The 56,888-nt window shown below is 71.7% G+C and carries 50 protein-coding genes and 2 pseudogenes (2 of these 52 cut by a window edge); 35 read left to right on the plus strand and 17 right to left on the minus strand.

Features of this window, described 5'->3' with window-relative positions; translation table 11 throughout:
* From AB0K35_RS25000 to AB0K35_RS25010, 3 genes are all read right to left on the minus strand, one after another.
* Positions 1-315 carry the 5' portion of a CrcB family protein gene (locus AB0K35_RS25000; protein ID WP_238670677.1) on the minus strand. The gene continues 159 nt to the left of window position 1, outside the view, so only the first 315 of its 474 coding nucleotides appear in the window; its start codon is at positions 313-315; its stop codon lies off the left edge, out of view.
* A 32-nt stretch (positions 316-347) separates the two neighbouring features.
* Complete coding sequence (locus AB0K35_RS25005; RefSeq protein WP_363888010.1) at positions 348-1,106, minus strand: class I SAM-dependent methyltransferase; 759 nt, start codon at positions 1,104-1,106, stop codon at positions 348-350.
* Positions 1,107-1,248: 142 nt separating this feature from the next.
* Positions 1,249-2,469, minus strand: a complete 1,221-nt coding sequence (locus tag AB0K35_RS25010) for an MFS transporter (RefSeq protein WP_238670679.1) — start codon at positions 2,467-2,469, stop codon at positions 1,249-1,251.
* Between the two features lie 135 nt (positions 2,470-2,604).
* Between AB0K35_RS25010 and AB0K35_RS25015 the strand changes: the two genes are divergently transcribed.
* From AB0K35_RS25015 to AB0K35_RS25055, 9 genes and pseudogenes are all read left to right on the plus strand, one after another.
* Entirely contained in the window at positions 2,605-3,054 is a 450-nt protein-coding gene (locus tag AB0K35_RS25015) for a MarR family transcriptional regulator (RefSeq protein WP_238670680.1), read from the plus strand.
* A 78-nt stretch (positions 3,055-3,132) separates the two neighbouring features.
* Positions 3,133-4,455 (plus strand): phenylacetate--CoA ligase PaaK, encoded by a 1,323-nt coding sequence (gene paaK / locus AB0K35_RS25020; RefSeq protein WP_238670681.1) that lies wholly within the window; start codon positions 3,133-3,135, stop codon positions 4,453-4,455.
* A gap of 10 nt (positions 4,456-4,465) precedes the next feature.
* A complete protein-coding gene (locus AB0K35_RS25025) occupies positions 4,466-5,572 on the plus strand; it encodes a nucleotide disphospho-sugar-binding domain-containing protein (protein ID WP_238670682.1) in 1,107 nt (368 codons plus the stop codon).
* Positions 5,573-6,820: 1,248 nt separating this feature from the next.
* Positions 6,821-7,483 (plus strand): pentapeptide repeat-containing protein, encoded by a 663-nt coding sequence (locus AB0K35_RS25030; protein WP_363888014.1) that lies wholly within the window; start codon positions 6,821-6,823, stop codon positions 7,481-7,483.
* Between the two features lie 15 nt (positions 7,484-7,498).
* Positions 7,499-7,720, plus strand: a pseudogene (locus tag AB0K35_RS25035) (kinase); the annotation flags it as partial.
* A 76-nt stretch (positions 7,721-7,796) separates the two neighbouring features.
* Entirely contained in the window at positions 7,797-9,062 is a 1,266-nt protein-coding gene (locus AB0K35_RS25040) for a site-specific integrase (protein WP_363888016.1), read from the plus strand.
* Positions 9,059-11,635 carry a site-specific integrase gene (locus AB0K35_RS25045; RefSeq protein WP_363888019.1) on the plus strand — a complete coding sequence of 859 codons (2,577 nt, stop codon included), beginning with the start codon at positions 9,059-9,061 and terminating at the stop codon, positions 11,633-11,635. The genes AB0K35_RS25040 and AB0K35_RS25045 overlap by 4 nt, the downstream gene beginning before the upstream one ends.
* Positions 11,636-11,673: 38 nt before the next feature.
* Positions 11,674-12,024 (plus strand): annotated as a pseudogene (locus tag AB0K35_RS25050) (kinase); the annotation flags it as partial.
* Positions 12,025-12,190: 166 nt separating this feature from the next.
* Positions 12,191-12,757, plus strand: coding sequence for a dienelactone hydrolase family protein (locus AB0K35_RS25055; protein ID WP_363888022.1), 567 nt, complete (start codon positions 12,191-12,193; stop codon positions 12,755-12,757).
* Between the two features lie 206 nt (positions 12,758-12,963).
* Here the strand turns inward: AB0K35_RS25055 and AB0K35_RS25060 are convergent, their stop codons facing one another.
* The 3 genes from AB0K35_RS25060 to AB0K35_RS25070 form a co-directional block, all read right to left on the minus strand.
* Positions 12,964-13,632, minus strand: a complete 669-nt coding sequence (locus AB0K35_RS25060) for a hemerythrin domain-containing protein (protein ID WP_363888024.1) — start codon at positions 13,630-13,632, stop codon at positions 12,964-12,966.
* A 114-nt stretch (positions 13,633-13,746) separates the two neighbouring features.
* Complete coding sequence (locus AB0K35_RS25065) at positions 13,747-15,822, minus strand: hypothetical protein (RefSeq protein ID WP_363888026.1); 2,076 nt, start codon at positions 15,820-15,822, stop codon at positions 13,747-13,749.
* A 136-nt stretch (positions 15,823-15,958) separates the two neighbouring features.
* Entirely contained in the window at positions 15,959-16,669 is a 711-nt protein-coding gene (locus AB0K35_RS25070; RefSeq protein ID WP_363888028.1) for a BTAD domain-containing putative transcriptional regulator, read from the minus strand.
* A 114-nt stretch (positions 16,670-16,783) separates the two neighbouring features.
* Here AB0K35_RS25070 and AB0K35_RS25075 point away from each other — a divergent pair, with 114 nt between their 5' ends.
* Positions 16,784-17,659: a methyltransferase domain-containing protein gene (locus AB0K35_RS25075; RefSeq protein WP_363888030.1), complete on the plus strand. Its 876-nt coding sequence runs from the start codon at positions 16,784-16,786 to the stop codon at positions 17,657-17,659.
* 56 nt (positions 17,660-17,715) lie between these two features.
* Positions 17,716-18,261, plus strand: a complete 546-nt coding sequence (locus AB0K35_RS25080) for a YciI family protein (protein WP_238670689.1) — start codon at positions 17,716-17,718, stop codon at positions 18,259-18,261.
* 29 nt (positions 18,262-18,290) lie between these two features.
* On the opposite strand, the gene AB0K35_RS25085 is transcribed toward AB0K35_RS25080, so the two are convergent.
* Positions 18,291-20,525, minus strand: coding sequence for an adenylate/guanylate cyclase domain-containing protein (locus AB0K35_RS25085; RefSeq protein WP_363888032.1), 2,235 nt, complete (start codon positions 20,523-20,525; stop codon positions 18,291-18,293).
* A 194-nt stretch (positions 20,526-20,719) separates the two neighbouring features.
* Between AB0K35_RS25085 and AB0K35_RS25090 the strand changes: the two genes are divergently transcribed.
* The 5 genes from AB0K35_RS25090 to AB0K35_RS25110 all read left to right on the plus strand — a co-directional run bounded on the left by AB0K35_RS25090 (position 20,720) and on the right by AB0K35_RS25110 (position 29,170).
* The gene (locus AB0K35_RS25090; protein WP_238670691.1) at positions 20,720-23,617 is read left to right on the plus strand and encodes a LuxR family transcriptional regulator; all 2,898 of its coding nucleotides are present in this window, start codon (positions 20,720-20,722) and stop codon (positions 23,615-23,617) included.
* 145 nt (positions 23,618-23,762) lie between these two features.
* Positions 23,763-24,533 carry a DUF5995 family protein gene (locus AB0K35_RS25095; protein ID WP_238670692.1) on the plus strand — a complete coding sequence of 257 codons (771 nt, stop codon included), beginning with the start codon at positions 23,763-23,765 and terminating at the stop codon, positions 24,531-24,533.
* A gap of 386 nt (positions 24,534-24,919) precedes the next feature.
* Positions 24,920-25,309 (plus strand): hypothetical protein, encoded by a 390-nt coding sequence (locus AB0K35_RS25100; RefSeq protein WP_363888035.1) that lies wholly within the window; start codon positions 24,920-24,922, stop codon positions 25,307-25,309.
* 87 nt (positions 25,310-25,396) lie between these two features.
* The gene (locus tag AB0K35_RS25105; protein WP_238670694.1) at positions 25,397-27,493 is read left to right on the plus strand and encodes an amino acid transporter; all 2,097 of its coding nucleotides are present in this window, start codon (positions 25,397-25,399) and stop codon (positions 27,491-27,493) included.
* Between the two features lie 174 nt (positions 27,494-27,667).
* Positions 27,668-29,170: a hypothetical protein gene (locus AB0K35_RS25110; RefSeq protein ID WP_363888038.1), complete on the plus strand. Its 1,503-nt coding sequence runs from the start codon at positions 27,668-27,670 to the stop codon at positions 29,168-29,170.
* A 177-nt stretch (positions 29,171-29,347) separates the two neighbouring features.
* Here the strand turns inward: AB0K35_RS25110 and AB0K35_RS25115 are convergent, their stop codons facing one another.
* Both AB0K35_RS25115 and AB0K35_RS25120 read right to left on the minus strand, forming a co-directional pair.
* Entirely contained in the window at positions 29,348-30,307 is a 960-nt protein-coding gene (locus AB0K35_RS25115) for a TIGR03557 family F420-dependent LLM class oxidoreductase (protein WP_363888040.1), read from the minus strand.
* A gap of 161 nt (positions 30,308-30,468) precedes the next feature.
* Positions 30,469-31,350 carry an NAD(P)-binding domain-containing protein gene (locus AB0K35_RS25120; protein WP_238670697.1) on the minus strand — a complete coding sequence of 294 codons (882 nt, stop codon included), beginning with the start codon at positions 31,348-31,350 and terminating at the stop codon, positions 30,469-30,471.
* A 95-nt stretch (positions 31,351-31,445) separates the two neighbouring features.
* On the opposite strand from AB0K35_RS25120, the gene AB0K35_RS25125 reads away from it, so the two are divergent.
* Positions 31,446-31,808: a helix-turn-helix domain-containing protein gene (locus AB0K35_RS25125; RefSeq protein WP_363888042.1), complete on the plus strand. Its 363-nt coding sequence runs from the start codon at positions 31,446-31,448 to the stop codon at positions 31,806-31,808.
* Positions 31,809-31,886: 78 nt separating this feature from the next.
* On the opposite strand, the gene AB0K35_RS25130 is transcribed toward AB0K35_RS25125, so the two are convergent.
* Positions 31,887-32,093, minus strand: a complete 207-nt coding sequence (locus AB0K35_RS25130; RefSeq protein WP_030327576.1) for a hypothetical protein — start codon at positions 32,091-32,093, stop codon at positions 31,887-31,889.
* 252 nt (positions 32,094-32,345) lie between these two features.
* Between AB0K35_RS25130 and AB0K35_RS25135 the strand changes: the two genes are divergently transcribed.
* Both AB0K35_RS25135 and AB0K35_RS25140 read left to right on the plus strand, forming a co-directional pair.
* Complete coding sequence (locus AB0K35_RS25135) at positions 32,346-33,173, plus strand: hypothetical protein (protein WP_238670699.1); 828 nt, start codon at positions 32,346-32,348, stop codon at positions 33,171-33,173.
* Between the two features lie 44 nt (positions 33,174-33,217).
* Positions 33,218-33,928, plus strand: a complete 711-nt coding sequence (locus AB0K35_RS25140; RefSeq protein ID WP_363888044.1) for an Asp/Glu racemase — start codon at positions 33,218-33,220, stop codon at positions 33,926-33,928.
* 13 nt (positions 33,929-33,941) lie between these two features.
* Here the strand turns inward: AB0K35_RS25140 and AB0K35_RS25145 are convergent, their stop codons facing one another.
* The 3 genes from AB0K35_RS25145 to AB0K35_RS25155 all read right to left on the minus strand — a co-directional run bounded on the left by AB0K35_RS25145 (position 33,942) and on the right by AB0K35_RS25155 (position 36,521).
* A complete protein-coding gene (locus tag AB0K35_RS25145; RefSeq protein ID WP_238670701.1) occupies positions 33,942-35,099 on the minus strand; it encodes a low temperature requirement protein A in 1,158 nt (385 codons plus the stop codon).
* A 177-nt stretch (positions 35,100-35,276) separates the two neighbouring features.
* The gene (locus tag AB0K35_RS25150; protein ID WP_238670702.1) at positions 35,277-36,233 is read right to left on the minus strand and encodes a 5'-3' exonuclease; all 957 of its coding nucleotides are present in this window, start codon (positions 36,231-36,233) and stop codon (positions 35,277-35,279) included.
* A gap of 60 nt (positions 36,234-36,293) precedes the next feature.
* Positions 36,294-36,521, minus strand: a complete 228-nt coding sequence (locus tag AB0K35_RS25155; protein ID WP_238670703.1) for a hypothetical protein — start codon at positions 36,519-36,521, stop codon at positions 36,294-36,296.
* Between the two features lie 302 nt (positions 36,522-36,823).
* Between AB0K35_RS25155 and AB0K35_RS25160 the strand changes: the two genes are divergently transcribed.
* A complete protein-coding gene (locus AB0K35_RS25160; protein WP_363888047.1) occupies positions 36,824-37,711 on the plus strand; it encodes a winged helix-turn-helix transcriptional regulator in 888 nt (295 codons plus the stop codon).
* Between the two features lie 50 nt (positions 37,712-37,761).
* On the opposite strand, the gene AB0K35_RS25165 is transcribed toward AB0K35_RS25160, so the two are convergent.
* Positions 37,762-39,129 (minus strand): glycosyl hydrolase family 18 protein, encoded by a 1,368-nt coding sequence (locus tag AB0K35_RS25165; protein ID WP_357363524.1) that lies wholly within the window; start codon positions 39,127-39,129, stop codon positions 37,762-37,764.
* 202 nt (positions 39,130-39,331) lie between these two features.
* Here AB0K35_RS25165 and AB0K35_RS25170 point away from each other — a divergent pair, with 202 nt between their 5' ends.
* The 3 genes from AB0K35_RS25170 to AB0K35_RS25180 all read left to right on the plus strand — a co-directional run bounded on the left by AB0K35_RS25170 (position 39,332) and on the right by AB0K35_RS25180 (position 42,200).
* Positions 39,332-40,447, plus strand: coding sequence for a Xaa-Pro peptidase family protein (locus tag AB0K35_RS25170; RefSeq protein ID WP_238670706.1), 1,116 nt, complete (start codon positions 39,332-39,334; stop codon positions 40,445-40,447).
* Entirely contained in the window at positions 40,444-41,586 is a 1,143-nt protein-coding gene (locus tag AB0K35_RS25175) for an acyl-CoA dehydrogenase family protein (RefSeq protein WP_363888049.1), read from the plus strand. The genes AB0K35_RS25170 and AB0K35_RS25175 overlap by 4 nt, the downstream gene beginning before the upstream one ends.
* Before the next feature lie 107 nt (positions 41,587-41,693).
* On the plus strand, positions 41,694-42,200 hold the full coding sequence (locus AB0K35_RS25180; protein ID WP_238670707.1) for an Lrp/AsnC family transcriptional regulator: 507 nt from the start codon (positions 41,694-41,696) through the stop codon (positions 42,198-42,200).
* Here AB0K35_RS25180 and AB0K35_RS25185 read toward each other — a convergent pair.
* A complete protein-coding gene (locus AB0K35_RS25185; protein ID WP_238670708.1) occupies positions 42,130-42,741 on the minus strand; it encodes a histidine phosphatase family protein in 612 nt (203 codons plus the stop codon). The genes AB0K35_RS25180 and AB0K35_RS25185 overlap by 71 nt on opposite strands.
* Positions 42,742-42,898: 157 nt before the next feature.
* On the opposite strand from AB0K35_RS25185, the gene AB0K35_RS25190 reads away from it, so the two are divergent.
* Positions 42,899-43,093 (plus strand): CsbD family protein, encoded by a 195-nt coding sequence (locus AB0K35_RS25190; RefSeq protein WP_238670709.1) that lies wholly within the window; start codon positions 42,899-42,901, stop codon positions 43,091-43,093.
* Positions 43,094-43,362: 269 nt separating this feature from the next.
* Positions 43,363-44,217, plus strand: a complete 855-nt coding sequence (locus AB0K35_RS25195) for a polysaccharide deacetylase family protein (protein ID WP_238670710.1) — start codon at positions 43,363-43,365, stop codon at positions 44,215-44,217.
* Between the two features lie 3 nt (positions 44,218-44,220).
* Here AB0K35_RS25195 and AB0K35_RS25200 read toward each other — a convergent pair whose 3' ends face one another.
* Positions 44,221-45,165, minus strand: a complete 945-nt coding sequence (locus AB0K35_RS25200; protein WP_363888051.1) for an NADP-dependent oxidoreductase — start codon at positions 45,163-45,165, stop codon at positions 44,221-44,223.
* A 113-nt stretch (positions 45,166-45,278) separates the two neighbouring features.
* On the opposite strand from AB0K35_RS25200, the gene AB0K35_RS25205 reads away from it, so the two are divergent.
* Genes AB0K35_RS25205 through AB0K35_RS25215 form a run of 3 tightly spaced genes read left to right on the plus strand, consistent with a single transcriptional unit; the run spans position 45,279 to position 47,496 of the window.
* Positions 45,279-45,827 (plus strand): TetR/AcrR family transcriptional regulator, encoded by a 549-nt coding sequence (locus tag AB0K35_RS25205; RefSeq protein ID WP_238670712.1) that lies wholly within the window; start codon positions 45,279-45,281, stop codon positions 45,825-45,827.
* Positions 45,828-45,874: 47 nt separating this feature from the next.
* The gene (locus AB0K35_RS25210) at positions 45,875-46,438 is read left to right on the plus strand and encodes an RNA polymerase sigma factor (RefSeq protein WP_238670713.1); all 564 of its coding nucleotides are present in this window, start codon (positions 45,875-45,877) and stop codon (positions 46,436-46,438) included.
* Positions 46,438-47,496: a hypothetical protein gene (locus AB0K35_RS25215; RefSeq protein ID WP_363888055.1), complete on the plus strand. Its 1,059-nt coding sequence runs from the start codon at positions 46,438-46,440 to the stop codon at positions 47,494-47,496. Before AB0K35_RS25210 ends, AB0K35_RS25215 begins: the two co-directional genes overlap by 1 nt.
* 58 nt (positions 47,497-47,554) lie before the next feature.
* On the opposite strand, the gene AB0K35_RS25220 is transcribed toward AB0K35_RS25215, so the two are convergent.
* A complete protein-coding gene (locus tag AB0K35_RS25220) occupies positions 47,555-48,961 on the minus strand; it encodes a lysine 2,3-aminomutase (RefSeq protein WP_363888057.1) in 1,407 nt (468 codons plus the stop codon).
* A 153-nt stretch (positions 48,962-49,114) separates the two neighbouring features.
* Between AB0K35_RS25220 and AB0K35_RS25225 the strand changes: the two genes are divergently transcribed.
* The 7 genes from AB0K35_RS25225 to lnt form a co-directional block, all read left to right on the plus strand.
* Complete coding sequence (locus AB0K35_RS25225; protein ID WP_363888310.1) at positions 49,115-50,164, plus strand: zinc-binding alcohol dehydrogenase; 1,050 nt, start codon at positions 49,115-49,117, stop codon at positions 50,162-50,164.
* 4 nt (positions 50,165-50,168) lie between these two features.
* Positions 50,169-51,734 (plus strand): amidohydrolase, encoded by a 1,566-nt coding sequence (locus AB0K35_RS25230; protein ID WP_363888059.1) that lies wholly within the window; start codon positions 50,169-50,171, stop codon positions 51,732-51,734.
* On the plus strand, positions 51,731-53,290 hold the full coding sequence (locus tag AB0K35_RS25235) for a lysine 5,6-aminomutase subunit alpha (protein WP_363888061.1): 1,560 nt from the start codon (positions 51,731-51,733) through the stop codon (positions 53,288-53,290). The genes AB0K35_RS25230 and AB0K35_RS25235 overlap by 4 nt, the downstream gene beginning before the upstream one ends.
* Complete coding sequence (locus AB0K35_RS25240; RefSeq protein ID WP_308193543.1) at positions 53,287-54,042, plus strand: OAM dimerization domain-containing protein; 756 nt, start codon at positions 53,287-53,289, stop codon at positions 54,040-54,042. Before AB0K35_RS25235 ends, AB0K35_RS25240 begins: the two co-directional genes overlap by 4 nt.
* On the plus strand, positions 54,039-54,446 hold the full coding sequence (locus tag AB0K35_RS25245) for a hotdog domain-containing protein (RefSeq protein ID WP_357363504.1): 408 nt from the start codon (positions 54,039-54,041) through the stop codon (positions 54,444-54,446). The genes AB0K35_RS25240 and AB0K35_RS25245 overlap by 4 nt, the downstream gene beginning before the upstream one ends.
* A gap of 40 nt (positions 54,447-54,486) precedes the next feature.
* On the plus strand, positions 54,487-55,824 hold the full coding sequence (locus AB0K35_RS25250) for a glutamate mutase L (protein ID WP_363888064.1): 1,338 nt from the start codon (positions 54,487-54,489) through the stop codon (positions 55,822-55,824).
* Positions 55,825-56,345: 521 nt separating this feature from the next.
* On the plus strand, positions 56,346-56,888 hold the start of the coding sequence (lnt, locus tag AB0K35_RS25255; protein ID WP_363888313.1) for an apolipoprotein N-acyltransferase. Its footprint extends 1,119 nt past the window's final position; only the first 543 of its 1,662 coding nucleotides appear in the window; the start codon lies at positions 56,346-56,348; the stop codon falls past the right edge of the window.

Consider the following 56,888-nt stretch of genomic DNA (forward strand, 5'->3'; position numbering starts at 1 on the left):
GGTGAACCCGCCGAGCACCCCGACCCCGAGGAACGGGCGGGCCAGCGGGTGCCCGCCGCCGAGGTGCCCGAGGACCGCCATCAGCGCGCCGATCAGCAGGCAGCCGGACGTGTTGACGATGAAGGTGGCCCAACCGAAGCCGCTCGGTGGGTGCGGAACGGCGTGTTGCAGGCCGGCCCGGGCCAGCGCGCCGAGCACCCCGCCGGCCGCGATCGCGGCGAGGATCGTCGCGGGACGCGCGGTCAGCTCGCGGCGGTCGGCGGGGACGCGCAGGTCGACGTCGGGGTCGGTACGCGGCTCGAACGGCTCTGGCACGGCTCCTCAGCGTAGTGCCGGCGACGGCGGCGTCAGCGCACAGCCGCGACGGCGGCGTCCGGGCCGCCTCGCCAGACCGTGCCGACTTCGCTGAAGCCCGCCGCGGTGAGCGCGGCCAGGTGCCAGGAGACCGGCGGGGTCCAATCGGGGCTGTGTCCGGTCGGGTAGATGGCGTGTCGCTGGGCGACCAGCGGGGCGAGCGCCGGGTCGGCGCCGGCCCGCTCCCACCAGTCCGACCAGGACAGCATCGAGCCGGCGGCGTACCGGGCGTTGCGCCGGTCCCGTGCCCGGTCCATCAGCCGCTTGGTCAGCTCCGGCACTGTGTCGTCGGGCATGTGATCGGCGTTGACGAAGACCCCGCCCGGTCGCAGCACGTCACGCAGCTCGGCGTAGAGCTGCCCGAGCCGGTCGGCCGGCAGCCAGTGCAGGGCGGTGGCGGTGAGCACGGCGTCGTACTCCTGGTGGGGGAGCGTGGAGCGCCACTCGGGGGTGCCGAGGTCGGCCGTGATGATGGTGGCCCGGTCGGCCAGCGAGGCGGCGGCGATGGCGAGCAGCGCCGGGTCGAGGTCGACCAGTGTCGTCTCGGCGGCGGGGAAGCGAGCGAGGGTCCGCAGCGAGATGGTGCCGGTGCCGCCGGCCAGGTCGAGCACGCGCGGCGGCCGGCCGTCGAGGACAGCGTCGACGGTGTCGAGCATGGCGGTGAACCGGTGTTCCCGGTCCGGGAGGTAGGCCTCCTGTTGACGGTCCCAGCTCTCCTGCCAGGCCCAAGGATCCACAACGTAAGGACTCATAGAGGTCAGGCTAGTTACGGCACGACAAGGTTGTCCAGACCTTGTTGCACATCTTTTGCAATTGCGAGATGATGGCAGAGCGATGATCAGGGCGACGCCGGGTCGGGCACCCGCCCGGCCCGGCGTCCTCCTTTCGACGACGTCAGACCGGGGCGTCCACAAGGCGCGCGTCGGCCCGGGCCGGCTCGTCGCGGCGGGCCAGCCGCAGCGCGCCGAGGAGCACGCCCAGGCCGATGAGGGTGAGTGCGGCCCCGGCCCAGATCGGCGAGGTGTAGCCGAGTCCGGCGGCGATGGTCACCCCGCCGATCCACGCGCCCAACGCGTTGCCGAGGTTGAACGCGGCGATGTTCGCCCCGGACGCCAGGGTCGGCGCCTGGTGGGCGTACCGCATGATCCGCATTTGCAGCGGCGGCACCGTGGCGAAGCCGAACCCACCCATCAGCACCAGCGCGACGATGGTCAGCACCGGATTCGTGGCGGTCAGCGCGAAGCCGACGAGCACCACGGTGAGCACCGCCAGGACGGTGACCAGCGTGCGCGACAGTGACCTGTCCGCCGCCCGGCCGCCGAGCAGGTTGCCCGCGAAGAGGCCCACGCCGAAGAGGACGAGCAGCCACGGCACGGTGCTGGTGGCGAAGCCGCTGACCTCGGTCAGCGTGTAGGCGATGTAGGTGAATGCGCCGAACATCCCACCGAAGCCCAGGACGGTGATCACCAGGGACAGCCAGACCTGCGGGTGGGTGAAGGCGCGCAACTCGCCGCGCAGCCCGCCGGCCGGGCGGTCGGCGGTGGCGGTGGTGCCCGCCGGGATCAGCAGGGCCAGCCCGATCAGGGCGACCACCCCGATGGCGGTGATCGCCCAGAACGTCGACCGCCAGCCGAAGTGCTGCCCGAGGAAGGTGCCGAACGGCACGCCGAGCACGTTGGCGATGGTCAGGCCGGCGAACATCATGGCGATGGCGCCCGCCCGTCGGGCCGGTGCGACCAGGCCGGCGGCGACCACGGCGCCGATGCCGAAGAACGCGCCGTGGCAGAGCGCGGCGACGATCCGACCGGCCATCATCACTGCGTAGTCGCCGGCGACGGCGGAGAGCAGGTTGCCGATGATGAAGAGCACCATCAGGCCGAGCAGCACCGGTTTGCGCCGCAGGCGGGTGACGGCCGCGGTGAGGGCGACCCCGCCGACCGCCACGCTGAGGGCGTAGCCGGAGATCAACCAGCCGGCCACCGGCTCGGTGACCGCGAAGTCGGCCGCCACCTCGGGCAGCAGCCCCATGATCACGAACTCGGTGAGCCCGATGCCGAAGGCGCCGATGGCCAGCGCGATCAGGCCGGGCGGCAGGGACTTGGGGCGTACGGACATGGTCTTCCCATCGGGAGAGGGTATTTGTGCGGCGCTTGCAACTACACGCGCCCGCAACGAAATACTTGCACGCGCTTTATATCGGCGCAAGCGTGGTAGCCTGGGGTCCGTTCAGATCACACCGAGGAGGCCGCCATGGGCATCGCCGACGACGCGGTCGAGATCCGCGCCCAGGGTTGGCGCACCCTCGCCGCCCTGCACGGGCTGATCGAGACGTCCCTGGAGCGGGCCCTGCAGGCCGGCCACGGCCTCTCCGTCGTGGAATACACGGTGCTCGACGCGCTGTCCCGCCAGGACGGCTGGCACATGCGGATGAGCCAGCTCGCCCGCGCCGCCGCGCTCTCCGGCAGCGCCACCACCCGGCTGGTCACCCGCCTGGAGCAGCGAGGGCTGCTCACCCGCATCCTCTGCGCCGACGACCGGCGCGGCATCTACACCGAGCTGACCCCGGCCGGCTCCGAGCTGCTCGCCCAGACCCGACCGACCCACGACCGGGTGCTCACCGACGCGCTCGCCCAGGCGGAGGCCACCCCCGAGCTGGCCCCGCTCGTCGACGCCCTGCACCGGCTGCCGGTCACCGGCTGACCGCCCCACCGGCCCCGGCGACAGCGGGCGTACGGTACCCGCAGCCCCACCGGGACCGCCGCGCCAAGGAGGCAGCCGATGCAGGACCGCACCCCTCGTCCCGAGGAGCTGGAGCCGATCGAGCGCGCCGGCATCGACGAGCTGCGCGCCCTGCAACGCGACCGACTGCGCTGGTCGTTGCGGCACGCGTACGACAACGTGCCGCACTACCGGCGGGCGTTCAAGGCCGCCGGCGTGCACCCGGACGACTGCCGGGATCTCGACGACCTGGCGCGCTTCCCGTTCACCGGCAAGGCGGAGCTGCGGGAGAACTACCCGTTCGGCATGTTCGCCGTACCCCGGGAGCGGGTCGCCCGCCTGCACGCCTCCTCCGGCACCACCGGCCGGCCGACAGTGGTCGGCTACACCCGCGACGACCTGCGCACCTGGGCGCGGCTGATGGCCCGCTCGATCCGCGCCTCCGGCGGCCGCCCCGGCGACCGGGTGCACGTCGCGTACGGCTACGGGCTCTTCACCGGCGGCCTGGGCGCGCACTACGGTGCCGAGGAGCTGGGCTGCACTGTCATCCCGGTCTCCGGGGGCATGACCGAACGTCAGGTCATGCTGATCCGCGACTTCGAGCCCGAGGTCATCATGGTCACGCCCAGCTACCTGCTGGCCATCGTCGACGAGATGCGCCGCCAGGGCATCGACCCGCGTGCCACCTCACTGCGGGTGGGCATCTTCGGCGCCGAGCCGTGGACCGAGGACATGCGCCGCGAGATCGAGCAGCAGCTGGACATCCACGCCGTCGACATCTACGGGCTCTCCGAGGTGATGGGCCCCGGCGTGGCGACCGAGTGCGTCGAGACCAAGGACGGCCTGCACCTCTGGGAGGACCACTTCTACCCGGAGATCATCGACCCGGTCACCGGGGCGGTGCTGCCCGACGGCGAGCGGGGTGAGCTGGTGTTGACCTCCCTGACCAAGGAGGCGATGCCGGTCGTGCGCTACCGCACCCGCGACCTGACCCGTCTGCTGCCCGGCACCGCCCGACCGATGCGCCGGATCGAAAAGATCACCGGCCGCACCGACGACATGATGATCCTGCGTGGGGTGAACATCTTCCCCACCCAGATCGAGGAGTTGATCCTGCGCACCCCGCAGCTCTCGCCGCACTTCCAGTGCGTCCTCGATCGACACGGCCGGCTGGACACCCTCACGGTGCGGGTGGAACGGCGAGCCGACGTCGACGTGGACGCCGCCGAGCGGGCCGGCGATGCGCTGGTTCAGCTGGTGAAGAACACCATCGGCGTGAGCGTGGCGGTCGACGTCCTCGCCCCCGACGCCGTGGAACGGTCGATGGGCAAAATGCGCCGCATCGTCGACCAGCGGCCTGCCTCGCTGTCGCCGTCGACATAGGATCCAACCCATGCGCGTGCTGGTGGTCTCCGCCCCGCTCGTCGGGCACGTCTTCCCGCTGGTGCCGCTGGCGGTCGCCCTCCGCGACGCCGGCCACGACGTGCTGGTGGCCACCGGCGGCGGAGCTCTGGCCGCCGCCGAGGCGGGCCTGCCGGTGCACGACATCGCGCCGGGCTTCGACTTCCGCCGGATCGCGCTGCGGATCCTTCCCCGTCACCCGCTGATCGCGCGGGCGGAGATGGCCGGCACCGCCGGCACCCGGGGCGCCGGCCTGCTGTTCGGCGCGCTCAACGACCAGCTCGTCGACCCGGTGGTCGCGCTGGCCACCCGGTGGCGGCCGGATCTGGTGCTGCACGAGCCGTTCGCGGTCGCCGGTGCGGTGGCCGCCGCGCGGCTCGACGTGCCGGCCGTACGCCAGGAGAACGCCCTCTTCGACGGCCGGGACCTGGTCCGGGCCACCGTCGCCCGACTCGGCGCGGCGCTGCGCCGGCACGGCCTCACCGAGCTGCCCGCGCCGGCCGCCGCCCTCGCCGTTGCCCCACCCAGCGTTGCCACGCAGGGCGGCTGGCCGATGCGCTACACGTCCTACGTCGGCGGCGGGGAACTGCCGGCCTGGTTGCGCGAGCCGGGTGAGCGCCAGCGGATCCTGGTCACCCGCAGCACCCTCACCGGCCCCGGCGATCGGGGGCCGATGCCCGCCGTGGTGGCCGCCGCAGCCGAGGTGGACGCCGAGATCGTGCTGGTCCGCCCCGACGAGCGCTCGGCCCGCTCGTTGCCCGGCAACGTGCGGGTGGTCGGCTGGATTCCGCTCGACGAGGCGTTACCGGCGAGCGCGGCGCTGGTGCACCACGGTGGCGCGGGCAGCGCCCTCGGCGCTCTCGCCGCGGGCCGGCCCCAGCTGGCCACCACGGGTCCCGGGGACCGGCGGCACAACGCCGAGCTGGTGGCCCGTCGGGGCGCCGGCCTGGCGCTGCGTCCCCGGGACATCACCGCGCGGGCACTGACCCAGTTGCTCACCGACGAGCGCCTGCGGACCGCTGCCGCGCAAGTCAGCCGCGAGATCGCCGAGATGCCGCCACCGACCGACCTCGTCGTGCGGCTGGCGGCACTGGTCTGACTCTGAGGCCCGCCGTACGATTTACGTGCGATTAGGGGCGGCCATCAGTACTTTCCCCGATAGTCCACAGTTGGAGTACTAGGAACTCGGCGTGTCAGTCCCGTTGCATGGGACACCGATACCCAGCTGCACTTGTGCCGTCTGCCCCCGCGACCGGATTGTCAGCGGTAGGCAGGTTGCCCGCGCAACCCACGTGCCGCCGACAAAGGCCAGCCACTGAGGTTGGTCATCGACAGGTGCGCAGGCACGCACATGGGCGCTCACGGCTGGCACCACTGAAGAGCCCCATCCGAGACGTGCCCTGTCCTCCCAGCCAGGTGCCACCCGAAGATCAACCACTGCGCCGCCGCGTACGACCAACCCCCATTTGGCGAACAGCCGGGCTGCCGGATCCGCTTCCCCCGATTCCTCTGCTTGAAGCACCGTCCGGTCAGGTACCGCGACGTCCTCTCCCACGAGCCGATAATCTGTCGGCGGTTCCTGTAGCGGAAAGCCCGATACAGTGCATGACTCCTGCCTAGCGCTCCCGTCGGTTGACGGGGATGCGCTGGGGTCAGCCCTCAGAGATGCAGTTGGTGCCGGTGATCGGGCCTCACCCTGGCTGGACCCTTTTGGGGACGTACAGGCAGCCGGCGTCACCATCAGGCAGATGCTGAGCGGCCACCACACCATGCGGCTAGTCCTTCGCATGCGCGTTACCCCCTGAACGGCGAGGCCTACGACGGTAAGGGCGCGACGTGAAGCGTCACCGTACCGGAAGGCGGGATTCATCCGATGCGCCGTGCCATCAACGTGCCAGTAGCCGGTACCCCCGCCCGTCACCAGGGGGCACGAACGGTCAAGCACTTCGCGCATTGATCTGGCCCACCAGGTCCTTGTCGGCATGATCTTCGTCCTTCCAAACTGGCGCTCCGGGCCGCCTGACCCGGGCAGTCCCCACCTAGTCCGCAAGAGGCCGACCGACAGCGGGGGAGTGATGTGAGATGTCGAGAGGCGTTTCCGCTGCTAGCGACCCATGCGCCCAGGTCGGCGGAGCGAGCATTTTGATCTCCCACTCCGTGGGTTCGGGGTTCGAGTCCCCGGCGGCGCACCAACGATCAAGGCCCTGGCGGGTGGTCGCTCGGAGCGGTCGGTAGCGTCGATCGACGCGGCGACGTTCGACAACCACCCCAGCTGGGATAACAAGGGTACGGTCGACAGTCGACCCGGGGTGCGTGCCCACCTCGCGCTCGCACAGGTTGAGGACACATGCGCACCACCACGATCGGCGACGTGAAGGTCCTGCTGCCGGACCTCGAACCGGACGACCTCGACACCACGACGGACCTGGCCGGCGGCCTCACCGAGGCCCTCGTCGAGGGCGCCGGCTGGCTCGGTGCCCACCTTGAGGACGCCCGCATCCGCAGCAGTCTGATCACCGGTGTGGACCTGAGCGAGAGCACCTGGGAGGCCGGCAGCCTCGACGGCTGCGAGATCACCCGCACCGACTTCTCCGGCGCGACCCTGACCGGCATCACCATCGAACGCTGCGCCATCACCGGCTCCCGGTTCACCGGCGCCAGACTCACCGACGTACGCCTCAAGGACGTCCTGTTCGACGGCTGCCGCTTCGACTACGCCACCTTCCACCGCGTCACCGCCGCCGGCTCGGTCGCCTTCACCGACTGCACTCTCACCAACGGCGCGTGGTCCTCCTGCCGACTACCGCGCATCGCGCTGCGGTCATGTGACCTCGCCGGACTGGAACTGGACTCCTGCCACCTCGACGGCACCGACCTCCGGGGCAGCCGGCTCCAGGGCCTCAAGACGCCGCTGGACAACTTGCGCGGCGTCACCCTCGGCGAGGGCCAACTTCCTGACCTCACCCAGCTGATCGTCGCCGCCCTCAACCTCACCGTGCGAAACGACTGAAGCCGAGGAGGCATCGTGCTCGCTGAACCCACTGGCAGCCCGGACACGATCCTCGTCTGCATCCGGGGCAACTCCGGCTCCGGCAAGAGCAGCATCGCCCGCGAGCTACGACGCCGGCACGGCCGGGGCTGCGCCCTGGTCGAGCAGGACTACCTGCGCCGCATCCTGCTGCGCGAACGGGACAAGCCCGGCGGTGCGGCACCCGCGTTGATCGGGCAGACCGTTCGGTTCGCCCTTCCTGTTAACTGAACTAACGAGAATGTTCTTGCAGGCCGAGGGGCATGCCCTTGTTTGCTGGCTAGGGTGCTCGACCATGATCGATGAGAGTGGAGCTCGGGATCTCGCGTCGCTTGTCGTGGCTCGGATCGGGCGGCTGGCGGAGTCCGGCGATCCGTGGGAGCCGTATCGTCTTCTGGATCACGCGGGTCGGCCTGTCGCGCCGGCCGCTGCATTCCTTGGGGAGTTGCAGGCGGCGGGTCGCACGGCGGCGACCCAGCGGTCGTACGGGATGGATCTGTTGCGGTGGTTCCGTTTCGTGTGGGCGGTCGACGTGCCGTGGGACGAGGCGACTCGCGTAGAGGCTCGGGACTATTGCCGGTGGGTTCAGGTTGGCCGGAAGCCGGCGACGACTCATTGGAGGCGCTCGGCAGCGCCGGGGTCCCCGGTGTCGGTGTCAGCCGTGTCGAGGGGTGCGCCGAATCGCGTTACGGGCCGGTCGGCGCCGGGGCCGACCTACGCGCCGGCGACCGCCGCGCATGGCGAGAGTGTGCTGCGTGGGTTCTACGACTTTCATGCGGAGGCGGGCAGCGGGCCGATGGTCAACCCGTTCCCGTTGGCGAGGCGGCGTCAGCACGGCAGGGTCGACGCGCACCACAACCCGATGGAGCCGCATCGGCGGGAGCGGGTGGGCAGGTATCGACCCAAGCTGCCGCGACGGTTGCCGCGCCGTATCCCGGATGGGGTGTTCAATGAGCTCTTCGCCGGCCTCGGTTCGCACCGTGATCGGGCACTTGTGGCGTTCTGGGTGTCGACCGGGGCTCGAGCCTCGGAGTTGCTCGGTGCGCGGATCGGTGACCTCGACGCGGGACAGCAGCTGGTCACGGTGATCCGCAAGGGCAGCCAGGCGATGCAGCAGATTCCTGCCTCGCCTGACGCGTTCGTCTGGCATCGCCTCTATCAGGCCGAGGTGCACGGCAAGGTGCCCGCCGGCTTCGATGATCCGCTGTGGTGGACCTTACGCAGCCCGTTTCGCCCGTTGACCTATCACGCCGCCTACCGCATGTTCGTTCGGGCCAATCAGGCGCTGGGCATGAACTGGACGCTGCACGACCTTCGTCACACCGCCGCGTATCGAATGGCACGAGACCCCGAACTGCCGCTGACTGACGTGCAGTGGATCCTGGGCCATGCGCACCTGACGACCACGCAGATCTATATATCGGCCCCGGCGGACGAGGCGATCGCGAGCGTCCTGGCTCACCACGTCCGCCGTTCCCAGCAGCCGGCCATGCCGCCCCTGCAGGCACCCGGCTACCGGAGCGAGTCGTTGAATGTGTTGTTCGGTGAGGACGGCTGGTGATCGGCGCCAAGGTGGAGCAGACGCCCGGCGAGGCTGTTGGTGCTCGCGGGAAACGGGCGATGCCGGGCCCTGCGGACCTGTCACCGCTGCTGCAGCAGTTCCCGCCGCGGCCGGTGGCGCCCTCGTGGCCGGCCACGCAGGAGTCCCGGGGTCAGGTGCTGGCTCGCGTTCTGGCACCGCCGTTTACGTTCGGCAACGCCCAGTACCAAGACAGCGCCCGACGTGGGCTGACCAGCGTGCTGACCTGGTTGGCTGCCACTTCGGGCGACACCTGGCAGCAACGGTGGCTGGCCAGCGGCGCCGAACAGGCCGCCGACTGGCGGACGCTGCCCGCGGAGCACACCGGATGGGTCGCCGGGCGGCGCAAGCCCTACACCCGCGACAAGACCGATGAGTGCACCACCGGGCTGATGCTGCTGATCTGCGCGGACGTGATCCGGCCGAGCACACGCTGGCTGCTGGTGACCAAGACACCCAAGAACCTGGCCGCGTCATTGGCTCGCACCCGCGACCCGCTGGCGTTCGCCGCGCTGATCGAGCAGTGCGGTCCGCTGCGCACCGCGGCGACCACCCGCAACCTCGCGTTGGCCCGCATCGCGACGATCATGGCCGCCAAGGGCGGGCTGGTCAGGGATATCACCGTCGGCGACTGCATCGAGATGCACCGCATCGCGTCGATGACGACGGTGGGTCGGCCGTTCTTCTACCAACTACTGCGCTCCCTGGGCGGTTTCCCGCCTGACGCTCCGATGACCGTCCGAATGTTCGGCGGCGCCGCAGGGCAGATGACGGTCGAGCAGATGATCGACCGGTACGGCATCGAGTGCAGGCCCGTGCGGAATCTTCTGGTCGACTACCTGCGCGAGTTCCTCGTCGCCAGCGACTACAGCACCGTGCTCACCCTGTCCTACGTGCTGGGCAAGATGTTCTGGCGGGACCTGGAACTCCATCACCCGGGAATCGACTCGCTGCATCTGGCACCCGAGGTCGCCGCCGCCTGGAAGCAGCGGCTGCGCACCAAGATCACCCGCACGAGGACCGCCGACGGTGGTGTCGTCGAAACCCAAAGCCAGCGCATCAGCGCGACGGACAACCTCGGCACCGTGCGTGCCTTCTACCGCGACCTCGCCGAGTGGGCACACGAGGACCCCGCCCGCTGGGCCCCCTGGGTGACGGTCTGCCCGGTGCGTGACATCGATCTGAACTTCAAAAAGATCAACACCCGACGCAAATCACGGATGGATCAACGCACCCGAGAACGACTGCCCATGCTGCCCGCTCTCGTCGCCGCTGCCGAAGCCGGTCGCACAGCGTCCTATGAACGCCTGCACACGGCCACCGAGGTCCGCCCCGGGGAGCTGTTCACCGCAGGCGGACAGACGCTGCTGCGGCCGATCCTGCCAACGGGCGCTGGCGGCAGAATCTGGGGCCAGGACCCAGACACCGGCAAACGCCGCGACCTCGAAGCCGAGGAACGCCGAGCGTTCTGGGCCTGGGCCGCGGTGGAGGTGCTACGGCTGACCGGCATCCGCATCGAGGAACTCACCGAGTTGTCACACCACAGCCTGATCCACTACCGGCTGCCCACCACCCGCGAACTCGTCCCGCTGCTGCAAATCGCACCGTCAAAGACCGATACCGAACGCCTACTGGTGATCTCCCCCGAACTCGCCGACGTGCTCAGCACGATCATCACGCGGATCCGCAACCCAGACGGCAGCGTCCCTCTGGTGGCCGCCTACGACTACGGCGAGCGGACCTGGAACCCACCCATGCCGCTGCTGTTCCAACGGCGCGTCGGCCTGGAGAACCGGTCGGTCGGCAAGGCCTCGGTCGCCCGGTGCCTCGATCAGGCCCTCGCCGACACCGGCCTCACCGATGCCAGTGGCGCACCACTGCGATTCACCCCGCACGACTTCAGGCGGGTCTTCATCACCGACGCGATCATGCACGGCATGCCCCCGCACATCGCACAGCTCGTCGCCGGGCACCGCGACATCAACACCACTATGGGTTACAAAGCCGTCTATCCCGAAGAGGTCATCAACGGCCACCGGGCCTTCATCACCCGCCGCCGCAACCTGCGACCGAGCGAGGAATACCGCACCCCCACCGACTCAGAATGGCAGGAGTTCCTCGGGCACTTCGAGCGGCGCAGGGTCGCCCTCGGCGACTGCGGCCGCTCCTACGCCACCCCCTGCATCCACGAGCACAGCTGCCTGCGCTGCCCCCTGCTGCGCCCGTCATCCCAACAGCGCAACCGGATCGAGGCGATCCGCGACAACCTCAACGACCGCATCACCGAAGCCGTCCGCGAAGGCTGGACAGGCGAGGTCGACGGACTCAAGGTCAGCCTCGCCGGCGCGAAGCAGAAACTCGACCAACTCGACCAAATGGCACGCCGAAACCACACCGTCGGACTGGGCCTCCCCGCGTTCCGAGACGTCGCCGGCCGCACCAGCAGCCCCACCACCCCACGACACCCAACGCGGAAAACAGCATCCGATACCCCACCGGCCGCAGACAACCGCTCCGGCGGACCCTGCACATCAACGGAGCAATCACGATCATGATCGGACTCGCCCTTGCATCCCCTGACCGAGTTCAGAGAATCGACCACGGCTACCACGTCGTGCTGGAGGGCATCATGCACAGCAGCCGCTACCGCAGCATGCTGATCTCCCTGCGGGACGACCACCGCGGCCGGTCGCTGTTCTGCTATCTCGACGTGTCCCTGGCCGAGACCCTGCGTCGGCACCTCACTCGACCGCAGGTCAGTGAGTTCACCGCCGAGCACATGAGCGGCTGGTACGCCGCCCATGACGTCCTGGACTGGCCCGACGAACTCGTCCTACCCGAGACCACCGGACTGAACGAGGCCGTCAAGACCATCGCCGCCGTCGCTGGGCTACCCCAGACCGGACGCGATGACGACCTGCTTCCGAGCGTTGCGTCCCCGTAGAGCAGCTCAGCCGCCTACTGACTGGGACGCTGACTCGACTGAATCGGCCATAGCCGCGGACAGACGGACTCACGCAACCCGGTTAGACCCGATGACTCGACCATGATCATGCTCCCGCTCCGCGTGGCCACACCGGACGGCCGGTCGGCTGCGGCAGGATGACCGGATGCGACACGTCGTGCTGTTCCACTCCGTGTACGGGCTGCGGCCCGCCGTGCGCGCCGCCGCCGACCGGTTGCGCGCCGCCGGGCACCAGGTCAGCACCCCCGACCTGTACGGCGTCCCGGCCACCGACACCGTCGAGGACGGCTTCGCGCTGCTCGACAAGATCGGCCACGAGGTGGTGCTGGACCGGGCCCGGGCCGCGCTGCGTGACCTACCACCGGAGACGGTCCTCGCCGGGTTCTCGATGGGCGCCGGTGTGGCCGGGGCGCTGCTGGCCGAACGCCCCGATGCCGCCGGTCTGCTCCTGCTGCACGGCACCGGCGGAGCCCCGGACGCGGTCCGACCCGGGTTGCCGGTGCAGCTGCACCTCGCCGACCCCGATCCGTACGACGCCCCGGACGAGGTCGACGAGTGGCAGCAGGCCATGACCGATGCCGCCGCCGACCTGACAGTCTTCCGCTATCCCGGCGTGGGGCACCTGTTCACCGACCCGGACGTGGCCGAGTACTCCCCGGACGCCACCGCGGCGGCCTGGCCGCGCGTGCTGGCCTTCCTGGCCGCCCGCTGAGCGCCCGGCCAGCGGCGGACAGTTACCTGGTGGCCTCCACCGTGCGCTCGGCTGGTCCGCCATGTCGATCTGCCGAGGAGCGGTATACCTCAGAGGTATAAGCATGCCTCTGAGGTATACCGCTTGATGCGACATCCGCCCCGACGAAGGTGACCGACGATGATCGTCCTGGCGTCGTAACGGGTCGGGGGACTCGCGGACCTTGCTCAGCGGGCGCTGGCGCCGATGCGCGGGGGCGTGGCGGTGCCGTGCACCCGCTTGGCGTGGCTGGCGAACAGCCGGGGTGCGATGATCGGCATGAGCAGCCGGGCCGGCAGCGGAGCGTGCGCCAGCACCGCCTTGACCACCTCCGGGTCGCCCTCGTACATGGCCAGGCCGAAGGCCAGCGGGAGCTGCTTCTTCGGGGACTTGCTCATGCCGTGCTCGCCGAGTTGCATCCACTCCCGGGCGGTGACGTGCCGTTGCGCCAGCGGCAGGATCTCGCTCTCCTCCAGGGCCATGTGCTCGATCAGCGCGGCGCGTAGCTGCTCCAGGGCGTCCGCGAGCTGCTCACCGCCGCGCGCGGTGCGGCGCCACTGGGGGAGGAGGGCGACCACCGCCGCGTGGGCGTCCTCGATGGCGTGGTGCTGCGCCTCCATGGTGGGCACGATCGCCGCGGCCGCCGCGCCGCCGCGCTCCAGCAGCCGGGGCCAGGGCAACAGGTCCTCGCCCTCGTGGTGCAGGTGCAGGATGTGGCAGAGCATGTCGGCGTGGGCGCCGACGACCTCCGCGCGCGTGGCGTCGCCCGGGTTGACGTCGCGGACGAGCTGCGGCAGCAGGCTGAATTCGCGACGGAGCGCCGAGTGCGCCATGTACATGTCGCGTACGTCGGCCATGGCTTCGCGGTGGTTCTGGTTCACGGTGACCTTTCCGAGGGATCAACTGGCACAGATGTGTTGATCATGCTCGGTGCCACTTGGAACCGGCTTGGAATCCGCCAACAGTGACGGTCAGCGGACCATCGCCGCGGTCGCCTCGGCCAGCCAGTGCGGCGACTCCCACCGGCGGGCGACCCGAGCGGCGAGGGTGAAGTGCCGGGTCGCCTCCTCGGTGCGGCCCACCAGCCGGAACAGCTCCCCGAGCGTCAGCGCGACCGGCCGCACCACTGCCGCGGTGGTGGAGAAACCGGCCAGTTGGTCGCGTACCGGGAGCAGCGCGTCGATCACGGGTGGGGCCAGGTCCCGTCGACCCAGCGCCACGACGACCATTCCGCGTACGCTGAGCAGCGCCGATTCGAAGTAGTCCGGGCGGTAGGTGTGCCGTCCGATCGGCATGGCCCGCGCCTCGTCCAGGCGTCCGCTGCCGATCAGGGCCAGCGCCAGCAGGTCGTCAACGATCGGGCCCAACGACCCCCGTATCCGCCGGGTCGCCTCCAGGTGCTCACCGAACCGTCCCTGGCTGATCAGCAGCGTGCCGGTGGAGAAGTAGTGGAAGGCAGCGGCGTGCAGCGAACCCTGCCGCCGCATCTGCACGGCGACCTGGTCGTAGTGCCGCCGCGCGGCGGCGAAGTCGCCGGCGATGTGCGCGAGGGCGCCCAGCGAGCACAGGTTGATCGTCTGCGCCTCGTTCAGCTGGTACGTCTCGGCCAGCCACCCCTGCCGGGCGACGCTGAGGCGCAGTTCGTCCGGCTCGTTCAGCGCGGCGGCGCAGTGGCCCAGCGCCTGCTCGGCGACCGAACGATAGGTCACCAGCCCGTGCGCGTCGGCGAGGTCACGCAGCTCCAGGGCGAAGGTCCGACGCTCCGGCGCCTCCCGCTCGTAGCTCATGGTGCGCAGCCGCGCGGCAAGCCCCAGGGCGCGCAGCTCGGGGTCGCCCAACCGCTGCGAGAGGGCCAGCGCCTCCCGTCCGGCCGCCACGCCGCGCGGATCGGACTCGCCGTCCAACTCCGTGGCCAGCGCCTCCAGCAGCCGGCACCGGGCGACCGGGTCCAGGTCGTCGACGCGCAGCAGCCTGGTGACCAGCTCGACGACCCGGTGGTCCACCACGCCGTACTCGTGGGTCAACCACGGGGTGGGGACGGTCCACGCGGTGAACGCCGCTACCAGCAGGTCGTCGCGGCCGGACGCCGCGGCGACGTCGATCGCCCGAGCCCGGGTCTGCCGGGCGGCCGCCACAGCGCCGGCCCGCGCCTGGGCGCGCAGCAGCCGCCCGAGCAGGTCGACCCGGAGCGCGTCGCGGTCCCCGGCGACAGTGGCGGCTGCCTCGACAGCATTGCCGAGCAGCTCGATCGCGGCGTCGTACGCGTACCGCCGCTCGGCCAGTTCGGCGGCCCGGACCGCGTAGTCGACGGCGAGCGGCGCGGTGTCGGCCGACGCGGCGCGGGCGTACTGGTGGGCCAGGGCGGGGTAGTCGTCGGGTCGCAGCCGGCGGGTGGCGGCGGCGATCCGCGCGTGCAGGCGGGTGCGGCGCAGCTGCGGCAGGTCGGTGTAGATGGTGTCGCAGACCAGGCCGTGTACGAACCGCACCCGCCCGGGCGCCGGTTCGGTGAGCAGCCCGGCGGCCAACCCGGCTTCCAGTGCCCGCAGGACGGTGCCCTCGTCGGTGCCGGCGGCGTCGACGAGTGTCGACACCTCGGCCTCCCGCCCCACGGCCGAGGCGAGACGCAGCACCGAGACGACAGTCGACGGGAGGCGGGAGAGTCGTCGGCGCAGCACGTCGCGTACGCCCCCGGGCACGTCGGAGGTGGCCACGAGCGTGCCCTCGGCGGCGAGCAGCCGCGCCGACTCCCGGACGTAGAACGGGTTGCCGCCGGTGCGCTCGGCCAACGCGCTGACCGTGTCCGGGTCGACGGTGCTCCGGGCCAGCGCGCGGAGCAGCCGTTCGACCTCTGACGTGCTCAGACCGCTCAGCGGGACCCGGTGGGGTGACCGGCGCGCCAGGACGGCCATCGTGTCGGCGAGCCGCTCGGTGTTGTCGGCGGGCCGCAGCGCCGCGACGAACAGGACGCTGCCGGTGGTCATCTCGGTGACGCTCTGCAACAGCAGCAACGTCTCGGCGTCGGCGGCGTGCAGGTCGTCGAGGATCACCGTGACCGGTCTGCGGGCCGCGGCGGCGTCCAACCAGGCGCCGACGGCGCGGTGCAGCCGGAACCGGCCGGCGGTGACGTCGCCGCCGGACTCGCCGTCGCCCCCACCGAGCAGCGGGGCGAGCGCCGGTGCGAGGTCACCCGGGGATGTCTGCTCGGCGAGTTGCCGCAGTGCCTCGACCCAGGCCCAGGCCGGCCAGCGCGTCGCCCTGCCGACCGGTACGCCACAACGCCAGCGCCAGCAGCCGCCAGCTCTCCTCCCGCAGCGGCGCCTGCCGGGTCAACAGCTCCGCCTCCGGCACCGCCTCGGCCGCGTCGCCGCAGCGCACCGTCACGTCGAGCAGCAGCTCCCGGGCGCCGAGCCGCAGCTCCTCCAACCGCAGCACCTCCGGCTGCGCCCACGGCTCACCGGCGAACTCGGCGTACGCCCGACCGCGCCACAGCTCGAGCCCGCCGCTGAGCAACCGACGTGCCCGGCCCGGGTCGGCGGGGCCTGCCGCACGCGCCTCGGCGAGCAGCGTCTCGAACCGACCGGCGTCGACGGCGTCGGCGGGCAGCCGCAGCGCGTAGCCAGGTGGCGCGGTGACCAGGACCCGGGCCGGCGCCCGGCGCTCGCGGGTCGGCTCCAACAGGCGGCGCAGGTGCGAGACGTACGCCTGCAGCGAGGCGATCGCCCGGGGCGGCGGGTCACCCCGCCACAGATCCTCGATCATCTGCCCGACGGAGACGACCTCGCCGCGGGCCGCGAGCAGGAGCGCGAGCACGGCGCGTTGACGGGGGCCGCCGAGGTCGACCGGCCCGCCTGTGTCGACCTCAACCTCAAGCGACCCGAGCACCCGTAGCAGCATGACGAACCAATCCTAGTCGCGCTCGCGAGCGGCCCATCGGCTCCCGCTGGACACCGGGCAGCCAGCTCACGGCGGGCGCGGGCGGGGGGCCACCACCGCGCGGGGCACCGCAGGATGCGCCTTGTTCGATATCGTGGCGCCACCATCAAGATCCTCGACGGGGGCCTGACGATGACCACGACGGCCTTCGACGAATACGAACGGTCGCGCTGGGCCGGGCGCGCGGGGGCGTACGACAGCAGTCTCGCCGCGCTCTGCGCGTACCCCGCGCCAGCGTTGTTGGACGCCGCCAACGTCGGGGCGGGCACGCGGGTGCTCGACGCGGGCACCGGCTCCGGCACGGTGGCGAGGCTGGCGTGCGCTCGCCATGCCACAGTCGTCGCCGTCGACGCCGAGCCCAGCATGGTCGAGTTGGCGCGCGACCGCGTTCCGTCAGCCGACGAGGTCCGCGTCGCGGCTCTGCCCCACCTTCCGTTCGCCTCCCGGTCGTTCGACGCGGCCGTGGCGAACTTCGTGATCAACCACGTGGGCGATCCGCCGGCCGCGATCACCGAGCTGCGACGGGTCCTCCGGTCGGCGGGTCGGGTCGCTGTCACCGTGTGGCCGCACCCCCCGCCCGAGGCGCAGAGCCTCTGGGCTGAGGTCTTCGACGCCGCCGGGGTCGAACGGCGCGCCGCCGCCCCGACGGTGGACGCCGACCAGGACTTCCCCCGTACCCCCGACGGGGTGGCCGGCCTGCTCGACGGGGCCGGCCTCGTCGACGTGCGCTGCGAGACGCTCACCTGGGCGCACCGCACCGACCCGGAGGCCTGGTGGCGTGGCCCCGCCAACGGCATCAGCAAGCCAGGTCTGGTGCTGGAGACCCAGCCGGCGGCCATGATCAGCCGCATTCGTGCCGCGTTCGACGAGGTGACCGCCCGCTACCGTGGCCCCGACGGCCTGCTCGCGCTGCCGACCGCGGCACTGCTGGCCTCGGCGTCCGTACCGTAGCGGCCAGCGCGGCACCCGGCCCGCCTGCGACGAGGGGCACCCGGCGAGAATGCGGCGTGGAGTTTCTCTGTTACCACAGTGACCGGCCCGGCTCGGCGGCGTTGCGCGACGAACTGCTGGAGGAGCACTGGTCTTACATGGACCGCTACGCGGCGGAGATGATCGCCCGTGGCCCGACCTTCGTCGGCGACACGCCCACCGGCAGCGTGCACATCGTCGACGTGCCCGACCCGGCCGCCGCGCGGGCATTCGCGTTCGAGGAACCGAACTACCAGGCCGGCGTGTACCGGGACGTGCTGCTGCGCCGGTGGCACAACACGCTGGGCCGCACCATGTGGGACTTCCCCGGCGGCCGGACCGGCGGCAACCGGTACCTGGTGCTCGGCCTCGGCGCCGGGCAGGCCACCGACCTGGCCGTACCGCCTGACCCGGACGAGCTGATCGCCTACGGACCCCTGCTGGCCGACGACGGCGTCACCTGGCTCGGCACCGCCGCGCTGCTCCGGGCGTCGAATCCGGACGCGGCGCGCGCCATCCTGACCGTGGACCGGTACGCCGACATCGAGGTGCACAACTGGCAGTTCGGCGGGCGACCGTCCTGACCTGCCCTGAACCGCCCCGATACCCACTGTCAGGCGGAGGCGGGCAGGCCGTCCAGTGGGCGGATCAACGGCGGGCGGGGTAGTGCCCGCACCACGCCCGGCGGAGTGCCGGCGTCGGCGAGTGTCAGGTGCCCAGCCGAACTCGCCGGCGTCGGGCGGACCGGCGCGGCGGGCCGTCCGACGTCCCGGGACGAGCTACCGCCCGGAGTGACGGACACCGCTGGAGCCGGCGTCGGCGGTACGTCACCAGCCGAGGCGACGGCTCGGAGCCGGCGGGGGCCCGCCGTGCGGTCGGCACCGGGACCCGGCGCGGCGGGACGGGTGGCCATCGTCGGGGTGGGGTTGGCTCGCCCCAGCGCAGTCGGGCCGGTGACACCGCCCGGCCCTGCCGAGGCCAGCGCCGCGAAGACCGCGTCGAGGCGGCCGGTCCGAGCGCCGACGGTGTCGAGGCGCACGATCTCCGCGCTCCTCGCCGCCGAGCCGTTGACCGCACCACCGCGTGGGTTGTCGTTGCGTCGCACGCTGTCGAGGTGCGACACGCCGGCAGCCCGGCGTTGGAAGACAGCCCGCAGGGCGCGGGGCAACCGCTCGGCGGCGACCTGGCGCAGCGCGGGAGCGGCGAACGCGTACCCGTCGACGTGGTGGGGGAGCAGCAGCCCTGCGGCGACCAGACCGCGGAGCGCGGGTGCGGACCGGCCGGGCGTCCAGCCGAGTGCCCGGTCCACGGCCGCCCCGGAGATCAGACCACCGAGGGTGCCGGCGGCCATCAGCACCGCCCGCCGCTCACCGTCGAGGTGGTCCAGCTCCGCGCCGACGGCCCGGCGTACCGCCTCGGGCAGCGGGAGCGCCCCAGGATCGGCACCGTCCACCAGCGACGTGACGTACGCCGCCGCGTGCCCGGGACGGCCTCCCACCAGCGGCAGCAGCCGGTCGACCAGGGCCACCGGCTGCCCGGCCCGGGTGAGCAGGTGGCGCAGCAGCCGTCCGGACTGCACTGTGGCCAGCGGTCCGATCGTCAGCTGGCGGGCCGGACCGGGCCGGCTGTCGGCCCACTGCGGCTGGTGCACGGTGAGCAGGGCCAGCGGCAGCCCGCGCTCCGTCGCCGCGCCGAACAGCGTGTGCAGGAAGCGGCTCACCACGGGCGCGGCCCGGTCCAGGTCGTCGACGGCCACGATCAGCGGCCGGTGGGCGGCCAGCCGCAGCAGGACCTCGCGGCAGATCGCCGCGCCGGCGAGGGCGGCGGCCGAACCGTCCGGGGTGGTCAGCATCCGCTCGAGCGCCGGGACGGCGGCGGCCACCCGGGTCGGCGGGAACAGCGGCGTCAGGGCGGCGACGAGGCGGTCGTGGGCCGCCGCCGGGCCGTCGCTGTGCCGGATCCCGGCGAGGCTGCGGAGCAGGTGCGCGACCGGCGCCAACACCTGATCGGGGTACGGCTGACAGGTCGCCACGCACCAGCGGACCGGCAACCCATCCACAGTGGTCAGCCCACGGGTCAGCTCGTGCAGCAGTCGGCTGCGGCCACTGCCGGTGGGGCCGACCAGTGAGATCCAGCGGGGCGTCCGGTTTCGGATGGCCGCGCCCAACTGGTCGCGGATGGTGGCCAGTTCGCGGCGCCGACCGATCAACGGGCCGTCGTGCCGGTCAGCGCCGGGGCGTACCGGCCCGACGGCGTGCCAGACCGGCACCGGCGGCACCCGGCCGTCGACCGGCACCGGCGTCAGCTGACGTTGGGTGATCAGGCCGGCGGTGGCGCGGGCGGTGGCCGCGCAGAGCGCGACGGCACCGGGCGCGGCGTACTCCTGCAGGCGGGCTGCGGAGGTGATCACCGCGCCGCTGGCCACGCCGTGCCCGCCGGTGACGACATCGCCCAGGTCGACCACTACCTCGCCGGTGGCGACACCAACCCGGACGCGCAGCCTGATGCCGTCGACCATGGGCCGTCGGTCCAGCGCGGCCTGGATCTCGAGCCCGGCGCGCACCGCCCGGTACGCGTCGAAGCCGTCGGAGTGCCGAGCGCCGAAGAGCGCCATCACGGCGTCGCCGATGTACTTCTCCACCACCCCGTGCCAGCGGTGCAGCACACCGGCGACGGTGTCGAAGTAGGCCCGCTGCAACGCTCGGACGTCCTCGGGGTCGAGCCGGTCCACCAGGGCCGTCGAGCCGACGATGTCCGCGAAGAGGACGGTGACGACGCGCCTCTCCTGGGGTACCGGCCAGAGCGGGGTGACGGTCCGTTGCGTGTCGACGTTGATGCTGGTGGTCATGGGTGTCGCACCGGCCTTTCTCCCCGCGGTTGCCTGATCACCTCCGGAGATTGGCACTAGTGGGCCGACGGGGGATCTGCCGAACGACGTATGTCGGCCACCTGCAACCTTTAGTCGCAAAGTCGACGCGAGGAGTACCACAAGCGGTGGGCGGCCGTAGAACGGTGTGGGGCCCTGTGATTAGGCTGCGTGGCATGGCCAGCGATGTGGACACCGCACCGCTCGTGGGCCGGGCCGAGCTGGTGCAGACGGTTCGGTCCGCGTTGCTCGGTGACGCCGCGCACGGGCAGACCGCGGCGGTCTTCCTGACCGGCGAGAGCGGTGTGGGAAAGACCCGGCTGTTGGGCGAGATCGGCGAGCGCCTACGGGATCGGGGCGCCGTGGTGCTCACCGGCAGCTGCCTGGACATCGGCGACGCCTCCCCACTGCATCCGCTGTTGCAGGCGCTGCGCCGGTTCGACAGCGAGGTGTCCACCTCGCCCGCCCGCACCTCCTCGGCGGTGCGAGGGCTGTTGCAGATGTTCGCCGACGAGACCGCCGGCCCGGACGGCGCCGGCGCGTTGCTGGAGCGGGTCTCCCGTGGTCTGCATCTGATCGCCGAGGGTCGCCCGCTGGTGCTGATCCTCGATGACCTCCAGTGGGTCGACCGCAGCACCCGGCAGCTCCTGCTCTACCTGCTCGCCGGCCTGGGTGATCTTCAGTTGTCGGTGCTGGCGGCGGTGCGCGCCGAGTCGTTGCAGGGCGCGCACCCACTGCGCCGGGTGCTCACCGAGCTGCGGCGGCTCCGCACGGTGCGGGTGCTCGACCTGGCGCCGCTGGGCCGGGCCGACACCGAGACGCTCGCCGCCGCGGTGGTCGGCCGGACGTTGACCGCCGACGCGGCCGAGCAGGTGTGGCAGCGCAGCGGTGGCAACCCGTTCGTCATCGAGGAGCTGGCCCGGGATCTGCGCGACGGCCGCGACGGCCTGTCCGAGACGCTGCGGGAGATCTTCCTCGACCGGGTCGACGCGCTGCCCCAGCACGCGCACGCCGTGGTGCACGCGGTGGCCGCCGGGGTCGAGCCGGTGCAGCACTGGCTGCTGGCCGAGGTGCTGCGGATGCCGGAGGACGAGCTGATCGCCGCGGCCCGGGCCGCTGTGGCGCACCGGCTGCTGGTCGGCGCCGACGAGGGCTACCGGCTGCGGCACCGCCTCGTGGCCGAGGTGCTGGCGCACGAGCTGCTGCCGGCCGAGCGCTCCGGGCTGCACCGGCGCTACGCCGAGGCGCTGACCACCGCGCCGGGTGAGCTGCACCAGGCCCGGCTGGCGCACCACTGGCGGCTGGCCGGCGAGCCGGCGCGGGCCCTGCCGGCGGCGGTGGCCGCCGCCCAGGAGGCCGAGCGGCTGCACGGTTACGCCGAGGCGCACCGGCACTGGTCGGCGGCGTTGCAGTTGGCCGCCGAGCCGGGCCCGCTGACTGTGGACCGGGTCGAGCTGCTGGAGAACGCCGCCGAGGCGGCCCACCACTGTGGGGAGCACGCCCGGGCGTTGGCCCTGCTGGAGGAGCTGGCCACGCTGCGGGGAGGCGAGCCCAGCTGTGCGCTGCACATCCGCCGGGCCCGTTACCTCGCCGCCGCCGGTCGCTCCGCGCTCGCCGAGGAGGAGTACCAGCGGGCGCTGAAGGCGGAGGACTGCTCCCCTCGGGACCGGGCCAGCGCCGCCGCCCGCCTGGCCGAGCTGCTGCTGCACCTGGGTCGCTACGCCGACGCCGGTGAGCGGGCCCGCGAGGCGTTGGCGTTGGCCGAGAACGTGGCCGGCTCGGCCACCGAGGTGGTGCTGGCCAGTTCGGCGTTGGGTTTCAGCGACGCCTGTCTGGAAGACCCGGACGCTGGTCTGGCGGTCATGCGCGACGCCCTCGACACCGCGGAGCGTGCCGGTCAGCCCGAGGACGTGGCCTGCGCGTACCTGCACCTGGCGGAGCTGCTGACCGGGCCGCTGAACGTCCTCGAAGAGGGCGTGGTGGTGGCCCGACGGGGTGCCGAACGGGTGGCCGAGCTGGGGCTTGGTCGCACCTGGGGCACCCGGCTGCTGGCCATCGCCATCAACGGGCTGTTCCGGGTGGGCCAGTGGGCCGAGGCGGAGAAGGTGGTGGCCGCCGCCCTGCGGCACCGACCGTCCGGTGCGGACGCCGTGGAGCTGCTGTTGGCCCGGTGCCGGCTGTCGGTGGGCTACGGCGACATCGAGGCCGCCGGTCGGGACCTCGACGCGGTGGCCACCCTGCTCGCCGGCGGCGGGGCGCGACACGTCATTCCGCTGCTCACCCTGCGCTCCGGGCTGGCCATGTGGGAGGGCCGGCACGACGTGGCACGGCAGGCGGTGCAGCGCGGCCTCACCGAGAGCCGTTCCGACGACGTCATGATCCTCTCGGCGCTGGTCTGGCACGGCCTGCGCGCCGAGGCCGAGGCGCACGCCAGCCGCACTGTGGAGGTGGACCCGACGGCGGTGCGCCGGCTGCGGGACGTGGCCGAGCGGGTGGCCCGCAAGAGCGCCGGTGCCGCCCGGCCGGTGCGCTCGGTGGTGGAGGGCTTCCTGGCGCTGTGCGCCGCCGAGGTGAGCCGCCTCGACGGCAGCGATCCGGAGCTGTGGGCCGCGTCGGCGGCCGAATGGGATCGACGCAATCACCCCTATCCGGCGGCCTACTCGCGGCTGCGGCAGGCCGAGGCGCTGCTGGCTCGGCGCAGCCGGGTGGCCACCGCCGGCAAGCTCCTGCGGGAGGCGTACCGGGTGGCGCAGGGGTTGGGCGCGGTGCCGTTGACCTCGGAGATCCGCGAGCTGGCCGGGCGGGCCCGGGTGTCGCTGGACGAGCGCGACAGCACCACCGGTGCACGCAGCGTTCCGGTCGAGGCATCCGACGACGAGTTGGCGGCGCTCACCGCCCGGGAGCGGGAAGTGCTCGCCCTGGTCGCCGAGGGGTTGACCAACAGGGAGATCGGGCAGCGGCTGTTCATCAGCGAGCGGACCATCGGGGTGCACGTGTCGCACATCTTCGACAAGCTCCAGGTTCGTACCCGTGTGCAGGCCAGCGCGATCCAGTTGCGCAACCAACGGGGCTGACCGACCCGACCACTGACGTACGTATCCCGGCGCGTGTGCGCGCCGGGATACGTCGTTTTACTGATCCGGTGGCCCGGTGTCGGCTGAGAGGCTGGGCCGCGTCGACGACGGCACGGGGGATGCCGCCGACCACAATGGAGGAGAAATGATCGAACCGGTCTGGGGGCCCGTGCACCGGGACATCGTCGACCTGCTCGCCGATCATCCCGCGGACGTGCCGGCCGTGGTCGATCATCTGACCAAGCTCCAGGACATGCTGGTCCGGCTGCCACCGTTGGAAGCCAGTTGCCCGCTCGCTGACTTCAACAAGCTCTACCTGACCATCACCAGCAGTGTGCTGGACGGGCTGTACGACGACCGCTTCATCGACCCGGCCTTCCTCTCCCGGCTCGACGTCGAGTTCGCCGCCCGGTACTTCGACGCGATGCGGCTGTGGACCGACTCCAGCCCCGGCACCCCGAAGGCGTGGTCCTGCCTCTTCGAGCGGATGCGGGGGCCGGATGCCCGCCCGCTGCCGTCGGCGGCGGCCGGGGTGAACGCGCACATCAACTTCGACCTGCCGTTCGCCCTGGTGACCACGTTCGATCACCTGGAGTCGGAGCCGGTCGACGGCAGCGACCAGCACCACGACTACCTCGAGATCAACAACATCTTCGCGGACAAGATCCCCGGGCTGCGCCGGGGCTACCTGGAGCGGTGGCAGCTGCTCATCGACATGCTCAATGGCGACATCGACGACTGGTACCAGGGGGAACTGGTCGAGTACACCCGCGATGTCGCCTGGCGTAACGCGCAGAAGATCTGGCGGTGCCGGCACGATCCGGACGCCCGCGAGTGTGAGCGCACGCGGTTGGACGACAACGCCGCGGCGCTCGGCCGGTTGCTGCTCTCGCCCCTCGGGGCGTTCCTGCAGTAGCCGGGACGGGGGGCCCCCGCGCTCCGCCCCGTGGGGGGCGGCGGAGCGCGGGGGCGCGTCCCACCAGTTCCACCCCGTGTGGCCGCCCGAGGCCGGGTCGGTCACGCAGGGGACAGCCGGTCGGCCCCGGGGGGTGTCGACCGTCTGCCACCGTCGGCCGGCCCGGGGGGTGCCGGCCGGCGGTGGGGGAGCGCCGAACGAGGTCACGTCGACGGCGTGCGGATCCGGGGGTGTCGGCGGGCTCGGATCGGGTACGCCCGCGCCATGACCGTCCTGGCCCGGCGTCGGCCCGCCGCCCGCCCCCGGCCCGCGCGGCCCGGCCCCCTGCGGCCGGGCGGCCCGGTGTCGCGACCCACCGCTCGGCCCGGCGCCCGATGACCGGCGTCGTGGCCCGATTTCCGTTCCGCTTCGATCCGGTGTTCCGTCCGGTACTGGCGCTGCTCGGGGTCCGCCCGGCGACGGCCTGGGTCGCCGTGACCGAACGGGACCTGATGATCCGGTACGGGCCGTGGCGGCTGCGGACCGACCGGGACAACGTCACCGCCGTCGAGTTGAGCGGGCCGTACCGCTGGTGGCGGGCAATCGGCCCGCACCTGTCGCTGGCCGACGGCGGTGCGACCTTCGGCAGCAGCACTGCCGGCGGGATCTGCCTGCGCTTCGGCGTACCGGTGCCGGCGCTGCTGCCCGGAGGGCGGCCCCGGCACCCGGCGGCCACCGTGACGGTCGCCGACCCACCCGCGCTGGCCCGTCTGCTCGCCGTCGCGGACCTGTCCTGAGCAGGCCGAACAGGTGCCCGGTTCCGCAGACCGGGCGTCGGCGCACCGCCTACCGTCAGATCAGGACCTGTGAGGGTGGGACTGGCGATGGCTGACGAGCACCCGGCGAAACCACGGCGCTGGAGCGGGCGCCGCCACGCACCGAGCGGCCCGGACCCGGCGCTGCGGGCGGCCCGTGATCCGGCCCGCCCGCACCGGGGCGGCCGGCAGGGCGTCGTGGTGCCCGAACGCGTGCCCACGCCGACCCGCTCGGGGCCGCCGGCCAGCCCGCTGCGCCGCTGGCTCTTTCAGCACCAGGTGCAGCCGCCCGGCCCGGAGGCGACCGAGGGACAGAACCGTCGGCACGCCTGGTGGCAGGTGATGTGCCTGACCGGCGTGGACTACTTCTCCACGCTGTCGTACCTGCCGGGCATCGCGGCGGTGGCGGCCGGGGCGCTCTCCCCGCTGGCGACCCTGTTGATCGTCGTGCTCACCCTGTTCGGCATGCTGCCGATGTACCGGCGGGTGGCCCACGAGAGCCCGCACGGTCAGGGTTCGGTGGCGATGTTGGAGCGGTTGCTGCCGTTCTGGCGGGGCAAGATCTTCGTCCTCGTGCTGCTCGGCTTCGTGGCCACCTCCTGGATCATCACGATCACCCTCTCCTCGGCCGACGCCACAGTGCACCTGCTGGAGAACCCGTACCTGCCGGACGTCCTGCACGGGTCCCTGGTACCCGTCGTGGTGACTGTGGTGCTGCTGCTCATCCTCGGCGGGGTGTTCCTGCTCGGGTTCCGCGAGGCGGTGGTGGTGGCCATCCCGCTGGTAGCGGTCTTCCTGGTGCTCAACGCGGTGATCGTCGTGGTCGCGGTGGCCCGGATCGTCGGGGACCCGGGCATCGTTTCGAACTGGACGGCCGCGGTGACCTCGACCGGTGGCGGACCGGGCCACGTGCTGCTCACCGCCGTGTTGGCGTTCCCGCTGCTGGTGCTGGGGTTGTCCGGTTTCGAGACCGGGGTCAGCATGATGCCCCTGGTGGCGGCCGACGGCCCGGACAAGCAGGCCCGGCTCGCCGCCCGGATCCGCAACACACGTCGGCTGCTCACCACCGCCGCGTTGATCATGTCGGTGTACCTGATCTCGACGACCTTCGTGACCACGGCGCTCATTCCGGCGGAGGAGTTCCGGCCGGGTGGCGGCGCGAACGGGCGGGCGCTGGCGTTCCTGGCGCACACCTACCTGGGGGAGGTGTTCGGCAGCGTCTACGACGTGAGCAGCGTGCTCATCCTCTGGTTCGCCGGCGCCTCGGCGATGGCCGGGTTGATCAACATCGTGCCGCGCTACCTGCCGTCGTACGGCATGGCGCCGGAGTGGGCGCGGGCGGTGCGCCCGGTGGTGATCGTCTACACCGTCGTCAGCGTCGCCATCACGATCGCCTTCCGCGCCGACGTCAACGCCCAGGCCGGGGCGTACGCCACCGGGATCCTGGCCATGATGGTCTCCGGGGCGGTGGCGGTGACGATCTCCGCGGCCCGTCATCACCGGCGCGGCTCCGCGATCGGCTTCACGGTGCTGACCCTGGTGCTGCTGTACGCGCTGCTGGAGAACGTCATCGAACAGCCGGACGGCATCACGATCTCCGCGCTGTTCATCCTCGGCATCATCGTGGTCTCGTTGGTCTCCCGGGTCACCCGGACCACCGAGCTGCGCGCCGAGCGGATCGAGTTCGACGAGGCGGCCCGTCGGTTCATCACCGAGTCGCTGGCGCACGACGGGCAGCTGCACCTGATCGCGAACAAGCGGCAGAAGGGGTCGGTGAAGGAGTACACGATCAAGGAGCGGGCGCAGCGCGGGATGAATCCGGTGCCCGGGGCCGCGGACGTGCTGTTCCTGGAGATCGACGTGGTCGATCCGTCGGAGTTCAGTCAGGTGCTGCGCGTGCACGGGATCGAGGTGGGCGGCTTCCGGGTGCTGCGGGCCAACAGCCCGGCCGCGCCGAACGCGATCGCCGCGATCCTGCTGGCCCTGCGGGACGCCACCGGGGTTCGGCCGCACGCGCACTTCGAGTGGTCCGAGGGCAGCCCGATCGCGCACCTGGCGCGCTACCTCATCCTGGGTCGGGGGGACACCCCGCCGGTGGTGCGGGAGATCATCCGCCGGACCGAACGGGACCCGTTGCGTCGGCCCGGCATCCACGTCGGCGGGTGACATCGATGCCGCTTTGACAGTTTTGAAGATGAAAGAGGGGACTATTCACGTTCACGCCTTCCTGTCCGTATTGCGGACCTATCGTGACGTTTGGTAGCCGGCGAACACGTCGAGCCCCCCGCGCCCGAATCGGCGCGCGGTCACGTCACGTACGCAGGAAGGTAGGCACCGTTGATGTCCACGTACCGAGAGGGAGACCGCGCGACCCGACCCAGACGGCGGTCCCGATGGTTCTTAGCCAGCGGCTTGCTGGCGGGGAGCCTGGTCGTGGGAGCGGCCGGAGCGGCCGCCGCCGCCGACCGTGCCCTCACCCTCCCCGGTCTCGCCCGGCTGACCCCGGCAGCCGATGACGACCGCCGCGACGGTGACCGGCAGGGTCCGCAGCCCGGCCCGGACGACGCGGAGCGGGCCCGCCCGACCACCCCGGGCACCGGAAAGCGGGGTGTGGTGTCGGTGCCGTGCGACGCCGCGAAGCTGGTGGCGGCGCTGGTCACTGCCAACGCCGCGGGCGGCGGCGAGCTCCGCCTCGCTCCCAAGTGCCGGTACACACTCACCGAGGCGTTCCACGAGACCGACCAGTACGACGGCGGGATCCGGGACGCCCGGGAGGCCGCCGACGCCGCGGAGACCCCCGGGGACGCCGACGCACCGCCGCACAACCCGGCCGACGACACCGCCGGGCTGCCGGTGATCTACCAGGCCATCACGATCGACGGTGCCGGCGCCACCATCGCCCGGGCACCCCAGGCCGCCGCGTTCCGCTTCTTCACCGTCCGCGACGGCGGCGAGCTGACCCTGCGCGACATGGAACTGCACAACGGCCGCTCGGCCATCGAGGGCGGCAGCGTGCACGTGGTGCACGGCGCCACCGCCGTGGTGGAACGGGTCACCGTCACCCAGAGCACCTCGCTGTCGCCCGAGGGTGGCGGCGGCGGCATCTTCAACGACGGCAACATGATGGTCACCGACTCCACGTTCGTGGGCAACAGCGCCGCCGGCGCCGCGGGCAAGGGCGGGGGCCTGCTCAACGGCGGCGTGCTGACGCTGAAGCGCTCGGAGTTCCACCACAACAGCGCCAACGCCTACGGCGGCGGGCTCGGCAACTACCGCGGTGCCGCCGACGTGGAGAGCGTCTCCTTCACCCGAAACAGCGCCACCCAGGGTGGTGGGCTGGCCAGCTTCTCGGCCCGGACGAAGGTCTCCGACACCGAGCTGCTGAACAACACCGCGCAGATCGGCGGCGGCGCCGCCAACTCCGACGCGGTGCTGGTGCTGCGCACGATGACGATCCGCGGCAACACGTCCACAGTCAACGGCGGCGGCATCTCGACAGTGAAGGGCCTGACGCCGATCGACGACAGCGTGATCGACGGCAACACCACCCACGGCCTCGGGGCCGGCATCTACGCCGAGAAGGCGAACCTGCTGGTCCGCGGCAGCGACGTGACCCGTAACGAGGCTGTCGGCGCCGCGTCCCAGGGCGGCGGCATCTACGCCAACGCGGGCTCGGTGGCGATCTACACCAGCAAGGTCACCCACAACGCGTCGACTGTGAAGCCCGGCGGCATCTTCGGCATGCACGCCCAAATCAAGATCGACGATGAGAGCGTGGTGGTCGAGAACGAGCCGACCAACTGCGAGGGCAGCCAGGTGCCGATCGCGCACTGCTTCCGCTGAGCGTCGACCCGCGCACCATCCCGAGCGCGTTCATCCTGAGCGCACCGCCCGTCCGGACGATCATCCGGACGGGCGGTGCGTCGTCAGGTGACGCCCACGGCCCCTCGCCGACCGCCGATTCCCGTGACCACCGACGCAGGGTTCGGTGCTGCCGCCGACCCGCTCCTCAGCACGGCGTCAACCCACCGCCCGCAGACGGCCGGCGAGGTCACCGGCGAAGAAGTCGAGGAAGCCGTCCGGGTCGGGGCCGGCGTTCTGCAGGACGATGTGGTCGAAGCCGGCCTCGACGTACGACCGGACCTTGGCGACGTGCGGTTCCGGGTCCGGGCCGATGGCGAAGAGCTGCCGGATGTGCTTCTCCTCGACGTACGCGCTGGCGGCGTCGAAGTTGACCGGGTTCGGCAGCTCGCTCATCACCTTCCAGCCGGTGACCATCCATCGGCTCGTCTGCAACACGGCCTGCACCGCCTGTTGCTCGTCGGTGGCCCAGGCCAGTGGCACCTCGGCGTAGCGCGGGCCCGCGCCCTTGGCGCGGCGGTAGTGCTCGATGATCGACGCGTCCGGTTCGGTGGCGAACAGGCCGTCGCCCAGCTCGGCGGCGAGCCGCGCCGACGCCTCACCGCTGGCCGCCACCGCGATCACCGGCAGGGTGTCCGGCAGATCGAAGACCCGGGCGTCCTCCAGTTGCAGGTGCCGTCCCTCGTACGACTGGTAGCCGCCCTGCCAGAGCAGCCGGATGATTTCCAGCGCCTCACGTAGTCGCTCGTGTCGCCCCCGCACGCTGGGGAAACCCTGCCCGACCACGTGCTCGTTGAGCCGTTCTCCGGCACCCACCCCGAGGGTGAACCGGCCGTCGGAGATCAGCGCCATGGTCGCCGCTGCCTGGGCGATGATCGCCGGGTGGTAGCGGACGGTCGGGCAGGTGACCCCGGTGGCGAGGCGCAGGGTGCTGGTCTTGGCCGCGATGGCGCCGAGCACGCTCCAGGTGAAGGACGAGTGCCCCTGAGCGTCCAGCCACGGGTGGAAGTGGTCGCTCATCTCGACGAAGTCGAAGCCGGCCCGCTCGGCCAGTACGGCCTGCCGGATGATCTCCTGCGGGCCGTACCCCTCCGAGGCCAGCTTGTAGCCGATCTGCATGCCCACACTCCCGATCCCGTTCGCTGACTGGAAGCATCGGCCGTTCCCGTCCCCGGCGCTGACAAACGCCGTCGAACCGCAAACCAGCCTCCTAGGATGCCTTAGGCGGTGTGCGGTGGGCTACATCAAGCACGTAAGCCACCTCCAACCACCGGACACCATCACCGCACCAGCAGATCGATGACGCCCGTCAGGTCCTCCTCGCCTCCGCCCTCCGCCAGGCGGCGGCGCATCAGGTCGAAGTAGGGGAGGAGCAGTTCGGGGCTGACACCCTGCTGCTCGGCGGTGCTCAGAAAGGTGGGTGTGCCGGCCACCTGCATGGCGAGAGGGGAGACGACCCCCTTTGTGTAGTCCCCGCTGCGCAGTTGGTCGGCGGTCTGGTGAACCGCCGGGACCATCGCGACGAGCCAGTCGGCGAGCAGTGGGGCAAGTGCCGCCGGCTCGATGTCCTCCCGACGGATCAGGGCGAAGGCGTGCGCGACCCCGGCGAACATCCCGTACATGGCGCTGAGGAGAGCCACGTCGTGCAGTGCCGCGAAGCCCGCGTCCTCGCCGACGTAGGTGGTGTCGACCGGGACGCCCAGCGTCTCCCGGTGCCGTTCGTAGAGCGCCCGCGAGCCGCTGTAGAAGACGTAGCCGCCGGCGTCCGGGACACCGATCATCGGCGGGACAGCCATGATTCCACCGTCCAGGTACAGCGCGCCGCGGCTGCGGGCCCACGCCGCGCGGGCGCGGGCCTGGGCAGGGGTGCTGGTGGTCAGGTTGACCAGATCTCGGCCGGCCAGATCCACACCGGCCAGCACCTCGTCGACAGCACTGTCGTCCAACAGGCAGACGACGACCAGGGTGCTCGCCGCGACCGCCTGAGCGGCGTTGCCGGCGACCCTTGCCCCGTCGGGCGCGAGCGCTGCGGCGCGGGCCGGCGTGCGGTTCCAGACGGTGAGGGGGTAGCCGGCGGCAAGCCAGGCGCGGGTCAGCGCGGTACCCATCGCGCCGAGTCCCAGCATCGTGACGGAGGGCTTCTCCACAGTGTTCGGTTCCATGCCGATTAGGCTGGTCATCGGCCCCCAGATGATCAAGTACGCACTTCGGAGTGCGTGGTTACCCCGGGGTGAGCGAGCACGTCGGAGGGGTGGGTATGGCGACGTTGAACCGGCCGGGCACCGCAGACGGACACGCCTGCGGTATCGACACCGCGATGGAGGTGATCGGCGGCAGGTGGAAGGTGCTGATCCTCTGGGCGCTTCGCGAGCACCCCCTGCGTCGCTTCGGCGAGCTGCGTCGACTGCTTCCGGGGATCACCGAGAAGGTGCTGGCCTCTCACCTACGGGAGATGGAAGCGGACGGCGTCGTGCGCCGCGTCTCGTACGACGAGGTGCCGCCCGGCGTCGAGTATTCGTTGACCGAGGACGGCATTCGCCTCAACGACGCCCTCGAGCCACTGGCCGCCTGGGGGCGCGACCGGTCGACCGGCCCACGGTCGCGGGACGAGCCGGCGTAGTGCTCCTGCGTGACCTCGCCGAACGGCAACGGCCCGTGCCTCCTCCTTGGGGGGCACGGGCCGGTCCACGTCTGTCGTCTACTTGGAAGGCTCGGGCAGCTTGCAGTCGACCTTCGGGTTGGCGCCGATGTAGTTCAACGGCCCGGCCACGATGGTGACCAGGATCGTGCCGGCCTCGGCGCAGTTGGTGTCGTCGCCGCTGTAGTAACCGCGCTGGCCAGCGGCGATGGCGCCGATCACCAACCAGATCACGACGATGACTCCGAGAATCGAGGTGCCGCGCATCGCTGCCTCCTGAGGTATGTGGTGGATCTGAGGTGCAGCCGTTGTACCCAATCGCGTCGCGCCGCTAACGGTTGCGTGCCAGGACCCCCGCCGGATCCCCCATCCGGCCGATGCCGTCCGCCGTTGTGTACCGCCCGGGCATCCGCCGCCCGCACCGGGTAGCGCCTGTCGGCTATCGGATCGGCGACCGACCTCGCCGTCATCCGGGTGAGTGGACGTAGAACTGCCTCACGGCCCCGCCGAGGAGGACTCATGGACGCCCCGACACCGCCCCTGTACATCGACCGCCCCGAGGACGTCGCGGTCGCGGCCCGCGCGCTTGCTGGCGGCGCGATCGTCGCGGCGGCGTTCGCCAACTTCTACGTCATCGTGACGCGTCCCGACGCGGCCGCCGTACGCCGGGTCAACCTGGCCAAGGGCCGACCGGTGCACCAGGTCGGCAGCATCACCACAGCGATCGGCCGGATCCCCGGGATGTTCGACTGGACACGGATCTCACCGCGGTTGCCGGTCGGTCGGGTGCGGGCGCTGATGGACGCCCTCTACGGGGCCGGGCCGTTCGGCTTCCGCGGGCCGGCGGCGGACCGGCTCCCCGAGCACCTCACCCAGATCGACCAGGGGATGCGGACCACCCAGGTGATCGCACCGGGGCTGACCTGCCCGTCCAACGCCTTCTTCGAGCGGGCGCTCGCCGAGACCGGAACGGATCATCTCTACATCACCTCGGCGAACCGCTCCCGGCATCTCACGGGCGCGGCGGAGGAGCCGGCGCACTGGAAGGCGGGCGCTCTCGCGGCCGACTTCGCCCACCTCGACGATCTGGTGGTGCTGGTCCACCGGGACGAGGCCGCGGCCCGCGCCGCGTACCCGGGCTATCTCACCACCTCGGTCACCCTGCTCTCGTTCCACGCGCCGGAGGGCGACCTCGAAGAACCGCCGGTGCTCACGGTGGACCGGCACGGATCGCTGCACCTGGACGACGTTCGCCGCGCAGCCGCGCCACTCGGTCTGCAGGTGCGCCTGGCCGGAGGCGCCCGGGACCGGTTGCAGGTCCGGGAGTACGCCGGGGCACTGGTGTGAGCGGCTATCGCATCGGCCTGGTGGTACCCAGTTCCAACACCACAATGGAAACCGAGATCCCGGCGATGCTGCGCCGACGCGAGGTCGTCGATCCGACGGTCCGGTTCACCACCCACTCCAGCCGGGTACGGCTGCGTCAGGTGACCGCCGACGAGTTGGCCCGGATGAACCGCTCCGCCCTGCGGTGTGCCGCGGAGTTGGCCGACGCCCGCTGCGACGTGCTCGCGTACGCCTGTCTGGTGGCGGTGATGTGCGAGGGCGCCGGCGCGCACGAGCGGGCCGAGCGGCGGTTGGGCCGCGCCGCCGGTCGCGCCGGGCACGACATGCCGGTGGTGACCAGTGCCGGCGCGCTGGTCGCCGGGCTGCGGGCGCTGGGTGCCCGCCGGGTGGCACTGATCGCGCCGTACCTTCCGCCGTTGACCGCGACGGTTGCCGCCTACCTCGCCGCGTACGGCGTACAGGTGACCGACGCGGTGAGCCTCTGCGAGCCGGACAACGTCGCGGTCGGGCGCATCCCTGCGGCGAGTCTGGTCGAGCTGGCCGCTCGTCTGGACGTGACCGACGTGGACGCGGTGGTCCTCTCCGCCTGCGTGCAGCTGCCGTCGTTGGCGGCCGTGCCGCAGGTGGAGGCCCGTCTCGGCCGCCCGGTGCTCACCGCGGCGACGGCGACGGTGCACCAACTGCTCACCGGTCTGGGTGTCGAGCCGTACGTGCCCGACGCGGGCCGGCTGTTGGCCGGCTCGGTTCCGCTGTGAATGGCGGGTTGGCTCAGTGCGGTGGTGACGGGGCCTCTGGCGCCTTGCCGTGGCTACGCCGGAAGTCCGCGTAGGCCACGCCGGCCAGCACCAGCAGCCCACCGAGGGAGGCGAACCCCGGCGGCAGGTACAGCAGGCCGGGCGCGATGGTCAGCAGCGCCAGGATCCCGCCGGGCCGGGACCACGACACCCGGCTGAACACCTCGTACTCGAAGGAGGCCCGGCCGGCCAGGAAGAGCGCCGGTCCGCCGAGGATCACCGCCAGCCAGGCGGGTGGGGTCCGCCCGGTCGGCTCGTGCAGCACCAGGTGGAAGCCGGACGCGGTGGTGACCACGCCGGCGATCATCAACAGATGGGTGTACGGGGCGCTGAACAGGAACTTGCTGGGTGACTGGGCCGCCTTGATGGCGGTCGGCAGCAGCTCGCCGGACTTGTGCACGTAGATCCGCCAGAGCAGCAGGGTGGTCAGGAACGCCACCGCGAACGCTCCGATGTTCTCGGCCTCGGTGTGCTCCATGCTGAACATGGTGCCGATCGTCAGGATGGCGTCGCCGAGCGCGATGATGAAGAACTGCTGGTAGCGCTCGGAGAGATGCTCCGCAGTGACGTTGCGCTGCTTCTCGGGCACCACCCCGAGCCCCGGCACCGGGTACGCGAGCCGGAAGCCGAGGTAGTCGATGGCGAGCGCGATGGCCCAGCACGCGATCCGGGCGTCCCCGCTGACGAAGGCGCCGATGAGCCACGGGATCGCCGAGACGACGAACCAGAGGAAGATGCGGGCCGCCCGACGCTGGGTCTGCGGTTGGCGGCGTACCGCCGGCATCAGGAACAGTCCGCGCCCCAGGTGGATCGCCACGTACGCTCCGGCGAAGACGACCCCCCGGGCGTTGAACGCCTCCGGGATCGCCGTGGTCATCAGCAGCGCGCCGAACATCACGGCGCTGATCAACAGCTTGATCTCGGTGCGTTCCGGGTCGTACAGGTCGGTGACCAGCGTGGTGATCGCCCAGGTCCACCAGACGGCGGCCAGCATGATCAGTGCTTCGGCGGCTCGGTGCCAGTCGAGCTGGTCGACCATTGCTCGCGAGATGAGCGCGAGCGCGACCACGTACACCAGGTCGAAGAAGAGTTCGAGGAGGGTGACCCGGCGTGAGGCCTCCGGGTCGCGCACCGGGGGGCGGCTGGCTCGTGGCGATCCGGGCTCCGGCGCGGCGAGGTGCACGGGTCACTCCTGCGAACCGCTCGACTCGACGGACCTGTCCGGTCCACCTGTACGGACGGTAACGAGCGGGGGAGCGCGGGAGCCCGCGTTCGCCCGCTCGTCCCCCGACCGGGTTGTGTCGGGTGGTTACCCCGCTTGCGGGGATGTCGACGGCTTCTCGCCACCACGGGGGGCGGCGAGGGCGTCGACCAGGCGGCGGGCCGAGCCGGCCAGGTTCCATCGTTGGGCCAGCTCGAGCAGCCGGTCCGGGTCGGCCGGCGCGCTCGGCAGCGCGGTGGGCAGCTCCGGCAGGGGCACGTCCAGGGCGACCCGGACCACAGTCGGCGCGACGCCCAGGTAGTCGCGGGCCGCGACCAGCTTGGCGCGCAGGCCCGGCGCGAAGGACGAGTCGGAGTCGTCGAGCGCGGCCAGGATGCCGGCGATGCTGCCGTACCGCTCGATCAGCCGGGCGGCGGTCTTGTCGCCGACGCCGGCCACCCCGGGCAACCCGTCACTAGGGTCGCCGCGCAGCGCGGCGAAGTCGGCGTACCGGTCGGCGGGCACGCCGTAGCGGGCCCGCACGGCGGCGTCGTCGCAGTCGTCGAGCTTGGCGACGCCGCGCCCGACGTAGAGCAGTCGGACCGGTCGGGCGTCGTCGACGAGTTGGAACAGGTCGCGGTCGCCGGAGACCACCTCGACCGGGCCGGGCTGGGTCACCGAGAGGGTGCCGAGCACGTCGTCCGCCTCGTAGCCGGTCGCGCCGACGGCGGTGATGCCCACCGCGGTCAGCACCTCCAGGATCATCGGCACCTGCGGGGAGAGGGTGTCCGGAACGATCTCGCCGCCCTGCGGGGCGACCCGGTGCGCCTTGTATGACGGCAGCAGGTCGACCCGCCAGGCCGGGCGCCAGTCGTAGTCCAGTGCGCAGATCATCCGGTCGGCGCCCCGCACCCGGATCAGGGTGGCGAGCATGTCGAGGAAGCCGCGCACCGCGTTGACCGGGGTGCCGTCCTCGGCCTTGGCGGCGGACTCCGGGATGCCGAAGTAGGCCCGGAAGTAGAGGCTGGCTGCGTCGATCAACAGGATCGGGGGTCGGTGTGCCACGCCGGACAGCCTGGCACAACCGTCCGACGATCTGGCGTACGCCCGGCCGCGCCGGTGCGGTCAGCGTCGCTCGTCGGGCTGGTAGACGGTCTCCCGCCGGGCCAGGTGCTGCACGATGTAGCTGGTCACCAGCAGCAGGATCGCCACCACCACCTCGACCCAGGCCGCGATGCCGTCGGCGACGGTGACGCCGATGATCAGCAGGACCAGGCCGACGAGGGCGAGCACCCCGGCCCACAGTTGGCGGCGACGGCGTGTCGCCACCCGATTCGCCTCGTTGCCTGCCACGTCGGTCCTCCCGGTCAGGTCGCCCGCGCGGGCGACCCGATCCCAGGCTAGGGCCGCGGGGACGCGCCTTGCCGGAAAACGACGGTGCGGGCTGGTCGCCGCGCGCCGTGGACTGCGTGGAGCGCGGTCAGCGTCACCGCGTCGACCGCCGACCCGACCCATGCCGGTCGTGCCGACGGTCCACCAGCGCCGGAACACCCCGGCCCGTTCGTCGACGTGCAGGTCGCCGACCCCCGTTCGCCGGGCCAGTGCATTCCAATCTGGAACCGACTATAGTCGGACGGAACCAACGGAGGTAGCCGGTGCGGCGAGAGGATCTTGCCGATGCGGACTGCGGCATCGCGCAGGCGCTCGGCGTACTGGGGGACTGGTGGACCTTCCTCATCGTGCGTGACGTCGCCGGCGGGACGACCCGCTTCGACGCGCTCCAACGCGAGCTGGGCGTCAGCCGTCGGGCGCTGACCGAGCGCCTCACCGCCCTGGTTGAGCACGGTGTGCTGGAGCGCAGACCGTACTCGCGACACCCACCGCGGTACGACTATCTGCTCACCACGAGGGGCGAGGGGCTGTTGCCGGTGCTGATCGCGCTGCAGGACTGGGGAACGAGGCACCTGATGGGCGACGGTGACGTGACAGCGACGGCCGACGCCGGCTCGGCCGAGGCGCGCCGCGCGCACGACCTGGTCGGCCGACGGTTGCCCGAGGTCGTCCTGCCCGCCGCCGACGGGCAATCGGTGGCGGTGGCCGCGACGGATGCGTGGACGGTCCTCTACCTGTTCCCCGGGGCGTACGCGCCGGGGACGCAGGGCTATCCGCCCGGCTGGGCGGAGATTCCCGGCGCCCGGGGGTGCACCCTGGAGTCGACCACGTACGCCAAGCGTCATCCGGACTTCGTGGCAGCAGGTGTCCGGGTGTACGGCGTCAGCACCCAGCGGCCCGACCAGCTCGCCGACTTCGCCGCGTACGCCGAACTGCCGTTCCCGCTGCTGTCGGACGAGGACGGTCGGCTGGGGGCGGGGCTGCTGCTGCCGGTGTTCCGCGCGAGTGGGATGACCCGGTTCAAGCGGCTGACCCTGCTGGTCGACCCGACGGCGGTGGTGCGGGCCGTGCAGTTCCCGGTGACCGACCCGGCCGGCTCGGTGCAGGAGATGCTGACGGTGGTCCGTGAGCTCGCCGGGGCCCCCGACTGACGCGGTGGCGTCGATCGGGAGCCCCGGGGCAACAGCCTGTGGGCGCGGCGTCAGGCCGGGAGCGTCCAGCGCTGGTTGGCGCCGGCGAAGCAGTCCCAGATCTGCAACCGGGTGCCGTCGGCGGAGCTGTTGTCGCTGGCGTCGAGGCACTTGTTCGACTGCGGGTTGCGCAGCGTGCCGTTGGACTGCGCCTGCCAGACCTGCGCGCCGCTGCCGTTGCAGTCCCAGAGTTGGACCTTCGCCCCGTTGGCGGTGGAGCCACTGGTGATGTCGGCGCACTTGCCGAGGGCCCGCAGCGTGCTGTCGCTGGCCACGGTCCAGGTCTGCGCGTTGGTGCCGTTGCAGCCCCAGAGCTGGATGGCGGCGCCGTTGGCGCTGCTCGCCGAGGCCACGTCGACGCACTTGCCGGCGATGCCGGTGATCCGGCCGGTGCGGCCGGTCGGCGGCGGGGTGGTGCCGCCCATGATGGTGTCGTACATGGCGCTGAGCAGTGAGGTCGAGCCGCTGGTGTCCTGCGACAGCTCCCAGTTCATCACGCCGCCGGCGTTGGCCAGCGCCCACTGCGTCTTGCGCTTGACTGTCGGAATGCCGTTCCAGCACTGCTGGCTGCCGCCGATGGTGGCGCAGTCCCGGTTGGCGTTCGCCGGGTCGAGTCCGACCAGGTACGAGTAGTTGTAGTAGACGGGGCGGCTGTAGAACGGGATGCCGAGGACGGCCTTGCTGGCCGGCAGGCCGCGGGCCTTCCACAGGTTGATGCTGTTGATCGACCAGTCGTAGTTGGCGTGCGGGCTGCCGCCGTCGTAGGCCATGATGTTGAGCCAGTCGACCTGGTTGAACACTGCCGGCTGCACGCCGTCGACGGAGTAGCCCTCGCTGACCACTGCGGCGGTGAGCAGCTTGCCGCGACTGTGCAGGGCGCTGCTGAGCTGCGTCATGAGCGCCGTGTAGTTGTTGGCCGAGGCGCCCGGGTCGGGGTACTCCCAGTCCATGTCGACACCGTCGAGGTTGTACTGGTTGACGAAATTGATCAGGTTGTTGACGAAGTTGGTGCGACTGGTGGCGTTGGCGGCGAGCGTCTCGAAGGCCGAGTCGTTGCCGTCGTTCCAGCCGCCGACGGCGATGGAGACCTTGACGTTGTTGGCGTGCCCCTGCGACACCAGCGAGGAGAGTCGGGCCCCGTCCACCCCTTGCAGGGTGCCGTTGCTGTTGGGCAGGACGAAGGCGTAGTTGATGTGGGTGAGCTTGTTGTACTGGATGGTGTTGATGTTGCCGGCCCAGGAGGGCATGTAGCCGACGCTCTTGAAGTTGTTGGGCAGCACCACGGCCTGCGCGGCGGTGGGAATGACGGTGAGGGTGGCGCCGGCCGTGGCCAGCGCGAGCAGGCCGGCGGCGAGGGCGCGGCGCAGTGGTGAGGACATCGGGGGCCTTCCCGTGGGCGGGGGACGACACCCGCCCGCGCAGGGTTGTCGCGGGCGGGGGGTGCGGGGACGCAGGGACGGGTGGGCCTCGAGGCAGCCAAATCTTAAAGAGTGTTAACTGTCCGAGTCAATCAACGTCGATGGATTTTCCGACGATCGGTGTCGATATGGGGTTTGCCCAAACGACCGTTAAGCTGACGGGGTGGGAATCGACGAGCTGTATCCGCCGGATCGGTTGATCGCCGCGCAGCGCGCGACAGCCGCCGCCGGGCTGGACGCCCTCCTGCTCACGCCCGGCTCCGACCTGCGGTATCTGACCGGGTACGACGCCCACGCGGGGGAACGGCTGACCTGCCTGGTGCTGCCCGCCGAGGGTGAGCCGACCCTCGTCGTGCCCCGGCTCGAACGCCCGGCCGCGGAGGCGTCCCCGGCGCCGGCCACCGGAGTACGCATCGTCGACCACGCCGACGGCAGCGACCCGTACCCCCTGGTTGTCGCCGCCCTCGACGGCCCGGTCGCGGCGGTCGGGCTCGCCGACCGGATGTGGGCCGAGCAGGTCCTCGGCCTGCGCGCGGCGCTCCCCGACGCCGCCCAACGGCTCGCCGGGGAGGTGCTGCGCGAGTTGCGGATCCGCAAGTCCCCGGCGGAGGTCGCGGCGCTCACCGAGGCCGGCGCGGCGATCGACGAGGTACACCTGCGGATGGGCGAGTGGCTGCGCCCCGGTCGCACCGAGGCCGAGGTCGCCACCGACATCGCCGCGGCGATCCGCGCCGCCGGGCACGTCACCGTCGACTTCGTCATCGTGGCGGCCGGGCCCAACGGAGCCAGCCCGCACCACGGCACCTCCGACCGGCCGATCGGCGTCGGTGAGCCGGTGGTGGTCGACATCGGCGGCACGATGGCGTCGGGCTACCGCTCGGACTGCACCCGCACCTACCTGGCGGGCGGGTCGGCGCCGGCCGACTTCCTGGACTACTACGCGGTGCTGCGCGACGCGCAACGCGCCGCCGTCGAGGCGGTGCGGCCAGGGATCACCGCCGCGGCGGCCGACGCCGCGGCCCGAGCGCCGATCGCCGCCGCGGGCTACGGTCCCGCGTTCCTGCACCGCACCGGCCACGGCATCGGCCTGGACGGGCACGAGGAGCCGTACCTGGTGGCCGGCAACGACCGACCCCTTGAGGCCGGCATGGCGTTCTCCATCGAACCGGGCATCTACCTGGCGGGCCGGCACGGCGCCCGCATCGAGGACATCGTCGTCTGCACAACGGACGGCGTGCAACGGCTCAACACCACCCCCACGGAGCTCATCGCGCTATGACTGTCGACCGGATCCTCCCCACCGACGAGGCCCACGACCTGCTGGGTCTCGCCACCGAGCTCGCCGACGGCGAGCTCGCGCCGAAGGCCGCGGCCTTCGAGGAACGCGCCGAGTTCCCCCGCGAGGTGCTGCGCACGCTGGGCCGCGCCGGCCTGCTCGGCCTGCCCTACCCCGAGGAGTACGGCGGCGCGGCGCAGCCGTACGAGGTGTACCTGCAGGTGCTGGAGATCCTGGCCAGCCGGTGGCTCGCTGTCGCCGAGGCGGTCAGCGTGCACACCCTGTCCTGCTACCCGGTGGCGGCGTTCGGCAGCGACGAGCAGCGCAAGCTCCTGCCGGACATGCTCGGTGGCGAGTTGCTGGGCGCGTACTGCCTCTCCGAGCCGCAGGGGGGCTCGGACGCGGCGGCGCTGACCACCCGGGCGGATCGCGACGGCGACGCGTACCTGGTCTCCGGCACCAAGGCCTGGATCACCCACGCCCGCACCGCCGACTTCTACAACGTCTTCTGCCGCAGCGGCGGCCCGGGTCCGAAGGGGATCTCCTGCCTGCTCGCCGACGCAGGCACGGCCGGCATCACCCCGCAGGCGGCCGAGCGGACGATGGGACTGCGCGCCTCCCCGGTGGCGCAGATCGCCTTCGACGAGGCGCGGGTGCCGGCCGACCGGTTGATCGGCGGCGAGGGGATGGGCTTCACCATCGCGATGTCCGCGCTGGACTCCGGCCGGCTGGGCATCGCGGCGTGCGCGGTCGGGCTGGCCCAGGCCGCCCTGGACTACGCGGTCTCCTACGCCAGGGAGCGGCAGCAGTTCGGGCGCTCCATCATCGACTTCCAGGGGCTGGGGTTCCTCCTCGCCGACGCGGCCACCCAGATCTCCGCCGCCCGCGCGCTGACCCTGGCGGCGGCCCGGCTGCGCGACGCCGGCCGCCCGTATTCGATCGAGGCGGCCAAGGCGAAGCTCTTCGCCACCGACATGGCGATGCGGGTGACCACCGACGCGGTGCAGGTGCTCGGCGGCGCGGGTTACGTGGCCGACCACCCGGTGGAGCGGTACATGCGGGAGGCGAAGGTGTTGCAGATCGTGGAGGGCACCAACCAGATCCAGCGGATGGTGATCTCCCGGGCCCTGGCCAAGGGCTGACGACGCTACGTGGTGGTGGGGCTGCGGTGGGTGCGGCACGGCACACCGCGGCCCGCCACTCGGGTACCTCGTCGCCGAGCGACGGTTTTCCCGGTAGGTTGCACGCCGTGGAGGAGATCGACCGCGCTATCGTCGCCGCGCTGACCGCCGACGGCCGTCTGTCGTACACCGATCTGGCCGAGCGGGTGGGGCTGTCGGTGTCCGCCGTGCACCAGCGGGTCCGTCGGCTGGAGCAGCGCGGGGTGATCAAGGGGTACGCCGCCCGGGTGTCGTTCGAGGCGCTGGAGTTGCCGCTGACCGCGTTCGTGGCGATCCGGCCGTTCGATCCGTCGCAGCCGGACGACGCCCCGGAGCGGCTGGCCCACCTGCCGGAGATCGACTCCTGCTATTCGGTGGCGGGGGAGGACTTCTACCTGCTGCTGGTGCGGGTGGCCAGCCCCACCGACCTGGAGCGGGTGCTCCAGGAGATCCGCACCTCGGCGAACGTCACGACCCGGACGACAGTGGTGTTGTCCACGCCGTACGAGAACCGGCCGCCGAAGATCAGCTCTGCGGCACCGGGTCGGTCGCGGTCCCGGGCGCCGGAGGAGCCGGCTGGTTCCACCGCAGGATGACCTGCCGGCCGTGTTCGTGACCGAGCGCGCTGACAGTGGCGGTCTCCAGCCGTAACCGCCCACCGGCGGACGGGGGCAGGCCGATCCAGCGGGCACCGAGCACCCGCAGGCTGTGCGCGTGCCCGACCAGGGCTACTGTGCCACGGTCGAGCAGCGGGGTGACGCGGGCCAGCACCCGGTCGAGCCGTTCGCCCACCTGCGCGGGGGACTCCCCGCCGGGGCAGCCGTCGGTCCAGATGTTCCAGTGCGGGTCGTCGTCGTGGATGTCGACTGTGGTGCGGCCCTCGTACTCGCCGTAGTTCCACTCGCTGAGGTCCTCGTCGACGGCGTCGACGGTGAGCCCGGCCAGTTGCGCGGTGCGCAGCGCCCGGGAGCGGGGGCTGGTCAGCACTGTGACGAAGCGCCGGCCGGCCAGGAACGCGGCCAGGGTGCGGGCCTGTCGCTCGCCGTCGGGGGTCAGCTCCAGGTCGGTGTACGAGGTGTGCCGCAGGCTGGCGCTCCAGGTGGTCTCGCCGTGCCGGATCAGCAGGAGCTCTCCCATGCGGTCAGTTAACCATCGTGGGGCGGTGCCGACAGGCGACCCTCCCACTACCTATCTTCCTAGGATGCTTTAGCGGATGTGCCGACCGGCACTGCCGGTTTCGGCACCCGCAGACCGGGCAAGCGAGCCGGGACAACCGCCAGACCGAGGAGGCGCGATGAGCTTCACCGAGAAGGCAAAGAACAAGGCTGAGCAACTGGCCGGCGCCGCGAGAGAGCGCGTCGGCGACATGACCGACAACGAGCGGATGCGTGGCGAGGGCGCCAGCCAGCAGAGCGACGCGCGCGCCAAGCAGGCCGGTCAGAACGTGAAGGACGCTGGTCGCAACGTGAAGGACTCCTTCACGAAGTGACCCGAGCGGTCTACGGGGTCCCCGGGCGCGCCGTCGCCCGGGGACCATCGTGCTGCGACCCCGGGCCCAGGGCCTTCCTGTCGCGATCTTGCGGGTTTGGCGCGGCCTCTGGGGCTTCCATGACCGGAGGCAGGGTCGGCACGGGGCAATGAGGGTGGCTCGCGTTTGGGATGATCGGCGGCGTGAATCTCGCTCGGCTCCGTCCCCTGTGGTGTGGCGTAATCGCGGCGGTGGCCGTTGTCGGCGGTGCCGCGTGTACGGCGTCTCGGGTGCCACCGCCGGACCGGCCGGTCTTCGTCGGGTCGTCGGCCTCGTCGACCCCGGCCGGTGTGCCGTCGGGCGACGCCTCGTCGGAGGTGCCGTCGACGGGCGTCTCTCCGGCGGTGCCGCCGAGCACCGTCTCGTCGCCGCCGGTGGTTGCGACGGTGCCGGGCGCGACGCCGATCGGGGCCAGGGCGCCGGTGGTGGATCACGGCCCGCGTACCGGGGCCACTGTCGCGCTGACCTTCGACGCGGACATGACCGACGGGATGTTGGCCAGCCTGCGGGCCGGCCGGGTGAAGTCGTACGCGAACCTGCGCATCCTCGACCTGCTGGAGCGGGAGCAGGTGCCGGCGACGTTCTTCCTGACCGGCAAGTGGGTCAAGCGGTATCCGGACGTGACCCGGCGGATCGCCGGCAATCCGCGCTTCGAGTTGGCCAACCACACCTACGGGCACGCGGCGTTCACCGCCGACTGTTACGACCTGCCCCGGCTGCCGGTCGACGAGCTGGCCGGCGATGTGGCGAAGACGTTCGAGGTGATCGCGCCGTACGGGGGTCGGCAGACCCGGTACTTCCGGTTTCCCGGGTTGTGCCATGACGCGGCGGCGTTGGACGCGTTGGCGCCGTTGGGCGTGACCGTGGTCGACGGGGACGTGGTCAGCGGCGATCCGTTCGCGACGGCGTGGAAGCCGTTGGTGCGGGCGGTGTTGGACCACGTTCGCCCCGGGTCGGTGGTGATCATGCATGTGACCGAGGCGAACGCAGCGATGACGGATGAGGCGTTGCCACACATCCTGGCCGGGTTGCGGGAGCGAGGGCTGGTGCCCGCGCCGTTGTCCGAGGTGCTGGCCGAGGGCTGAGGCTCAGCCCTGCTGCACGTCGTCGACGGTCAGGACGATCTTTCCGCGGCGGGATCCGTGCTCGGCCGTCTGGTGCGCGTCGGCCGCCTTCTCAAGCGGGAAGGTGGCTTCGATGGGCACCCTGAACCGGCCCTCGGTGAACAGTTCGGCTGCGGCGGGCAGGCCGTGGCGGCCGTCGGGTTCGCCGGCCAGTTGCCCCATGGACAGTCGGACGCCGTGGGTGGGGGCGGTGAAGTCGGCCAGGGTGAGCACCGCTGTCGGGTCGCCGGTGAGGTGGAGCAGTTCGGGCAGGGACCCGGCGCCGGCGATGTCGAGGGCGCGGTCGATCCGGGTCACGCCGAGGGCGTCGAGGCGGCCTGTGAGGTCGGGGCCGTAGGTGACCGGTGTCGTCCCGAGTTGGCGGAGGAAGTCGTGGTTGTCGGCGCGGGCGGTGCCGATGACGTGGACGCCGCGAGCGGTGGCGAGTTGGACGGCGGTGCTGCCGACGCCACCGGCGGCGCCGTCGACGAGGAGCGTCATGCCGGGCCGTAGGTCCAGCAGGTCGAGGGCCCGGGTGGCGGTCTCGATGCTGGTGCCTGCCGCGCCCGCCTGGGCCCACGGCATGGTGCTGGGCTTGTGCGCCCAGAGCTGTAGTACCGCGAACTGTGCGCTCGCGCCGCCGAGTCTGGCCAGCTCGACGAGGCCGAAGACATGGTCGCCGAGGGTGACCCCGTCGACGTCGTCGCCGATCTCGTCGACGATGCCGGCCGCGTCGACGCCGGGGATGTGTGGCAGCGGCAGTTGGGCGCTCATCGGGGTGCGGCCGGAGCGGAGGCCGACGTCGACGGGGGAGACGCCGGCGGCCTGGACGCGGATGCGGATCTGGCCGGCCCGGGGCCGTGGCGCGTGAGTGGTCTCGAGGTGCAGTACCTCGGGGCCGCCGAACCGGTCGTACTGCACGGCGAACATCTGGGGCTCCTCTGCCTGGGAAGACGGGGTGATGGTCGTACCGTAGGCCGGAAACGGAGCAGGCGTTCCGCTGTGGGGTCAAGTGAGAGGAAGGCCGGTCGGAGATGTCTCAGATGCAGCGTGCCGATGCCCGGCTCAACCGTGATCGGGTGGTGGCGGCGGCACGGGAGGCGTTCGCGTCGGCGGGGCTCGAGGTGCCCATGCGGGAGGTGGCGCGACGGGCGGGGGTGGGCGTGGCGACCCTGTACCGGCATTTTCCGACGCGTACGGAGTTGGTGGCGACGGTCCTGGCCGAGCGGGTGGACGACTGCGGTGTGCAGGTGCGCCGCGCGCTCGACGACCCGGACCCGTGGCGGGCGTTGTCCGGCGTGGTGCGCGAGTTCGCCGAGCGGCAGATCCATGATCGGGCGCTCAACGAGGCGTTGTTGGGGCCGGGTGAGGTGAGTGCGGCGTTTCAGCGGGAGCGGCGGGAGCACGCGCAGGCGTTGAACGTGCTGGTGGTGCGGGCCCGGGCGGCGGGTGTGCTGCGCGACGGCGTCGGCGCGGACGACGTGCGGGCCGGCCTGTTGGCCATCGCGTCGCTTCGGCGGTTGCCGGCAGCGACGAACGCCCGGGTGATCGGTAGGGTCGCCGATCTGGTGCTCGCCGGTATCCGCGCCTGACCGGTGTGGGCTGTCACGGTTGTGGTCGCACCGGACATGGACTGGATGTGAGCTCAGGGACAGAGCAGGGCGAGGGCCGCTTCCGGCGGGTCTACGCCGAGGAATTCGAGTCGTTGTTGGCGTACGCGTTGCGTCGGGTCGCGCATCCGGAGGATGCGGCCGACGTCGTCGCGGAGACCTTCCTGGTGGCGTGGCGTCGCCGGCAGGACATTCCGGACGGCGGTGAGGCTCGGCTGTGGCTGTACGGGGTGGCCCGGCGGGTGTTGGCCAACCAGCACCGTGGTGGTGTTCGGCGGCAGCGCCTCGGTGAGCGGTTGCGCCAGCAGCTCGTCGTTTCGGTGGCCGATCCGGGGAGTGAGGTGCCGGAGCGGCTTGCCGTTCGGGCGGCGTTGGCGGGCCTGGCGGAGGTGGACCGGGAGGTGCTGATGCTGACCGTGTGGGAGGGTCTGCGGCCGCATGAGGTGGCTGCGGTGCTGGGGGTGGGTTACGCCGTGGTTCGGTCCCGGTTGTCGCGGGCGCGGGCGAGGTTGCGGGGGTTGGTCGGTGACGACCCGGGGCCTCCCGGACATGTGCTGGATGTGTTGACCGCGCCTACCCGTACGGAGGACTGATGAGCGGCGATGAGCGTGTTGACCGGCTGGTTCGGGATGCCGACCCGGGTGGGCTCGGTGGCGTCGGGGACCTCGCAGGGGTGAAGCGAACCCTCTTGGAGGAGATCGTGTCCGAGTCGGGGGTCGAGGGCGGTGCCGGTATTGCGCGGCGGCGGTTGCGGGTGCGTCGCTTCGCAGGCGTGGTGACGGCGGCAGCGGTGCTCATGAGCGTCGTGCCGGCCTCCATGGTGTTGCGGGGGCAGGCCGAGGGCGGTGGGGTTTCTCCGATTGTCACCCCGGCCGAGGGGGTCGTCTTTTCGCCGTTGGCGCTGGCGGCGGCGGCGCGGAACCCGCGGCTGCTGATCGATCGGTCTGGCTGGAAGGTGACTGATCTGTCGGGGTTCACCGAGGAGCTGGGCATGATCCGTTTTCGCCGGGGTGGGCAAGAGTTGGAGATGAACTGGTATCCGGCGTCCGGTTATGCGGGTCGTTATGCCGATCGACTCCAGGTGAATCGGCCGAAGTCGGTGCGGGTCGATGGCTGGCCGGGTGACCTGTTCGAGTATTCCGGCAGTGATTTTGCGGTGCTGACGCGTCCCCGCGAGGACGTGTTCGTGGAGATGAGGACCTCCGGGGACTGGTCGCGTAAGGAATTCGCTCGGGTTCTCGCGGACATCGTCCGGGTGGACGCGCGGACCTGGTTGGCCGTTCTTCCGGCGGAGATGGTCATGCCGGTGGGGGAGCGGGCGGCGAAGGTGCTCGCCGACGTGCCGCTGCCGCCCGGGTTCGACGTCGCGGCGCTGGAGGACATCGGCGTGAGTGACTCGTACCATTTTGGTGTGGGTGTGACGTCCCGGGTCGGCTGCGGGTGGATCGCGGAGTGGCAGCGGGCGAGGGCGAGCGGGGACGAGGCCGGGGTGCGGCGGGCCGCCGACGCGTTGCGGAGCAGTCACGGGTGGCGGGTGCTGCGGGACATGAACAAGGCCGGCGACTGGCCAGAGGTGTTCTGGGAGTACGCCGACGAAATCGCGGCCGGGACGTTGCGGGCCAGCTATTCGCAGGGTCTGGGCTGCGCCTGACCACGGAGTGCGCGACACCCCCGGGAGTGGTCTCCCCGGGGGTGTCGTTGTCGGTGGGTCAGTCGTCGCGGTGGTCGTTCCACCACTGCTGGCCGTTGGCGGGCAGGGTGTCGATCGGGTCGTAGTAGGCGTAGCGCTTGTTGAGCGCCTCCAGGTCGGCGGATTCGATGGAGGTGCGGTAGTTCTTCGTCCAGTAGGAGATGCCGTGCTCACGGTCGTAGTCGGTGAGCATGTGCACCCAGCGCTTGCCGACGAAGGGGACGTCGCAGACGATGCGGGGGGTGGCGTAGCCGGGGAGGTAGCCCATGATGTCGTGTTGGAGTTGCTGGGCGTGCCAGACCGGGACCCGCCAGTGTTCGGCGTTGGGGATCATGTCGCACATGTAGAAGTAGTACGGCAGGATCCCGGCTTCGCCTTGGAGGGCGAAGCAGAGGTCGAGCAGTTCTGGGGTGGTGGCGTTGACGCCGCGCATGAGGACGCCCTGGTTGCGGACGTCGCGGACGCCGACGTCGAGGGCGGTCTGGGTGGCTTTGGCGACCAGTGGGGTGAGCGACTGGGCGTGGTTGACGTGGGTGTGGATGGCGAGGTTGACGCCGCGGCGGGCGGCGGTGCGGGCGACGCGTTCCAGGCCTTCGACGACGTCGGGTTGCAGCCAGTGCTGGGGGAGGCCCATGAGGGCCTTGGTGGCGAGCCGGATGTCGCGGACCGTCTCCAGTTCCAGCAGGCGCATGAGGTACGACTCGAGGTTGCGCCAGGGGACGTTTGCCACGTCGCCGCCGGAGACGACAACGTCGCGGACGCCGGGGTGGGCCTTGAGGTAGGCGATGTGGGCGTCGTAGCGGTCGACGGGCTTGAGGGTGAGTTTGAGTTTGTCGACGGCGGGGGTGGAGTTGCCGACGAGGTCCATCCGGGTGCAGTGCCCGCAGTACTGGGGGCAGGTGGAGAGCAGTTCGGCGAGGACCTTGGTGGGGTAGCGGTGGGTGAGCCCTTCGGCGACCCACATGTCGTGCTCGTGGAGGCTGTCGCGGCTGGCGTAGGGGTGTGATGGCCAGTCGGTGCGTCGGTCGGAGGCGACCGGGATCATGTAGCGGCGGATGGGGTCGGCGAGCAGCGCCTCGGTGGTGAGGGTCGCGAACGGCACCATCGTGTTGATCATTTGTGGTGGCACCAGCATGGACATGGTGGCCAGGGCCAACTGGTCGGCTTCGAGGTCGGCGTAGAAGGTTTCGTCGATCAGGTCACCGAAGACGGCGCGGAGCTGCTTGATGTTCTTGACGCAGTTGACGCGCTGCCACTGGGCTGATTCCCACTGGTCGCGGGTGACGTGGCGCCAGCCGGGGAAGCGGGTCCAGTCGGGTTCGACCAGGGGGCGTCGGTGGTACTCGTAGGGCTGCCCGGCGGTCGGTACGGCGACCGGGGCGTGACGGGGTTGAGGGATGCTCTCAACCGGTTGGGTCTGGGTCACGGCCCCTCCTCGGTGTTGCGGCTGATCAGCGAAGCCCGAAGGCTACTGGAAAATATTCGGTATAGAAACTAGTCTGCCGTAAGTTTTCCCGTTACGCGAGCCTTGGTCGGGGCTTCGGGCGGCTGACAGGGGGAGGTTGGCGTGACGTCACCGGTGGGACTGCACCGCGTCGTGCAACCGGCGGGGGTGCTGCCGCAGGCGGCCTGGCGCCTGGACACGTCTGCGGCGATCGCGCCGAACGAGGTGCGGATCCGGGTGCAGCGGCTCAACCTGGACGCGGCGAGCTTCCGGCAGTTGTCGGAGAAGCACGGCGGGGACGGTGCCGCGGTCCGTGCCGAGGTGCTGGAGATCATCGCGACCCGGGGGAAGATGCAGAACCCGGTGACCGGGTCGGGCGGGATGTTGATCGGCACTGTCGAGGAGGCCGGTCGGCGGTCCCCGCTGGGGCTCAGGGCGGGGGAGCGGGTCGCCACCCTGGTGTCGTTGACGTTGACGCCCCTGGTGATCACCGACGGGTTGGCCCGCTGGGACGGGCGCAGCGAGCAGGTGCCCTGTGACGGGTGGGCGATCCTGTTCGCGCGCTCCATCGCCGCGGTGCTGCCCGACGACGAGGATCCGCAGTTGTCCCTCGCGGTGCTGGACGTGTGCGGGGCGCCCGCGCTGACCGCCCGGGTGGTGTCGCGCTACGTGGAGGAGCGTCGGCGTAGCGGTGATCCGACGCCGGTGCGGGTCGCGGTGATCGGTGGGGCCGGTAAGAGCGGGTCGTTGTCTCTGGCGGCGGCGCGACGGGCGGGCGCCGCGCGTACCGTCGGGGTGGTGCCGGTGGCGGCGGAGCGTGACGCGCTGGTGGCCGCCGGTCTGGCGTCGGTGGTGGCGTTGGCCGATGCGCGCGACCCGGTGGGGTTGTCCACGGCGGTGACCACCGCGCTGGGGGTGCCGGCGGACGTGACGGTGGTCTGCGTGGACGTGCCGGGCTGTGAGCACGGGGCGGTGCTGGCCACCGCAGACGGCGGCACGGTGATTTTCTTCTCGATGGCGACGAGCTTCTCCGCCGCGGCGTTGGGCGCGGAGGGGTTGGCCGCGGACGTGACGATGCTGGTGGGCAACGGGTACGTGCCGGGGCACGCGGAGTTGGCGCTGGGGCTGCTGCGGGCCGAGCCGGGGGTGCGTCAGCTGTTCGCGGCGCGGGTCGCGGCAGACTGAGGTCATGACGAACCCCTCGACGTTGTATCGCGGCGGCGTGCTGCACTGCCCCGCCGAGCCGAGCGCTACCGCGCTGCTGGTGTCCGGTGGGCGGATTGCCTGGTTGGGGACCGACGGTGACGCGCCGCCGGCCGACCGGGTGGTTGACCTGGGTGGGGCGTTGGTGACGCCGGCGTTCGTCGACGCGCACGTGCACACCACCGACACCGGGTTGGCGTTGTCCGGGTTGGCGTTGTCCGGTGTGCGTTCGGCGGGGCAGTTGCTCGACGCGGTGGCGGGGTTCGCGGCGGCTCTGCCGGCGGACGCGGTGGTGCTCGGGCACGGCTGGGACGAGTCGGGTTGGTCAAATCCGACGTTGCCGGACGCCGCGGCGCTGGACCGGGCCGCCGGTGGTCGGCGGGTGTACCTGTCGCAGGCGTCGATCCACTCGGCGTTGGTGTCGTCGGCGTTGCTGGCGGCGTGCCCGCAGGCGGCGCAGGCGGCCGGGTACGACGCGTCGGGCTGGTTGCGGCGCGACGCGCACCACGTGGTGCGGGCGGCCGCGCAGGCGTCGGTGAGTCGGGCGCAGCGGGTCGCGGCGCAGCGGGTGGCTCTGGGCCACGCGGCGTCGTTGGGGATCGCGGCGGTGCACGAGTGTGGTGGTCCGGAGATTTCCGACGAGGAGGACTTCACCGGTCTGCTGGGCATCTCCGGCGCGGGGTTGCCGGAGGTGTACGGGTACTGGGGTGAGTTGGGTGGCGCGGCGCGGGCCCGGGAGTTGGGCGCGGTCGGCGCCGGTGGGGATCTGTTCGCCGACGGGGCGTTGGGTTCGCGCACGGCGCACGTGTCGCAGCCGTACGGCGACGGCGACGGCTGTGGGCACGGGTACCTGTCGGTCGAGCAGGTGCGTGATCACCTGTTGGACTGCGCGGCGCACGGCATGCAGGGCGGGTTCCACGCCATCGGTGACGCGGCGATCGGCACCGTCCTGGACGGGTTCGCGGCGGCGGCGCGGACGCTGGGGGTGGAGCGGCTGCGTGCGGCCCGGCACCGCATCGAACATGCGGAGATCATGAGCAAGACGTTGATCGCGCGGTTCGTGGAGTACGGGGTGGTGGCGAGCATGCAGCCGGCGTTCGACAGGTTGTGGGGTGGCGCGGGCCGGATGTACGAGACGCGGTTGGGGTTGGACCGGTCGTTGGAATCGAACCCGATGGGTGCGATGCACTCGGTGGGGGTGGCGTTGGCGTTCGGGTCGGATTCGCCGGTGACGCCGCTGGACCCGTGGGGGTCGGTGCGGGCGGCAGTGGCGCACCACAACCCGGCGCAGCGGATGGGTGTGCGTTCGGCGTTCGCGGCGCACACCCGGGGCGGGTGGCGGGCGGTGCACCTGGACGTCGAGGGGGTCCTCGCGTTGGGTGCGCCGGCGACGTTCGCTGTGTGGTCGACGCCGGCGGGGGTGGAGCGGGGTCTGCCGGTGTTGCAGGCCGAGGACCCGGAGGCGCGGGGTGCGGACGACCCGACGCCGCTGCCGGTGTGTCGGCGCCTGGTGCTGCGCGGTGAGGTCATCTATGAGGAAGGGTCATCATGACCGGGAAGCTTGATCTTGATCCGGTGCTGGTGGCGCGGGCGCGGGAGTTGGCGCGTCGGGCCGGGCAGCCGGTAGTGGACCTGGCGCGCAGCCACACCACGGTGTCGGTGGAGCGGGCGGTCCTGCGGTTGGCCGGGGTGACCGGCGCCGACCCAGACGGTATTCCGTGGGTGAACCGGCTCGTCGACGCGGTCGCCGCGGACGTGGGGTTGGGTCACGGGGTGGCGGTGCCGGTGTTCGACGCCCTGGTCCGTGAGGGCAGCACCGACGTGACGTTGCTGGCGCAGAAGGCCGCGGCCGGGTCGGTGCGGTTCACCCAGCCCACCGGGCGGGCCGCGACCGCGGCCCGGTCGGCGGCGCGCAGGGCCGTCGGCGCGGGTATTCGGCGCATCGACCGGCGGCGCGCCGAGCGGGACCGGCTCATCAAGCGCCACGGTGACCCGAAGCAGCGGCCGTGGATCTACCTGATCGTCGCCACCGGCGACATCTATGAGGACATTCCGCAGGCGCAGGCGGCGGCGCGCGCCGGCGCGGACGTGATCGCGGTGATCCGTTCCACCGGGCAGTCGCTGCTGGACTACGTGCCCGAGGGCGCGACCCGGGAGGGCTTCGCCGGCACGTACGCCACCCAGGAGAACTTCCGGCTGATGCGCGCGGCGTTGGACGAGTCGTCGAAGGAGGTGGGCCGCTACGTGCGGTTGACCAACTACGCCTCCGGGCTGTGCATGCCGGAGATGGCGACCCTGGCCGGGCTGGAACGCCTCGACATGATGTTGAACGACTCGATGTACGGGATTCTGTTCCGCGACATCAACCCGGTGCGCACGTTCGTCGACCAGCGGTTCTCCCGGCAGGTGCACGCCCGCGCCGGGATCATCATCAACACCGGTGAGGACAACTACCTGACCACCGCCGACGCTGTCGACGAGGCGCACACGGTGACGGTGTCGCAGCTGCTCAACGAGTTCTTCGCGCACGAGGCGGGGTTGGCGGACTGGCAGTTGGGGTTGGGGCACGCGTTCGAGATCAACCCGGAGGTGCCGGAGTCGTTCCGGTTGGAGTTGGCGCACGCGTTGCTGGCCCGGGAGTTGTTCCCCGACGCGCCGTTGAAGTGGATGCCGCCGACGAAGCACATGACCGGTGACGTGTTCCGGGGCAACCTGCTCGACGGGTTCTTCAACCTGGCCGGCGCGCTGACCGGTCAGGGCATCCTGCTGGTGGGGATGATGACCGAGGCGGTGGTGACGCCGTGGTTGTCCGACCGGGACATCGCCCTGCAGAACGTGCGTTACGTCCTCGGCGCGGCCGGTGGGCTGCACGAGGACTTCGTGCCGGCGCCGGGCGGGTTCATCCGCCGCCGCGCCAACCAGGTCCTCGGTGAGGCACTGGACCTGCTGGACCGCATCGGGGAGCAGACGCTGCTCACGGCGATCGCCGAGGGCACCTTCGGGATCATGAAGCGGCCCGCGGACCGGGGCAAGGGCCTCGACGGGGTCGCCGCGCACGAGGCCGACTACTGCAACCCGGCCACCGACATCCTGGAGGCCGCCGCGTGAGCGGGGAGAAGCAGATCGTGCGCCCGTACGGGGACACCACCGGTGACGGCATGGTGCAGGTGTCGTTCACCCTGCCGGTGACCCACGACAAGCGCGCCGAGGGCGCTGCGGTGCAGTTGGCCAACAAGATGGGCATCGACCCGGCGATGGTGGTGCACGCCAAGCCGATGGGCGACGGGTTCACGTTCTTCGTCGTCTACGGGCGGGTCAACCACCTGGTCGACCTCAACGCCGTGCAGGTGGTGGAACGGGACTTCGCGTTGCTGTCGGCGAAGGACGTCAACACGGTGATCAAGCAGCGGTTGCGGCGCAAGCTGTCAGTGGTCGGGGCGTGCATCGGCACCGACGCGCACACGGTGGGCATCGACGCGATCCTCAACGTCAAGGGCATCGCGGGGGAGAAGGGCCTGGAGTACTACCGGGAGTTGAAGGTCACCAACATGGGCGCGCAGGTCAGCGTGCCGGAGTTGGTGGAGACCGCCCGGGCGGAGAAGGCCGACGCGGTGCTCGTGTCGCAGGTGGTCACCCAACGCGACGCGCACCTGCACAACACCCGGGAGATGTCGGCCGCGTTCCGGGAGGCGATGCCGGCGGGGCGGCGCCCGCTGCTGATCGTCGGTGGCCCCCGCTTCGACGAGTCGATGACCGACGAGTTGGGCGTGGACCGGATCTTCGGTCGGGGCACCACGCCCGGCGAGGTGGCCAGCTACCTCGTGCACGCCCTGATCACGCAACGGAAGGCGATGGCATGACCGACGAACGGCTCGGGTTGACGGTGACGCACCGGCGGTATGTGCCGTACTCGCACGCCCACTACGCCGGCAACCTCGTCGACGGGGCGTACGCGCTGGGGTTGTTCGGCGACGTCGCCACGGAGGTGTGCATCCGCACCGACGGCGACGAGGGACTGTTCGCCGGGTACACCGACGTGCGCTTCCACGCGCCCATCCACGCCGGGGACGTGGTCGAGGTCACCGCCCAGGTGTCACGGGTGGGCACCCGCAGCCGCACCCTGGAGTTGAGCTGCGCGGTGGTGTGCCGGGGCCGCCCGGACCGCTCCGCGTCCGCCGCGGAGGTCCTGGACCCGCCGATCGTGGCGGTCACCGCGACCGGCACCGTGGTCGTCCCCGCCGCCAGCGTGAGTCGCGAGGAGTGAGCCGGGGTTGCGAGCCCCGCAGTCGCGAACAGGGAAACTCGTGACCCTGGCGGTCTGCGCCGACGTCGGTTCCACGTACACGAAGGTGGCGGTGGTGGACCTGGCCGGCGGTGTCCTGGCCGGCGCGGCGTCGGCGCCCACCACAGTGGGCACCGACGTGCTGCACGGCCTCGACGCCGCCGTCGCGGCGGCCACCGCCGGGCTCGGCGTGCGCGACGTGCCCTGGTACGTGTGCTCGTCGGCCGGTGGTGGGCTGCGGCTGGCCGTAATCGGCTACGAGCCGCTGGTCACCGCGCAGGCCGGCCGGCGGGTCGGGTTGTCCGCCGGCGCGCACGTGGTGCACGTCGCGGCCGGCCGGCTGGGCGCCGCCGATTTGACGGCGTTGCGGGCGGCCCGCCCGGACGTGGTGCTGCTCGTGGGCGGCACCGACGGCGGCGACGCCGACACGGTCACCCACAACGCCACCCGCCTGGCCCGGGCCCGGTGGCGCCGGCCCGTGGTGTACGCGGGCAACGCCGACGTGCGCGAGCAGGTGACCGGGCTGCTGCGCGACGCCGGGGTGCCGGTCACCGACGCCGACAACGTCCTGCCGCGCATCGGGGTGCTCGCCCCGGCGTCGGCGCGGGCGGCGATCCGGGCGGTGTTCCTGCGCCACGTCATCGGTGGTAAACGACTGTCGAGGGGGGCCCGGTTCGCGCGGTTGGTGCGGGCGGCCACCCCCGACGCGGTCCTCACCGGTGTGGAGGTGCTCGCCGACACCCTCGGCGGGGACCTGGCAGTGGTCGACGTGGGTGGGGCCACCACCGACGTGTACTCGGTGCTCACGCCCGACGAGCGAGCCACCGGGCCGGGCCGGGAGGTCGCCGGCAGCCTGTGGCGGGCCCGCACCGTGGAGGGCGACCTGGGCATGCGGTGGAGCGCCCCCGGGGTGGTGCGGGCCGCGGTGGAGGAGCGTCTGCTCGCCGCCGGTGAGGCCGACGACCTGGGTGCCGCTGCGGCGCGCCGGGCGGCCGACCCGGCGTTCCTGGCCGTCGACGACGTCGAGCGGGCCGTGGACCGGCGCATCGCCACCCTCGCCGCGACTGTGGCGCTGCGCCGGCACGCCCGGGGCGCCGCCACCGGTGAGCGGGCCGGGCGGGACCTGCGCGACGTGCGGATGCTGGTGGGCTCCGGTGGGGTGCTGCGGCACTCGACGGCGGACGTGTCCGGGCAGGTGCTGACGGCGGTCCTGGCCGACCACGCCGGTGGGTGGGCGTTGCCGCGCGCCGCCGCGGCGGTGGTCGACGCCGACTACGTGTTGGCCGCCGGAGGGCTGCTCGCCGAGGAGCACAGGGCGGCCGCGCAGGCGCTGCTGCGTCAGCATCTGCGTATGCATTGAGACTCGCCGACCCGACACGCCGTGTCGCAACACACGACAGGCCGGCTGCGGGTTGACAACCGACGGGGGTCGGCACGTACCGTCTTTGAGTCCTACCACGGGAAGCGGCTGTTGTTCGCTTCGTCCCTTCGTCCGCTGGCCGAGCGACATGTTTGAGCGTCATCGTCGCGGCGGCCAGGTCCAGCGGGCGGGGGTCGGCGGGGCGGCGCGAACCGGCCGCGGTTACCGGTGTACGGGCAGGGTGAGGTGCACGGCCAGTAGACAACGGCCCGGCGGGGGCAGCCAGTCCACGTCCGGTCGGTCCGAAGGTCGTCGTGCCCCATCCTCGCCACACCGGCCGGGAAGGGCCTGGGAGCATCGGGGCGCGGCGCGAGCCGCGCCCCGATTTCATGTCTGCCGGGCGGTTCGTGCCCGACGGCCCGACGCGGCCGGTGCACCCGCCAGCCAGGTAACCTTCGCCCCGTGATCGAGGTGAAGCGGTGACGACCCTGGACCGGGACGAGACGCACGCCCCGGCGGCGCTGCCCCGGCCGGTCGTTCCCGGTCGGCCGCTGCCGCTGCGGGTCGCCGTGCCCCTGGCCGTGGCCGCCGGGCTGGCCCTGCTGGTGGCGTTCCCCCCGTACGGGGTGTGGCCGCTCGCGCCGGTCGGGGTGGCGTTGCTGGCCGCCGCCGCGCACCGGCGACGGTTGCGCGCCGGCGCCGGCCTGGGTTTCCTGACCGGGGTGGCGTTCTTCGCCCCACTGCTGGCCTGGACGAACCTGCACACCGGCTATCTGCCGTGGGTGCTGCTGTCGCTGCTGCAGGCCGGTTACCTGGCCTTGCTGGGCGCTGCCACCGCCTGGGTGTCGCCGCTGGTCGACCGCGCCCGTTGGGCGTGGCCGGCGCTGACCGGGTTGCTCTGGGTCGGGCAGGAGGCGCTGCGCGACCGCACCCCGTTCGGCGGGTTCCCGTGGGGCAGGTTGGCGTTCAGCCAGGACAGCTCACCGCTGCTGCGGCTGGCCGCGCTGGGCGGCGCCCCGTTGGTCACCTTCGTCGTGGCCCTCATCGGCGGGTTGCTGGTCACC

The sequence above is a fragment of the Micromonospora sp. NPDC053740 genome, assembly GCF_040677775.1.
GTDB lineage: Bacteria > Actinomycetota > Actinomycetes > Mycobacteriales > Micromonosporaceae > Micromonospora > Micromonospora alfalfae.

What these genes read in the sequence shown, in the direction of transcription:
- AB0K35_RS25085 (WP_363888032.1), bottom strand. Translation starts at nt 20,525, where the DNA reads ATGACCACCAGCATCAACGTCGACACGCAACGGACCGTCACCCCGCTC.
- paaK (WP_238670681.1), top strand. Translation starts at nt 3,133, where the DNA reads ATGCAGGACCGCACCCCTCGTCCCGAGGAGCTGGAGCCGATCGAGCGC.
- AB0K35_RS25015 (WP_238670680.1), top strand. Translation starts at nt 2,605, where the DNA reads ATGGGCATCGCCGACGACGCGGTCGAGATCCGCGCCCAGGGTTGGCGC.
- AB0K35_RS25130 (WP_030327576.1), bottom strand. Translation starts at nt 32,093, where the DNA reads ATGCGCGGCACCTCGATTCTCGGAGTCATCGTCGTGATCTGGTTGGTG.
- AB0K35_RS25090 (WP_238670691.1), top strand. Translation starts at nt 20,720, where the DNA reads ATGGCCAGCGATGTGGACACCGCACCGCTCGTGGGCCGGGCCGAGCTG.
- AB0K35_RS25005 (WP_363888010.1), bottom strand. Translation starts at nt 1,106, where the DNA reads ATGAGTCCTTACGTTGTGGATCCTTGGGCCTGGCAGGAGAGCTGGGAC.
- AB0K35_RS25070 (WP_363888028.1), bottom strand. Translation starts at nt 16,669, where the DNA reads ATGCTGCTACGGGTGCTCGGGTCGCTTGAGGTTGAGGTCGACACAGGC.
- AB0K35_RS25095 (WP_238670692.1), top strand. Translation starts at nt 23,763, where the DNA reads ATGATCGAACCGGTCTGGGGGCCCGTGCACCGGGACATCGTCGACCTG.
- AB0K35_RS25200 (WP_363888051.1), bottom strand. Translation starts at nt 45,165, where the DNA reads ATGTTCGCCGTGCAGTACGACCGGTTCGGCGGCCCCGAGGTACTGCAC.
- AB0K35_RS25040 (WP_363888016.1), top strand. Translation starts at nt 7,797, where the DNA reads ATGATCGATGAGAGTGGAGCTCGGGATCTCGCGTCGCTTGTCGTGGCT.
- AB0K35_RS25165 (WP_357363524.1), bottom strand. Translation starts at nt 39,129, where the DNA reads ATGTCCTCACCACTGCGCCGCGCCCTCGCCGCCGGCCTGCTCGCGCTG.
- AB0K35_RS25115 (WP_363888040.1), bottom strand. Translation starts at nt 30,307, where the DNA reads ATGCAGATCGGCTACAAGCTGGCCTCGGAGGGGTACGGCCCGCAGGAG.
- AB0K35_RS25235 (WP_363888061.1), top strand. Translation starts at nt 51,731, where the DNA reads ATGACCGGGAAGCTTGATCTTGATCCGGTGCTGGTGGCGCGGGCGCGG.
- AB0K35_RS25185 (WP_238670708.1), bottom strand. Translation starts at nt 42,741, where the DNA reads ATGGGAGAGCTCCTGCTGATCCGGCACGGCGAGACCACCTGGAGCGCC.
- AB0K35_RS25190 (WP_238670709.1), top strand. Translation starts at nt 42,899, where the DNA reads ATGAGCTTCACCGAGAAGGCAAAGAACAAGGCTGAGCAACTGGCCGGC.
- AB0K35_RS25055 (WP_363888022.1), top strand. Translation starts at nt 12,191, where the DNA reads ATGCGACACGTCGTGCTGTTCCACTCCGTGTACGGGCTGCGGCCCGCC.
- AB0K35_RS25110 (WP_363888038.1), top strand. Translation starts at nt 27,668, where the DNA reads ATGTCCACGTACCGAGAGGGAGACCGCGCGACCCGACCCAGACGGCGG.
- AB0K35_RS25230 (WP_363888059.1), top strand. Translation starts at nt 50,169, where the DNA reads ATGACGAACCCCTCGACGTTGTATCGCGGCGGCGTGCTGCACTGCCCC.
- AB0K35_RS25245 (WP_357363504.1), top strand. Translation starts at nt 54,039, where the DNA reads ATGACCGACGAACGGCTCGGGTTGACGGTGACGCACCGGCGGTATGTG.
- AB0K35_RS25175 (WP_363888049.1), top strand. Translation starts at nt 40,444, where the DNA reads ATGACTGTCGACCGGATCCTCCCCACCGACGAGGCCCACGACCTGCTG.
- AB0K35_RS25075 (WP_363888030.1), top strand. Translation starts at nt 16,784, where the DNA reads ATGCGCCTTGTTCGATATCGTGGCGCCACCATCAAGATCCTCGACGGG.
- AB0K35_RS25215 (WP_363888055.1), top strand. Translation starts at nt 46,438, where the DNA reads ATGAGCGGCGATGAGCGTGTTGACCGGCTGGTTCGGGATGCCGACCCG.
- AB0K35_RS25140 (WP_363888044.1), top strand. Translation starts at nt 33,218, where the DNA reads ATGGAAACCGAGATCCCGGCGATGCTGCGCCGACGCGAGGTCGTCGAT.
- AB0K35_RS25120 (WP_238670697.1), bottom strand. Translation starts at nt 31,350, where the DNA reads ATGGAACCGAACACTGTGGAGAAGCCCTCCGTCACGATGCTGGGACTC.
- AB0K35_RS25025 (WP_238670682.1), top strand. Translation starts at nt 4,466, where the DNA reads ATGCGCGTGCTGGTGGTCTCCGCCCCGCTCGTCGGGCACGTCTTCCCG.
- AB0K35_RS25010 (WP_238670679.1), bottom strand. Translation starts at nt 2,469, where the DNA reads ATGTCCGTACGCCCCAAGTCCCTGCCGCCCGGCCTGATCGCGCTGGCC.
- AB0K35_RS25060 (WP_363888024.1), bottom strand. Translation starts at nt 13,632, where the DNA reads ATGGCCGACGTACGCGACATGTACATGGCGCACTCGGCGCTCCGTCGC.
- AB0K35_RS25125 (WP_363888042.1), top strand. Translation starts at nt 31,446, where the DNA reads ATGGCGACGTTGAACCGGCCGGGCACCGCAGACGGACACGCCTGCGGT.
- AB0K35_RS25135 (WP_238670699.1), top strand. Translation starts at nt 32,346, where the DNA reads ATGGACGCCCCGACACCGCCCCTGTACATCGACCGCCCCGAGGACGTC.
- AB0K35_RS25030 (WP_363888014.1), top strand. Translation starts at nt 6,821, where the DNA reads ATGCGCACCACCACGATCGGCGACGTGAAGGTCCTGCTGCCGGACCTC.
- AB0K35_RS25205 (WP_238670712.1), top strand. Translation starts at nt 45,279, where the DNA reads ATGCAGCGTGCCGATGCCCGGCTCAACCGTGATCGGGTGGTGGCGGCG.
- AB0K35_RS25105 (WP_238670694.1), top strand. Translation starts at nt 25,397, where the DNA reads ATGGCTGACGAGCACCCGGCGAAACCACGGCGCTGGAGCGGGCGCCGC.